At 60.1% G+C, this 57,671-nt stretch carries 40 protein-coding genes (2 of these 40 running past the window's edge); 23 read left to right on the top strand and 17 right to left on the bottom strand.

Annotation, left to right across the window (positions count from 1 at the left end):
• From NQ559_RS10255 to NQ559_RS10235, 5 genes are all read left to right on the top strand, one after another.
• On the top strand, positions 1–75 hold the 3' portion of the coding sequence (locus NQ559_RS10255) for a hypothetical protein (protein ID WP_018694849.1). Its footprint begins 2,217 nt before the window's first position; only the last 75 of its 2,292 coding nucleotides appear in the window; the start codon falls outside the window, past its left edge; its stop codon occupies positions 73–75.
• A gap of 159 nt (positions 76–234) precedes the next feature.
• Complete coding sequence (serS, locus tag NQ559_RS10250; protein ID WP_018694848.1) at positions 235–1,506, top strand: serine--tRNA ligase; 1,272 nt, start codon at positions 235–237, stop codon at positions 1,504–1,506.
• Between the two features lie 53 nt (positions 1,507–1,559).
• A complete protein-coding gene (gene fdxA / locus NQ559_RS10245; RefSeq protein ID WP_018694847.1) occupies positions 1,560–1,727 on the top strand; it encodes a 4Fe-4S ferredoxin in 168 nt (55 codons plus the stop codon).
• 67 nt (positions 1,728–1,794) lie between these two features.
• Positions 1,795–2,673: a class A beta-lactamase gene (gene bla / locus NQ559_RS10240; RefSeq protein WP_018694846.1), complete on the top strand. Its 879-nt coding sequence runs from the start codon at positions 1,795–1,797 to the stop codon at positions 2,671–2,673.
• 193 nt (positions 2,674–2,866) lie between these two features.
• A complete protein-coding gene (locus NQ559_RS10235) occupies positions 2,867–3,448 on the top strand; it encodes a sugar O-acetyltransferase (protein WP_018694845.1) in 582 nt (193 codons plus the stop codon).
• Positions 3,449–3,835: 387 nt separating this feature from the next.
• Here the strand turns inward: NQ559_RS10235 and NQ559_RS10230 are convergent, their stop codons facing one another.
• The 5 genes from NQ559_RS10230 to cysS form a co-directional block, all read right to left on the bottom strand.
• Positions 3,836–5,053, bottom strand: coding sequence for an exo-beta-N-acetylmuramidase NamZ family protein (locus NQ559_RS10230; RefSeq protein WP_018694844.1), 1,218 nt, complete (start codon positions 5,051–5,053; stop codon positions 3,836–3,838).
• A 241-nt stretch (positions 5,054–5,294) separates the two neighbouring features.
• Positions 5,295–6,407: a peptide chain release factor 2 gene (prfB, locus tag NQ559_RS10225; RefSeq protein ID WP_018694843.1), complete on the bottom strand. Its 1,113-nt coding sequence runs from the start codon at positions 6,405–6,407 to the stop codon at positions 5,295–5,297.
• Positions 6,408–6,426: 19 nt separating this feature from the next.
• The gene (locus tag NQ559_RS10220; protein WP_022332907.1) at positions 6,427–7,071 is read right to left on the bottom strand and encodes a cytidylate kinase-like family protein; all 645 of its coding nucleotides are present in this window, start codon (positions 7,069–7,071) and stop codon (positions 6,427–6,429) included.
• 8 nt (positions 7,072–7,079) lie between these two features.
• Positions 7,080–8,483, bottom strand: a complete 1,404-nt coding sequence (locus tag NQ559_RS10215; protein WP_018694841.1) for an MATE family efflux transporter — start codon at positions 8,481–8,483, stop codon at positions 7,080–7,082.
• A gap of 220 nt (positions 8,484–8,703) precedes the next feature.
• The gene (cysS, locus tag NQ559_RS10210; RefSeq protein WP_018694840.1) at positions 8,704–10,179 is read right to left on the bottom strand and encodes a cysteine--tRNA ligase; all 1,476 of its coding nucleotides are present in this window, start codon (positions 10,177–10,179) and stop codon (positions 8,704–8,706) included.
• Between the two features lie 182 nt (positions 10,180–10,361).
• Between cysS and NQ559_RS10205 the strand changes: the two genes are divergently transcribed.
• Positions 10,362–11,981: a DEAD/DEAH box helicase gene (locus NQ559_RS10205; protein ID WP_018694839.1), complete on the top strand. Its 1,620-nt coding sequence runs from the start codon at positions 10,362–10,364 to the stop codon at positions 11,979–11,981.
• 99 nt (positions 11,982–12,080) lie between these two features.
• On the opposite strand, the gene NQ559_RS10200 is transcribed toward NQ559_RS10205, so the two are convergent.
• Positions 12,081–15,662, bottom strand: coding sequence for a BACON domain-containing protein (locus NQ559_RS10200; protein WP_083923807.1), 3,582 nt, complete (start codon positions 15,660–15,662; stop codon positions 12,081–12,083).
• A 201-nt stretch (positions 15,663–15,863) separates the two neighbouring features.
• Here NQ559_RS10200 and NQ559_RS10195 point away from each other — a divergent pair, with 201 nt between their 5' ends.
• Entirely contained in the window at positions 15,864–19,097 is a 3,234-nt protein-coding gene (locus tag NQ559_RS10195) for a glycosyltransferase family 117 protein (RefSeq protein ID WP_018694837.1), read from the top strand.
• A 332-nt stretch (positions 19,098–19,429) separates the two neighbouring features.
• Positions 19,430–19,660 (top strand): helix-turn-helix domain-containing protein, encoded by a 231-nt coding sequence (locus tag NQ559_RS10190; protein WP_018694836.1) that lies wholly within the window; start codon positions 19,430–19,432, stop codon positions 19,658–19,660.
• 32 nt (positions 19,661–19,692) lie between these two features.
• Here the strand turns inward: NQ559_RS10190 and NQ559_RS10185 are convergent, their stop codons facing one another.
• Positions 19,693–21,372 carry an AMP-binding protein gene (locus NQ559_RS10185; protein WP_018694835.1) on the bottom strand — a complete coding sequence of 560 codons (1,680 nt, stop codon included), beginning with the start codon at positions 21,370–21,372 and terminating at the stop codon, positions 19,693–19,695.
• A gap of 99 nt (positions 21,373–21,471) precedes the next feature.
• Between NQ559_RS10185 and queG the strand changes: the two genes are divergently transcribed.
• Positions 21,472–22,392, top strand: a complete 921-nt coding sequence (gene queG, locus NQ559_RS10180; protein WP_018694834.1) for a tRNA epoxyqueuosine(34) reductase QueG — start codon at positions 21,472–21,474, stop codon at positions 22,390–22,392.
• Positions 22,393–22,650: 258 nt separating this feature from the next.
• On the opposite strand, the gene NQ559_RS10175 is transcribed toward queG, so the two are convergent.
• Positions 22,651–23,610 carry a tetratricopeptide repeat protein gene (locus NQ559_RS10175; RefSeq protein ID WP_018694833.1) on the bottom strand — a complete coding sequence of 320 codons (960 nt, stop codon included), beginning with the start codon at positions 23,608–23,610 and terminating at the stop codon, positions 22,651–22,653.
• Positions 23,611–23,715: 105 nt separating this feature from the next.
• Positions 23,716–24,165 carry a nucleoside deaminase gene (locus NQ559_RS10170; protein WP_018694832.1) on the bottom strand — a complete coding sequence of 150 codons (450 nt, stop codon included), beginning with the start codon at positions 24,163–24,165 and terminating at the stop codon, positions 23,716–23,718.
• A gap of 189 nt (positions 24,166–24,354) precedes the next feature.
• Here NQ559_RS10170 and aspS point away from each other — a divergent pair, with 189 nt between their 5' ends.
• From aspS to NQ559_RS10155, 3 genes are all read left to right on the top strand, one after another.
• Positions 24,355–26,109, top strand: coding sequence for an aspartate--tRNA ligase (gene aspS, locus NQ559_RS10165; protein ID WP_018694831.1), 1,755 nt, complete (start codon positions 24,355–24,357; stop codon positions 26,107–26,109).
• A gap of 129 nt (positions 26,110–26,238) precedes the next feature.
• Positions 26,239–27,513 (top strand): replication-associated recombination protein A, encoded by a 1,275-nt coding sequence (locus NQ559_RS10160; protein ID WP_018694830.1) that lies wholly within the window; start codon positions 26,239–26,241, stop codon positions 27,511–27,513.
• A gap of 75 nt (positions 27,514–27,588) precedes the next feature.
• Positions 27,589–28,083, top strand: coding sequence for a metallophosphoesterase family protein (locus NQ559_RS10155; protein ID WP_018694829.1), 495 nt, complete (start codon positions 27,589–27,591; stop codon positions 28,081–28,083).
• A gap of 317 nt (positions 28,084–28,400) precedes the next feature.
• Here NQ559_RS10155 and NQ559_RS10150 read toward each other — a convergent pair whose 3' ends face one another.
• Entirely contained in the window at positions 28,401–32,009 is a 3,609-nt protein-coding gene (locus NQ559_RS10150) for a glycosyl hydrolase (protein ID WP_018694828.1), read from the bottom strand.
• 875 nt (positions 32,010–32,884) lie between these two features.
• Between NQ559_RS10150 and NQ559_RS10145 the strand changes: the two genes are divergently transcribed.
• The 8 genes from NQ559_RS10145 (at position 32,885) to NQ559_RS10110 (ending at position 46,050) form a co-directional block, all read left to right on the top strand.
• Positions 32,885–35,338 (top strand): ATP-dependent Clp protease ATP-binding subunit, encoded by a 2,454-nt coding sequence (locus tag NQ559_RS10145; RefSeq protein WP_018694827.1) that lies wholly within the window; start codon positions 32,885–32,887, stop codon positions 35,336–35,338.
• A 143-nt stretch (positions 35,339–35,481) separates the two neighbouring features.
• Complete coding sequence (locus NQ559_RS10140) at positions 35,482–37,539, top strand: ATP-binding protein (protein WP_026318183.1); 2,058 nt, start codon at positions 35,482–35,484, stop codon at positions 37,537–37,539.
• Between the two features lie 111 nt (positions 37,540–37,650).
• Positions 37,651–39,009, top strand: coding sequence for an MATE family efflux transporter (locus NQ559_RS10135; RefSeq protein WP_018694825.1), 1,359 nt, complete (start codon positions 37,651–37,653; stop codon positions 39,007–39,009).
• Positions 39,010–39,079: 70 nt separating this feature from the next.
• A complete protein-coding gene (locus NQ559_RS10130) occupies positions 39,080–40,639 on the top strand; it encodes a PSP1 domain-containing protein (RefSeq protein ID WP_018694824.1) in 1,560 nt (519 codons plus the stop codon).
• Positions 40,640–40,642: 3 nt separating this feature from the next.
• A complete protein-coding gene (locus NQ559_RS10125; RefSeq protein WP_244061873.1) occupies positions 40,643–41,296 on the top strand; it encodes a gliding motility lipoprotein GldH in 654 nt (217 codons plus the stop codon).
• Between the two features lie 9 nt (positions 41,297–41,305).
• On the top strand, positions 41,306–42,052 hold the full coding sequence (trmB, locus tag NQ559_RS10120) for a tRNA (guanosine(46)-N7)-methyltransferase TrmB (protein WP_018694822.1): 747 nt from the start codon (positions 41,306–41,308) through the stop codon (positions 42,050–42,052).
• A 683-nt stretch (positions 42,053–42,735) separates the two neighbouring features.
• Positions 42,736–43,110 (top strand): BlaI/MecI/CopY family transcriptional regulator, encoded by a 375-nt coding sequence (locus NQ559_RS10115; protein WP_018694820.1) that lies wholly within the window; start codon positions 42,736–42,738, stop codon positions 43,108–43,110.
• Positions 43,111–43,140: 30 nt separating this feature from the next.
• Positions 43,141–46,050, top strand: coding sequence for a M56 family metallopeptidase (locus NQ559_RS10110; RefSeq protein WP_018694819.1), 2,910 nt, complete (start codon positions 43,141–43,143; stop codon positions 46,048–46,050).
• Between the two features lie 232 nt (positions 46,051–46,282).
• On the opposite strand, the gene NQ559_RS10105 is transcribed toward NQ559_RS10110, so the two are convergent.
• Positions 46,283–47,377, bottom strand: coding sequence for an alkaline phosphatase (locus NQ559_RS10105; protein WP_018694818.1), 1,095 nt, complete (start codon positions 47,375–47,377; stop codon positions 46,283–46,285).
• Between the two features lie 71 nt (positions 47,378–47,448).
• On the opposite strand from NQ559_RS10105, the gene ung reads away from it, so the two are divergent.
• Positions 47,449–48,111 carry a uracil-DNA glycosylase gene (gene ung, locus NQ559_RS10100; RefSeq protein WP_018694817.1) on the top strand — a complete coding sequence of 221 codons (663 nt, stop codon included), beginning with the start codon at positions 47,449–47,451 and terminating at the stop codon, positions 48,109–48,111.
• A gap of 34 nt (positions 48,112–48,145) precedes the next feature.
• On the top strand, positions 48,146–49,042 hold the full coding sequence (locus tag NQ559_RS10095) for a 1,4-dihydroxy-2-naphthoate polyprenyltransferase (protein ID WP_018694816.1): 897 nt from the start codon (positions 48,146–48,148) through the stop codon (positions 49,040–49,042).
• Positions 49,043–49,114: 72 nt separating this feature from the next.
• Here NQ559_RS10095 and NQ559_RS10090 read toward each other — a convergent pair whose 3' ends face one another.
• From NQ559_RS10090 to metK, 3 genes are all read right to left on the bottom strand, one after another.
• Positions 49,115–49,975: a sigma-70 family RNA polymerase sigma factor gene (locus tag NQ559_RS10090; protein WP_010266169.1), complete on the bottom strand. Its 861-nt coding sequence runs from the start codon at positions 49,973–49,975 to the stop codon at positions 49,115–49,117.
• Between the two features lie 60 nt (positions 49,976–50,035).
• A complete protein-coding gene (locus tag NQ559_RS10085; RefSeq protein ID WP_026318182.1) occupies positions 50,036–51,508 on the bottom strand; it encodes a Do family serine endopeptidase in 1,473 nt (490 codons plus the stop codon).
• Between the two features lie 167 nt (positions 51,509–51,675).
• The gene (gene metK / locus NQ559_RS10080) at positions 51,676–52,980 is read right to left on the bottom strand and encodes a methionine adenosyltransferase (protein WP_018694814.1); all 1,305 of its coding nucleotides are present in this window, start codon (positions 52,978–52,980) and stop codon (positions 51,676–51,678) included.
• Between the two features lie 390 nt (positions 52,981–53,370).
• Here metK and NQ559_RS10075 point away from each other — a divergent pair, with 390 nt between their 5' ends.
• Entirely contained in the window at positions 53,371–53,766 is a 396-nt protein-coding gene (locus tag NQ559_RS10075; RefSeq protein WP_018694813.1) for a hypothetical protein, read from the top strand.
• A 224-nt stretch (positions 53,767–53,990) separates the two neighbouring features.
• Here NQ559_RS10075 and NQ559_RS10070 read toward each other — a convergent pair whose 3' ends face one another.
• The 3 genes from NQ559_RS10070 to clpP form a co-directional block, all read right to left on the bottom strand.
• Positions 53,991–56,024: a transketolase family protein gene (locus tag NQ559_RS10070; protein ID WP_018694812.1), complete on the bottom strand. Its 2,034-nt coding sequence runs from the start codon at positions 56,022–56,024 to the stop codon at positions 53,991–53,993.
• Between the two features lie 62 nt (positions 56,025–56,086).
• The gene (gene clpX, locus NQ559_RS10065) at positions 56,087–57,364 is read right to left on the bottom strand and encodes an ATP-dependent Clp protease ATP-binding subunit ClpX (protein WP_018694811.1); all 1,278 of its coding nucleotides are present in this window, start codon (positions 57,362–57,364) and stop codon (positions 56,087–56,089) included.
• On the bottom strand, positions 57,364–57,671 hold the 3' end of the coding sequence (gene clpP, locus NQ559_RS10060) for an ATP-dependent Clp endopeptidase proteolytic subunit ClpP (protein ID WP_018694810.1). It continues 361 nt past the right edge of the window; the window shows 308 of its 669 coding nt (coding positions 362–669); its start codon lies off the right edge, out of view; its stop codon occupies positions 57,364–57,366. Before clpP ends, clpX begins: the two co-directional genes overlap by 1 nt.

The raw sequence follows: 57,671 nt of genomic DNA, 5'->3' as shown, positions 1-57,671 counted from the left end.
GCATCCGCCGGGGATGCCCGGAAACAGGCCGCAGGCAAGACACTCCGCACCGGCCTGGAACTGCACAGGCTCTGACCGGTTCCGCAACCCTATGAAAACCGGGTTCCCGCACACGACGGGAACCCGGTTTTTTCATGAAACAGGCAAAAAACAGAGCGACAGGAGTGCAAGTTGGCGTGTTTTTTATAATTTTGCAGTTTGTAAACACGAATACACAAAAAACCACAGGATACCATGCTTACGATAAAGCAAATCCGCGATGACAAGCAGGCCGCGATCCGCAAGCTCGCCAAGAAGGGAGTGGACGCCGCACCGGTCATCGCCAGGATCGAAACGCTGGACGACCGCCGCAAGGCCATCCAGACCGAACTGGACAATACGCTGGCAGCGCAGAACAAAGCCGCCAAGGAGATCGGGGCGCTGATGGGACAGGGCCGCCGCGACGAAGCCGAGGAGCGCAAGCGCTTCGTCGCCGACCTCAAGGAAAAATCCAACCGCCTGCAGGCCGAATCGCACGACGTGCAGGAGGAGTTGCAGGCAGCGATCGTCTCGCTGCCCAATTTCCCGGCCGACATCGTGCCCGAAGGCAAGACCGCCGAGGATAACCTCGTCGTGAAGCTGGTCGAAAGCTATACCCAACTGCCCGAAAACCCGCTGCCCCATTGGGAACTGGCACGCAAATACGACATCATCGACTTCGACCTGGGCGTGAAACTCACGGGCGCCGGATTCCCCGTCTACAAAGGCAAGGGAGCCCGTCTGCAGCGTGCGCTGATCAACTATTTCCTCGACTGCAACACCCGGGCCGGCTACCTCGAAGTGGAACCGCCGATCATGGTCAACGAAGCCTCGGGCTTCGGCACGGGCCAGCTGCCCGACAAGGAAGGGCAGATGTACCACGCCACGGCCGACAATTTCTACATGATCCCGACGGCCGAAGTACCCGTGACGAATATCTACCGCGACGTGATCCTCGACGAAAAGGATTTCCCGGTAAAGATGACCGCATACACCCCCTGCTTCCGCCGCGAAGCCGGTTCGTACGGCAAGGACGTGCGCGGGCTGAACCGCCTGCACCAGTTCGACAAGGTCGAGATCGTGCAGCTGAGCCTGCCCGAAGCGTCGTACGAAGCGCTGGACGGCATGGTGGCGCACGTGGAGTCGATCGTCAGGTCGCTGGGGCTGCCCTACCGCATCCTGCGCCTGTGCGGCGGCGACATGTCGTTCACCTCGGCGCTGACCTACGATTTCGAGGTCTATTCCGAGGCGCAGAAACGCTGGCTGGAGGTATCCTCCGTGTCGAACTTCGAGTCGTTCCAGGCCAACCGCCTGAAACTCCGCTACAAGGATGCCGACAAGAAGACGCAGCTGGCGCATACGCTCAACGGCTCGTCGCTGGCATTGCCGCGTATCGTGGCCGCTCTGCTGGAGAATTTCCAGACCCCCGACGGCATCCGCATCCCCGAGGCGCTGATTCCCTATACGGGTTTTGATATTATCAAATAAGTTCCTATATTTGCCGGACACAACACACACCTTAACAATAAATTTTTAACACAATGGCTTACAAAATCACTGATTCCTGCGTTGCCTGCGGCACCTGCATCGGCGAGTGCCCGACCGAAGCGATCTCGGCCGGCGATATCTATGTCATCGATCCCGATAAGTGCATCGACTGCGGTACCTGCGCCGGCGTTTGCCCGAGCGAGGCTATCATCGAAGGATAAGCGACGCGGAGAAATCCGAAAAAAAGCACACCCCGAAAAGGTGTGCTTTTTTATCCCCTGCCAGCCTATGAAAAAACTCCTGCTCCTATGCCTGTCGGTTCTCGCAGCGTCTTGCGATACGGCGACACGACAATTCGAATCCCGGCTGGATGAAATCGTGTCGGGGCACAAAGCCTTCGTCGGGGTCGCAATCCGCACTCCCGACGGGAAGACAGTCGCGCGAAACGACTCCCTGCTGCCGATGATGAGCGTCTTCAAATTCCCCGTGGCGCTGGCCGTACTCGACCGCATGCAGCGCGAAGGCACACCGCTCACGCAGCCGATCAGCATCACGCCCGACCTGCTCCTACCCGGCACATACAGCCCGATGCGCGATTCATTGCCCGAAAGTGGAGGCACGCTGACGCTCGGACAGCTGCTCCGCTACACGGTGTCGGAGAGCGACAATATCGCCTGCGACATCCTGCTACGGGAAGCAGGCGGCCCCGAAGCCGTAGAGGCCTACGTCCGTTCGCTGGGGATCGGCGGCATCTGCATCGCCGCCAGCGAGGAGGAAATGCACCGCGGCATCGGGAACCAGCGGGTCAACAAGGCACGCCCTTCGTCCGTCTGTACACTGTTCGACCTGTTCCTGCAGGGCAGGCTGCTCAAAGGGGAGTACAACGCTCTCCTGCAACGGTTGTTGTGCGAGGCAACGACGGGAACGAACAAACTGAAAGCCGGGCTGCCAGCCGGAACCGTGATCGGACACAAGACCGGCTCATCCGACCGCACGGCCGAAGGCATCCGCATTGCGGACAACGATGCCGGCTATGTGCTCCTGCCCGACGGATGCCGCTACTGCATCGCCGTATTCGTCACCGAATCGGAAGAAAACGACGCCGCAAATGCTGCCATCGCCGCTGCGGTCTCCAGGGCGGCATACGAATATTTCAGCTCGGAATGAGCGGATTATACAACGCGACATAGCAGGAATCCCCGACCCGGATTTTCGCTTCCGCCCGCTGTTGCCCACCGCCTGTGGCCTCATTGGCAAGCCTGCCCTCCCCTTCCCGGAGGAGAGTTAGCCACGCGGCACGGCAAACCCGGGAAATGCGTCCGACAGGGCATAGAAATAAACAACTACGAAAAATAAAATTATGGACGACCTTGAAAAGATGAAAACCGGCATGTGGCTCTACGCCCGCAAGCCGCAGATCAGGGAGGCACTGCAACGCTGCGAAGAACTAGTCTTCCGGTTCAACAGCCTGCCCCCGAGCCGCGAGGAGGAACGCAATGCGATCATCCGGCAGTTGTTCGGCCGCACGGGCGGCACATTCTGCATCCACAGCCCGTTCCACTGCGATTTCGGGTCGCAGATTTCAATCGGGGACGACTTTACGGGGAATTTCAACCTCACGATCCTCGACGAAGCGCCCGTGACCATCGGCAACCACGTATTCATCGGCCCCAACGTGGGCATCTACACCGTGACGCACGCCCTGCTGCCCGACCAGCGCAACGCGGGCGTCATGCGCTCGCTTCCTATCACCATCGGCGACAACGTCTGGATCGGCGGCAACTGCGTGGTCATGCAGGGCGTGACGATAGGCGACGGCACGGTCATCGGCGCCGGCAGCGTCGTAACGCGCGACATCCCGGCCGGGGTCATCGCCTTCGGCAACCCGTGCCGGGTCATCCGGCCCGTCACCGAGGACGACCGGATCACGGAGGTCGTTTAACGAAAAAGCGTCCCTTTTGGGACGCTTTTATTCGGCCGACCCGACGCCCCTGAAAAACTCTTCGCGGGAAATTCCGTAATAGTCACAAAGACCGGAAAGCATAGAAACCGAAATATTTTGCCTGCCGGTTTCCGCCCTCGCCACATGGATGTCCGTGTTGCAAGGCAGGCGGCGAACTTGGGCATGGGAAATTTTTCCGGACAGGCGTTGCAAGACCTACGGGGGAAAGAGTACCTGCACCCTTTTCCCCGTAAAGGGGAGGGCAGGCGGCGATCCGGCGGGGCGGCTGCAACGAAGCAGGCGTCACTATTTCCACGCCAAATCAAGCACCGGCCATCCCGCTTTCATCTGACAACCGCCCCGGATGATTCCGGGGCGGTTGTCAGATTATTCGTAAAGCAGGTAGCGCCCGCGCAGCTTCCGGAAGCGCCGCACGTCGTCCGCCCAGCGGGCTCGGATTTCGGCCTCTGAAGCTCCGGCAAGGATCATTTCACGGACATACCCCACGCCGATGAGCTTTTCGAACATCGGCGTAAAAAACTTATCGCCCAGCCCCAGGTTGCGGCAGGCTTCGATCACATACTTCAGGGTCAGGCCCTCCGCCCGGGCTTCGCCGAGCGGCATCCGGCTCAAATCGACGCCGTGGCAGAGCCTGCCTTCGAGCGGCGGATGTTTGGCTCCCGCAGTCGGGCGGGGCGTAAACGAAAACAGGCAGCCGGTCATGTCGGGATGTCCGTAAACCTCGAACGGTTTATCCGTACCGCGCCCGAGGCTCACGACCGTACCTTCGAAGAGGCACACCGAAGGATAGAGGTAGACGGCCCGTTGCGTCGGCAGGTTGGGCGACGGGGCGACGGGCAACTCGTACGGAGTGTCGTGCGTATAATTGCGGCAACGCACGACTTGCAGGTCGCAGCTTGCGGCCCAGCCTTCGCCGACGGCCATCCGGGCGATTTCGCCCATCGTCAGGCCATGCAGCACGGGGATCGGCAACGCCCCGACGCCCGATTTGTATTTCATGTCCAGCACGGGGCCGTCGACGTGGTGCCCGTTGGGGTTGGGACGGTCGAGCACGATGACGCTGCGGCCGGATTCGGCACAGGCGTCCATCATACGGAGCATCGTGATATAGTAGGTATAGAACCGCAGACCCACGTCCTGCATGTCGACCACCAGTACGTCGAACGACCGCATGGCTCCGTCCGAAGGGCGCTTCGTATTCCCGTCGTAGAGCGAGCGGATCGGGATCCCGGTCGCAGCATCCACCGAACTTGCGACATGCTCGCCCGCGTCGGCCGTACCGCGAAACCCGTGCTCGGGGGAGAAAATGCCGGTCACGTCGAAGCCCCGACCGTGCAGCAGGTCGACCAGGTGTATCGTCCCGTCGGACGCCGTCCCCGGCAACCGAACCGCAGTGTCCGCCGCAGCTCCCGGCACGCCGTCGCCGAACCGCGCGACGGCCGTATGGTTGGCCAGCACCGCCACGCGCCGCCCTTCCAGCTGCGGGAAATAAGCCGTCGTGTCGGTCATACCGACCAATACCTGCGCCGTGGCCGCAGCGCAAAGGAAGATAACGGACAACAGGGAGATGACAAATTTCTTCATACGGCAAAGATAACAATTTATAACGCCCGGGCTTCCTGCCCGCCGGATATCGCCCCCCGGCAGGGAATCCTCCGGCGCCTGCCCTGCCTCCGCCCGGCAGCGGGTGCAGCGGGCCATAAAGGCCGGCGGCACGGCAGAAGTGGGCTGGGCAATAAGAACCGGGCACCCGATACAATGCGGATCGGCCTGCGGGGAATACCGGCCGTACGCGAACCGGTTGTCGGAACCGGCTGCGGAGGAGCTACGCCTCGGCGCCGTATTCCATCAGGTAGGCCTTGATGAAGGCATCCAGGTCGCCGTCCATCACCGCCTCGACAGCCGAGGTCTGCACGCCCGTGCGATGGTCTTTCACACGCCGGTCGTCAAAGACATAGGAGCGGATCTGCGATCCCCACTCGATCTTCTTCTTCGAAGCCTCGAGCGCCTGCTGCGTGGCCATGCGTTTATCCAGTTCCCGCTGGTAGAGCTTCGAACGGAGGATGCGCATGGCATTCTCGCGGTTCATCAGCTGCGAACGGGTTTCCATATTCTCGATCAGGAACTCCACCGGCTCGCCCGTATCGGCGTCCTTGCCGTGGTAGCGCAGGCGCACGGCCGTCTCGACCTTGTTGACATTCTGCCCCCCGGCGCCGCTCGAACGGAACGTGTCCCACTCGATGTCCGACGGATTGACCGTAACCTCGATCGTATCGTCCACGGCAGGCGACACGAACACCGAGGCGAAAGTCGTCTGGCGTTTGTTATTGGCATTGAAAGGCGAAAGGCGCACCATGCGGTGCACGCCGTTTTCGCTCTTGAGGTACCCGTAGGCATACTCCCCCTCGAACTCCAGCGTACAGGATTTCACGCCCACCTCGTCGCCGGCCTGGTAGTCGAGCACCTTGACCTTGTAGCCGTGCGCCTCGCCCCAGCGGGTATACATGCGCAGGAGCATCGACGCCCAATCGAGCGCCTCGGTACCCCCGGCTCCGGCGTTGATGTCCATGATCGCCCCCAGCTTGTCCTCTTCGCGGCGCAGCATGTTGCGCATTTCGAGCGTCTCGATACGCTCGAGCGTCTGTGCGTAATGGTCGTCCATCTCCGCCTCGCTCATGACCCCTTCCTTCACGAAATCGGGCATCAGCCCCAGGTCTTCGACATCCTTGGCCACGGCATCGTAGTCGTCGACCCACGCCTTGATGGCGGCGACCTTGCGCAACTGCTCGCGCGCCTTGTCGGGCGCGTCCCAGAAATCGGGTTCCTGGGTCTTTTCCTCCTCGTTGCGCAGGTCGATGCGTTTCTGGTCGATGCCCAGACATCGTTCCAAAGCCTCGCGGCGCTGCTCCAACTCCTTTATCTGATCTGCAAGTATCATAAATTTACGGTATTGACAATTAAATCGCCCCGGGTTTCACCCCCAGTTTGCGCTCCACGAACTCCAGCACGAAATCCACCGTGCCGTCGATCCCCAGCACGGACGAATCGACGCAGAGGTGGTAGGTCGAAGCCATGCCCCACGTACCGCTGCTGTAATAGTTGTAGTACGCCGCGCGCCGCGCATCCTCCCTATCCATCCGGGCCTCGGCCTCCCCGGGCGTAATGCCGCACTGGCGGCAGAGCCGCTCGCAACGGTCGGCACGGTCGGCCGCGACAAAGACATTCACCGCCCGCGGATGGTCGCGCAGGATGTAGTCGGCACAGCGGCCGACGAAAACACACGACTCGCGCGCGGCGATGTCGCGGATCACGTCGCTCTGGATCTTGAACAGGGCGTCGTTGCTGAGCACGTTGCTCCCGGCATATTCGCTCCCGACGAACGGCGAGCGCAGGTAGGCGACGAGCGTCGAAAAGAGGTTGCGCGACTCCTTTTCGTCGACCCGTTCGAACACTTCGGGACACAGGCCGCTCTGCTCGGCGGCCAGGTTGATGAGCTGTTTGTCATAGACCCCGATCCCGAGCCTGCGTGCCACGGCCTCGCCGACGGCTTTGCCGCCGCTGCCCAGCTGGCGACCGATGTTGATGACGAATTTATCTTCCATAATCGGCATTATTGGAGGTTCGTTGAACGGGCCGCATCCATCTGCGCCCGGAATTTTCGCAACTGGTATACCAGCATGAAGAAGGCTACGGCCGACGCCATCAGGTCAGACAGCGGCATCGCGCACCACACGCCCCAACTGCCGTCCCAGCGGGTATGGACATCGAAAATATGGGGCAGGAAAATCAGTCCCGGCATCAGGAACAGCAGCTGGCGCGAAAGCGACAGGAAGATCGCCTTGCCGGCCATGCCGATGCTCATGAAGAAGTTGGTAGCCACCATCTGGAACCCGATGATCGGGAAACAGATGAAAACAATGCGCATTCCCTCGACCGCCAGGCGGATCAGCTCGGGATCGTTCGTAAAGGCCGACACCGCCAGCCGGGGCGCCAGCTCGCCCATCAGGAACCCGGCGCCCGTGACGCACGTGGCACCGATGATCGTCAGCCGCAGCACGCGCAGCACACGGTCGTACTGCCGCGCACCGAAGTTATAACCCGCAATGGGCTGCATCCCCTGGTTGATGCCCATGACGATCATCACGAAGAAGAATGCCAGGCGGTTGACGATGCCGTAGGCCCCGATCATCAGGTCGCCGCCGTATTGCTTGAGCCCCTTGTTTATCAGGATGACAATGAAACACGCCGCCAGGTTCATCAGGAACGGCGACATGCCGATGGCCAGGATGTCGCGCACGATCTTCCGGCGCAGGCGGTAGATGCCGCGCCGGAAATGGAGCAGTTCGCTCTTGTCCGAAAGGATGTGGAACTGCCAGATGAGCGCGATGACCTGCGCCAGCACCGTGGCGATGGCCGCGCCGCGGATACCCCACCCGAAGCCGTAGATGAACAGCGGGTCGAGCGCCGCGTTGATGACCACCGTATAGATGGTGGCGTACATCGACTTGCGCGGATGCCCCGAAGCCCGCAGCACGGAGTTCAGGCCCAGATACATGTGCGTGATGACGTTCCCCATGAGAATGATCGACATGTAGTCGCGGGCATAGCCGATCGTCGCTTCGCTCGCCCCGAAGAAGTAGAGAATCGGGTCGAGCAGCAGCAGCGTTGTGATACCGAATGCCAGGCCGATGATGAGGTTCAGCACCACGACGTTCCCCAGGATGTTCTGCGCCGTCCCGTAATCGCGCTGCCCGAGGCGCATGGACACCAGCGTCGCAGCACCCACACCCACCAGCGAACCGAAAGCCGCGGCGAGGTTCATCAGCGGGAAGGTCAGCGCAAGGCCCGAAATGGCCAACGGCCCTACCCCGTGGCCGATGAAAATACTGTCGACCATGTTGTAGAGCGAAGAAGCCGTCATGGCGATGATCGCCGGCACGGCATATTGCATGAGCAGCTTGCGGATACGCTCCGTCCCGAGCTCCGTCGCCGCCCCTTTTATCGTTGCAGACATATCATATATTATCAACTCTGTCCGGGCGAAAGCCGGACGAACTACCTAACTATTCCTTGATTACGGCACGCAGGCACCTCCGGAACGGGAGCGGGGACACGCCCGGCATACTGCACAAGGCCATCCCGCCACAGCGGCACACCCGCAGGGGCGCCCGCCCCGACCGTCCGCGCACGGCGGCGACAGTTCCGCCCGGGATCCGGATCTTCCCTTTTTCCGCTTATTCCAGTTCCCAGTCGCTGCCGTCCTTGCGGTCTTTGACACGGATACCGGCTGCGGCCAGCCCGTCGCGGATGCGGTCGGAAGCCGCCCAGTCCTTTGCGGCACGGGCTTTCAGGCGCTCGTCGAGCAGCATCTCGACCAGCGGGGTCACATAATCGCGCCCCGAAGCCGCACCTGCGGCCTTCTCGTCGCGCAGGCCTAGGATATCGAACGTGTAACGGTAAACCGTGGCTTTCAACTCTTCGAGGTCGGCGGCCGTGATGCTTTGCTGCCCGTCGACCAGCTGGTTGATGATGCGCACCCAGTCGAACAGCGCCGAAATGGCCATCGGCGAGTTCAGGTCATCGTCCATCGCCGCGCGGCAACGGTTTTCCAGCTCGGAAGGATCGATAGTCGACGTTTCGGCGGGCTTGACCTTCCCGAGCGCTTCGACGCCCTTCATCAGGCGGTCGAGCCCCTTCTCGGCAGCCTGCAGGGCCTCGTTCGAAAAATCGAGCGTCGAGCGGTACTGCGCCTGCAACACGAAGAAGCGGATGGTCATCGGCGAATAGGCCTGCGCCAGCAATTTATGGCTGCCGGTGAAGAGCTCCTCGAGGGTGATGAAGTTGCCCAGCGACTTGCCCATCTTCTGGCCGTTGATCGTGATCATGTTGTTGTGCACCCAGTAACGTGCCGAATCGTGCCCCAGCGCGGCGGTCGACTGCGCGATCTCGCACTCGTGGTGCGGGAACATCAGATCCATGCCGCCGCCGTGGATGTCGAAGCGTTCGCCCAGGTAGCGGGTACTCATCGCCGAGCACTCCATATGCCAGCCGGGGAACCCCTCTCCCCACGGCGAAGGCCAGCGCATGATATGCTCGGGCGACGCCTTCTTCCACAGCGCGAAGTCATAGGAGTGGCGCTTGTCGCCCTGCCCGTCCAGCTCGCGCGTGTTGGCGATGATGTCGTCGAGGTTACGACCCGAAAGCCTGCCGTAATTATATTTGGCGTTGTATTTCTCCACATCGAAATAGACCGAGCCGTTCGACTCGTAGGCGAAGCCGTCGGCGAGGATCTTCTTGACGAACTCGATCTGCTCGATGATATGCCCCGAGGCATAGGGTTCGATCGACGGCGTCTCGACGTTGAGCGCATCCATCGCACGGTGGTAACGCTCCGTATAGTAGTGCGCCACCTCCATCGGCTCCAGCTGCTCGAGGCGCGCCTTCTTGGCGATCTTGTCCTCCCCCTCGTCGGCGTCGTGCTCCAGGTGCCCCACATCCGTTATGTTGCGCACGTAACGCACCTTGTAGCCGCAGGACTTCAGGTAGCGGAACATGAGGTCGAACGTCACCGCCGGCCGGGCGTGCCCCAAGTGCGGGTCGCCGTAGACCGTGGGGCCGCAGACATACATGCCCACGCGGCCGGGAGTCAGCGGTTCGAACACCTCCTTGCGGCGGGTGAGCGTATTGTAAAGTACGAGTTTCGATTCCATAAATTGCGAAAAATTATTGTGCAAAAATAAGAAATTTAATCGAGATGCACCAGAATCGCGGAATTAATCGTACCTTTGTGCCAATAATAGTGCGCGTTGGTCTGACGCTTCCCGTTTTTCCCTCCGTATATTATCAACACCGAATTATCCGGCGCACGACGCCGGGACAAAACCGATATGCAATGACATTCCAGGAACTGAACCTGATAGAACCACTCAAGCGTGCCGTGGCCGAAAAAGGCTACACGACCCCCACTCCGATCCAGCAGCAGGCCATCCCGCCCGCACTCGAAGGCCGCGACCTGCTGGGCTGCGCCCAGACCGGGACGGGCAAGACGGCGGCCTTCACGCTGCCGATCCTCCAGCTGCTCTCGGCCGAGCCGCGCACCAAAGGGCGGCGCACGATCAAGGCACTGGTGCTCACGCCGACGCGCGAACTGGCGATCCAGATCGACGAATGCTGCCGCGACTATGCCCGCTACACGGACATCCGCCACTGCGTGATCTTCGGCGGCGTCAACCAGCGGCCGCAGGTCGATGCGCTGCAACGCGGCATCGACCTGCTGGTAGCCACGCCGGGACGCCTGCTCGACCTGATCGGCCAGGGTTACGTCTCGCTGTCCGACATCCGCTTTTTCGTCCTCGACGAAGCCGACCGAATGCTCGACATGGGTTTCATCCACGACATCCGGCGAATCCTCCCGCTGCTGCCCGAAAAGCGGCAGACGCTCTTCTTCTCGGCGACGATGCCCGACGACATCGTAAAACTGGCCAATACGATGCTCCGCAACCCGGCGCACGTCACCGTAACGCCCCCGGCCTCGGTGGTCGAGACCATCCGCCAGAGCGTCCTGTTCGCCGAAAAGGCCGAAAAACGGACGCTGCTGGCCTCCCTGCTACGCGAACGCCCCGAGAGCTCGGTGCTGGTATTTTCGCGCACCAAGCACGGCGCCGACCGCATCGCCCGTATCCTCACCAAAGCGGGCATCGAAGGACGCGCCATCCACGGAGACAAGTCGCAGGGCGCCCGCGAACGGGCCATGAATGACTTTCGCTCGGGGGCCTGCCGGGTGCTGATCGCCACCGACATCGCCGCGCGGGGAATCGACATCAGCGAACTGCCGCTGGTAATCAACTACGACCTGCCGGAAGTGCCCGAGACCTATGTCCACCGCATCGGCCGCACGGGACGCGCCGGACGCGACGGACAGGCCATCGCCTTCTGCTCGGAGGAGGAACGCCCGCTGCTGAAAGACATCCTCAAACTGACCGGGCTGGAACTCGACCCGGATTCCGGGGAACTGGCTCCCGCACAAAACAGCCGGAAAAAGCCCGCCGGGAAAAAACCGGATATAGCACAAACCGGAGGGCAGAAGCAAGCGGAGGAAAAGCGAGCCGCACAAAAACAACCCGCACAAAGTCAGGCCGGACAGAGGCCGGGCAGGCGCAAACCGCAGGGACAAGCTCCCGGCGACCCGAAACCGCAGGGGCAACGAACCGGCGGCAAGCAGACCCCGGACGGGCAACAGCCGCAGGACAAGGACGCCGCGGCACGCCCGGCACGCCGCCGCAACCGCAACCGCAACCGCAACCGGGGCGGGCAAAAGCCGGATGGGCAAAACGCAGCGGCCGCAAACACGGGACGGGGACAGGATGGGCGCAAACCCGGAAGCCCTAAACCCGCCCGGGACAAACGGGAAACGGGAAGCCCCGAGGCTCCCCGAAAAGCCCAAACGCCGGAGAAGAAAAAGTCCGGCATGGGCAACTGGCTGTCCGGCATCCTCAGGCCGGGCCGCAAGTAACCACCGGGCAACGTGCCCGCCATGCCACACCACATGGAAAAGCCGGAGCAATGCTCCGGCTTTTCACATTTTCGCACCGCGCGGCTCACCGCCCTCTCCCTATCTCGACCGCTTTACGACCACAGGCGGATGCAAGGGAACGAAATTCCGGGGCTTCCGCATCGGCGTACGCAGCATGATCGGCGCATTCCCGGTACGGTTCACGGCATCCCAGGCGACAAACGTTTCGTAATCATAGGCCCATGCGTCTCCATAAGCCAACTTGTTGATCCGGTAATAAATCGCCTCGCGGCTCGGAGCGTTGAACCCTCCCGTATTATAGCGCATAATGCTGTTGTAGGTCGGACGCCAAACCCCGCTCCAATAGGTATCAGCCCCTTCGTAAGCCCCCAATACCTCGGCGGCATAGCGCGGATCGGCGATAAACCGGCTCCATTTGACTTGCGAGACATCCCCCGTGAAGTCGATATTTCTCCACCATCCATAGGGTTCCAGTTGCTTTGCAGACTGCACCTCGTTCCAGGGAATCTGCCCGTATTCCTCGTAGGCGTACTCATCCGCCAATTTCGGGAATCCGTGTCCTCCCGCCTCATGGTGCAGCAACTGTCCGAACATCCCGTCATCAGTACCCAAGGGAAAATAAGCGATGGACAACCCCTGTCCGTAATCGCCCGAAGAGGGGTAATACATATAACATGTCCCGGCATAATACGTGCGGTTCATCATCACGATAATCAGCGCATCATCGATATTGTCATAGGTTATTCCCGGAACTTTCATAGCGTATTGCCTACATTTGTCATCGTTGCCGCCGACATGGGTTCCGTCGCCGAAAAATCCGTCCAACGCAGTCTGCGCACCGGAACCGTATGCTTCGTTTTTCGAAACGACATTCACCGCATAGACATTGAAAAGGTCGCGGAACGACTTGTAAGGCTCTTCGGAGAAGAAATGGTCCATCGCCTTGCGCATAGTCCCGTCGTAGGTGCCGTCGGCGATCAGGCGGTCGCTGAACGCATCGCCCAACAGTACGATATTGATGCCGTTCCCCCGGGTCGCAGTCTGGAGCGCCGTCACTTTGCCGTCTTTCGAATAATCCGACGATTCGTACACACCCGACCCGCCCGTATGATCGGCTAAGAATGCGGATAACCCGGTCAGGCCGCTTAGGCTGAAATCATGGAAAACGATTTTTCCGCCCGAATCTACAACCGTATATGCCGGATAGGAATGGTAAGGATAATAGGGGCCGAAGCCGCTATCCTGATGATATTGTTCATTTTCCTGCCCGATGATCGAGTTCGTTTCCGTCCATAAAATATTCCGCCATGGAATCTTGTTATCCGCCACATATTTTTTCATAGACGCAAGGTCTGCCGAAGCTCCCGGGTGTCCGCTCGAATAGCCTATTACATCGACGCCTTTCCCTTTATACTTGTCGTATATGTCCTCGATAAAGGATTTCATATCGGTGAAATCCCCAAAATAGGGTGAAAACTGGAACAGGATCGTATATTTATTTTTGGCGTATTCCTCTTTCGAATCAATCGTGTTGCCGTCGATATCCGTTACCGAGAAGTTTACCGCATCGATAGTGATACCGTCCATGTTAAAGTTGTTATTCTCCGTAATCAGCGCCCACTCGACATCCCAAAGTCTGTGGTTGAGGATCGAAGCCGGAATGTTTCCGCTCAAATTGTTATTGAATGCAATAAAATGCCGAAGTTCGGGGAGATTGCCCAAACCTTCGGGTATAGAGCCCGTCAACTTGTTTTCTTGTAAGAATATATTTACCAATCGGCTGCAATTGCATATTTCCTCCGGGATAGGGCCTGTTAAATTATTATTATTCAACTCTAAGCCTTTCAGTTGTGTGAGTCGTCCCAATTTGGGAGAGATCGTCCCGCTTAAACTTGTACACCACCTTATGCTTAGCGTTTCCAGATTTGTACAATTGTACAATTCATCGGGAATCGATCCGGATAATCCGGAACAAGTTATGCCGAGATATTTCAGGTTGACAAGGTTTCCGATCTCTCTTGGGAGCGCGCCCGTCACACTTTCTCCATACAACCACAACTCTGTTAAACTGGATAAATTTCCAATTTCAGCAGGTATATTTCCTTCCGGCAGATACATATGCAAATTCTGAATATTCTGCAATTCGAATATGGCAGAAATATCTGAAAAAATATTATCTTCAAGCCACAATACCCTTAACTTGGACAGGTTGCCGAACCCGGCGGGGATCACACCCGACAAATGGTTGCCCAAAAGATTTATTTCTTGTATATTCGATAATTCACAAAATTCCGCCGGTATACATCCGGTCAAATTATTGACCTCCATTTTTAACCCGGCTACCCGCCCCTGTTCGTCGACTGTCACGCCGTACCACTCGCTTACCGGCCTGTCCGAGCACCAATTGGCCTTATTCGCCCAGTTATCGCCGCCGGTGGCATTGTACAGCGCAACCAATGCCGCGCGTTCCTTTTCGAGCACCTCTTTCAAGCCGCCCTGCGCGACCGTCACCGTCTGTGTCACACCGCCGCCGCTAATATGGATCGTACCGGTACGTTCCGTTTCCTGCGAACAGGCCGCAATGTCGAAATGCAGCGTTTTTTGCTCCAGCCCGCGGGTCGTGACCTGCGTTATCCAGCTTTTCGCATCGTCCGATACCGCAACCGTCAAATCGACATTGGTCAGGACATCGAAATCCAGTTTGCCTCCGTCCGTACCGAATTCGTATCGGGATTCCGCCAGCACGACGGCATTTTTCTGCACTTGCGTGACCGTAACCGTTTCCGAGAGGTTATTGGCCTTGTCGGTAAAGACGATTTCAGCCGTACGGCCGTCATACTCGTCGTTGGCAGCGACGACGAAATAGTGCGTATGCGTCGACATGGCGCGTGCGGCCGGTTCGGTTATCCATTCCGCTTCGGGCATCTGCACCGTATAATCGACATTGCTGTTCAATTCGACTTTGATCGTTTCGCCGGCGGCAGGCACGGTATACGACTTTTGGGTCAGCACCAGTGCGGGATCGGCTCCCTGCTGGTAAATCTTCACCTGTTCGTCCCCGAGGCTGCTGCGCAGGAGGATACTCCCCTCGCGCACCGACAACTCCTCATTGGCTGCGACGCGGAATACGAGCCGCGAGGTTTTCAGGGCGCGGGTACCGACATACGAAACCCATTCGGCACACTCCTCACCGATTTTATAGTCGAAATCGATATTCGCCTTCAGTTCGACCACGATCTCGCCGGTGCCGGCCCCCACCTCGAACTTCGATGAGGTGACGGTCAGGGCGTCCTGCTGCTTCTGTGTTACGGACAGCGTCTTCGTGGTCGTGCCCGCTTTGAGGAAGATCGTCGCGTTCCGTTCATCGGGTGTATCATTGGGCAACGTCGTGACCGTGAGCGTAACGGCGCCGGCAGCACCCGACTCGGGCGCAACGGAACACCAGTTGGATGCCCGCGTCGCATCGACGCTCGCACGCCACGCCTCATGCGCCGTAAACGTCAGCGACATATTGCCGCCCTGCTCGTCGAAAACGGGCGGGGTCACAGAAGCCGGTATCTCAATATTTTCCGCGGGTTTGGGAGCGGGGTTTTCAGCCCCGTCCTTACCACAAGCCCATGCAAGGCCCGCCGCAGCGAGTAGAAGCAGGAAACGTTTCATTCTATCGGAATTTTAAGGGTTTCTACAATTTTCAACGGCCGACGCACGGACACATCAAACAAATATACAAAAACAGTTTGAAAACATTCTGTTTCAAGACGTAAAAATAGCAACTTTCCGCCTTCGGCAGGTAATATTGATTGGATTTCGCCGTTAAATGATTACTTTTGCAGGACATAAAGCGAAACATACCGAAAAAATATGACATCCTTCAAACGCTGGAACAACATCGTCGGCTGGGCGGTCTTTGCCATCGCCGCACTGGTATACCTGATGACGATGGAACCGGTTTCGAGCCTCTGGGACTGCTCGGAATTCATTGCAACCTCCTATAAACTCGAAGTCGGGCACCCTCCCGGAGCCCCGCTGTTCATGATGCTGGCGCGCCTGGCGACGCTCTTCGCCGCCGGCAACCCGGACTTTGTGGGCATGGCGGTGAACGGCATGAACTCCATCGCCAGCGCATTCTGCATCCTGTTCCTGTTCTGGACGATCACACACCTGGCGCGGCGCCTCGTGACCCGCGACGGCAGCCAGCTCACCCGAGCCAACGTGTGGGCCATCCTGGGTGCAGGCATCGTGGGTGCCCTGGCCTACACCTTCACCGATACGTTTTGGTTCTCGGCCATCGAGGGTGAGGTCTACGCCCTCTCGTCGATGTTCACGGCGCTGGTCGTATGGCTGATGCTCAAATGGGAGGAGGAGGCCGACCAGCCCCACTCGTCGCGCTGGATCGTACTGATCGCCTACATGATGGGACTGTCGATCGGCGTGCACATCCTCAACCTGCTGACCATCCCGGCGCTGGTGTTCATCTACTATTTCCGCACGACGGAGAAGGTGACCTTCAAGGGCATCGTCTACGCCACGCTGATCGCGGGCGCCATCCTGATCTTCGTCAACAACATCATCATCCCCTACACGGTCTACGTCGGGGCGATGCTCGACCTTTTCTTCGTCAACACGCTGGGGCTGCCCGTCAACTCGGGCATGGTGCTCTTCGCACTGGCGCTGATCGGCGGCATGGGCTGGGCTTCGTGGTACACACACCGCAAAGGCAAGGTCGTGTGGAACATCGTCCTGCTCTCGACGACCATGATCCTCATCGGGTTCTCGTCCTACGCTTCGGTGACGATCCGTGCCGCCGCCAACCCGCCGATGAACAGCAACAACCCCAACAACCCCCACGCACTGATGTCGGTGCTCAACCGCGACCAGTACGGCGACCGGCCGCTGCTGTTCGGCGCTTACTACTCGGCCCCGCCCGAAGGGTACAAGGAAAAGCATTTCTACTACCTCGACGAGGACGGCAAGTACAAGCCCGCATCGGTCATCACGGGATATACCCACGCCCCGGAATTCATCCACTTCTTCCCCCGCATGTGGGATGCGCGCAAAGGAGAGAAGGAGTACAAGCAATGGGCCGCCTACCGCACCAAAACCGAGATCATGCGCGACGAAAAGGGCGAAATCGTCCGCGACTCGCAGGGACGCCCCATGCAGGGCGAAGTGCTCGACTTCGGCACCAAGAAGGTATACGACGACGGGTACGAACCGCGCACGATCGTCGAGCCGACGTTCCTCGAGAACCTCAACTATTTCTTCAACTACCAGCTCTCGTACATGTACTGGCGCTATTTCCTGTGGAATTTCGTAGGGCGCCAGAGCGACATACAGCCGACCCGCGTGACGATCACCGACGGCAACTGGCTGTCGGGCATCAAGTGGATCGACGAGAAATACCTCGGGCCGCAGGACGACCTGCCGCGCGAAATCGCCGACAACAAAGGCCGCAACACCTACTATTTCCTGCCGTTCCTGCTGGGGCTGATCGGACTGATCTACCAGCTCAACCGCGACCAGCGGAATTTCTCGATCGTCATGTGGCTCTTCATCATGACAGGTATCGCGCTGGTTTTCTATTTCAACACTTCGCCGGGCGAACCGCGTGAACGCGACTACGTCTACGCAGGGTCGTTCTACGCATTCTGCATATGGATCGGGTTCGGCGTACTGGCCATCCGCGACCTGGTCGCATGGCTCACCAGGCGCAACAACGTCACGGCCGCCGTGGCGGCGACGGTGGTCTGCATGGGCGTGCCGACGATCCTCGCGGCGCAGAACTGGGACGACCACGACCGTTCGCACCGTTACATGGCGCGCGATATCGGCTGGAACTACCTGATGTCGACGCTGCCCAACTCGATCATCCTCAACTACGGCGACAACGATACGTTCCCGCTCTGGAACAACCAGGAGATCTACGGCGTACGCCCCGACGTGCGTATCATGAACACCTCCTACCTGGGCGGCGAATGGTACATCGACGAGATGAAAACCAAGGCCAACGACGCCCCGGGCGTACCTTTCTCACTGCCCAAGAGCAAGTACACCTTCACCAACGACTGGGTGCCGGTGGACAACCGCTTCGACCGCGCAGTGGACATCAAGGACGTGATCGAATTCGTGCGCAGCGAAGACCCGCGCAGCAAGATCAAGCTCTCGGACGGGACGATGACCGACTACATCCCGACCAAACGCATCGCACTGCCGGTGAACAAGGAGAACGCCATCGCCTCGGGCATCGTCGCCGAGAAAGACCGCGCCCAGATGGTCGACACGGTCTACATCAACCTGCGGAAGAACTCGATCGACAAGACGCAGCTCATGATCCTCGACATGCTGGCCAACTTCGACTGGAAGCGCCCGCTCTACATGACGCAGGTCTACATATTGCAGGATTTCGGACTGATGGATTACCTCCAGTTCGACGGCTACGCCTACCGTTTCGTGCCGATCCTCACTCCCGTGCAAAACCCCTGGGAAATCGGGCGCATCGACGCGGATTATGCGGCGCCGCTGCTCAGGGAGACATTCCGCTACGGGAATCTCGCCGACCCGAGGGTATATGCCGATTATTTCATCCAATACAACCTGAGCGCCTCGCACGCCCGCGATGCCTTTGCCCGCGTGGCAAAGGAGCTGCTGCGGCAGGATCGCGCGCAGGAAGCTGTCGAGCTGCTCGACATGGGGCTTGCGAAGCTGCCCCCGTCGCAGATACGCTTCACGGATTCCAACACCTATCCGTTCCTCGAAGCGTACTACGCCGCTTCGGCGATGGGCGTGGAGGATGCGGCCGACAAGGGCGACGCCCTGCTGCGCGAATACGCCAGGACGCTGATCGAGTACATCGAATATTACCTGCGTTTCGACGGCGTGCAGGGTGACATGGTGTCGCCGATCATCGACGAGAAACTCGACCAGCTGGGCGACGTCTACTACCTTGCCGTATATGCCGGGCGCAAGGAAGTCATCGGCGAGATCAACGCCTATTACCGTTCGCTCGGGGTCGAAGAGGAGAACCTCGTGGATGTGGGCGACAAGCCCCACCAGGTCGATACGACCCTTATCCCGCGCAAAGACACAGCGCAATAGTCCCCACCGGGGATCAAAGACGAAAGCCCCTCCTTTGCGGAGGGGCTTTTCACATATTACGGGTCGGGACTTCCGGCCGGGAACAGCCGCTCCCATCCCCGTTCCCGGGCACCCGCCGTAAAAAGACAGGGAACCCCCGCCTCGGTGGGTTCCCTGCGGTCAAAACGGTATCGGCAGCAACGGGTACACATTTTCAGTGACGCCTCATCCCGCACAGTGAGTTGCCAAGCCGTTTTGGCCCGTTTCCTGTATGGTGGCAAAGATAGGCAAATTTCCCGACAATGATGTATAAATCATTACCAAATATTGGGGAGGTTTGTTTCTTTGTTAACATGAAACAACCTTGGCGGGACATAACATTACTGAAGGAGATCGCAGACCGGCTCAGGGAACTGCGTACGGCAAAGGGTGTTTCCCAGGAGACCGTCTACGAGGACACGGGCATCCATATCGGCAAGATCGAGACCGAGAAATACAACATCACGGTAAGCACCCTCGCCCGGCTCTGTCGCTACTACGGCATATCGCTCGGCGCATTTTTCGACCTGATAGAGCGGGAATGAGCAACGCCCCTCCGGAGAGGGGCGTTGCTTTGTCATTTGGTTTCAGGTTCTCCGTCAGGCTGTTCCCGCTGCTGTTTGTCGTCGTCCTTTTTCCTGTTATACAGAAATCGTTTGATCTTGTGCGTCGGAGTCTTTGCAAAATCATCCTTTTCCTCGACCACCTCCGAAATCCGCGAGAAGCGGTTGACCTTGGCGTTCACGAAATCCATGATCTCCTTCTTAAGCTGCTCGGTCTTTGCCTCCCAGGCCTCCTTCTGGGTTTCCCACTCCTCACGCCAGTTGTCGACCATGGCCTCGATCTCGTCGCGGTTGAAATGCACCAGTGCCACGAGGCGCCCCTCCTGTTCGGTGACGATCGAATCGGCGATATATACGTGCGAATTGAGTACGGTTTCGATATCCTCAGGATAGATGTTCTCGCCGCCGGGGCCCACGATCATGTTCTTCAGGCGGCCCTTGATATAAAGCCAGCCGTCCTTGTCGAATTCGCCCAGGTCGCCCGTGCGGAACCAGCCGTCGTCGGTAAAGACCTCCTTCGTCGCCTCGGGGTTCTTGAAATACCCGAGCATGACGCTGGGCGTCAGCGCCACGACCTCGCCCTGCCGGGTGTCGGGGTTGATATTCTCCAGGCGCAACTGTACGCCCGGGGCCTGGGGCCCGGTCGAGCCGAGGCGCACCTGCGAAGGTGCGGCGCCCGCCAGCAGCGGCGCGGTCTCGGTAAGCCCGTAGCCGATGGCATAAGGGACTTTCGCCTCCAGCAGGAACTTTTCGGCACCGCCGTCGAGTTTGGCGCCCCCGATGCCGAGGAACCGCAGACGCCCGCCGAAGAGCTTGAGCAGTTTCTTGCCCGCGACGCGGTGGAGGTAGCGGCGCAAGAATCCCACCTTATAGAGCGTACGCCAGAAACCGTTGGAATTGAATTTGGCCAGCACCTGGTGGCGGTAGATCTTCTCGATGATGAGCGGCACGATCAGCATGACCGAGGGACGCACGGCACGCAGCGCCGGCATCAGCGCCGAGGCCGTGGGCGGACGGTCGAGGTAAACCACCCTGGCGCCCATCGAGAAGGGATAGATCATGCCTATGGAACATTCGTAGGTGTGCGAAAGCGGCAGCACCGAGAGGAATACGTCGTCGGGCAGTACGGGAAAGATGCTCGACGAGATCCCGACCTGGGCGCAGAGTGCCGCGTGGGTCAGCATCACCCCCTTGGGTTTCGAGGTCGTACCCGACGTATAGATGATCACGGCCAGGTCATCGGGCTTCGGTATGGCCATGGAGCCCTCCCCCTTGACACGCTGAGCGATGACGCCCAGGTTCTTGGTGCGCACCACGACGTTCAGCCGTTCGATGGTCTGTTTCGAGAGTTTGGTAAAGAGCCGGTCGGAAACGAGCAGGGCCTTGGCTTCGGAATGCGCGATGATCATGTCGAGCTCCTCGCCCGAAAAATCGGGCAGGATCGGCACGGCGACCATGCCGGCCGAAGTGACGGCGAAATAGCATACACCCCAGTTGGGCATGTTGCTGCTGAGCAAGGCGACCTTGTCCCCGGCATGGAGCCCCGCACAGGTAAGTATCTCCTGCACTTTTTCGATACGCCGGCCCACCTCGGCATAAGTCACGTCGTCGCCTTCGAACATCGAAAATGCGACTTTCGACGCGAACTTCTCCACGCTGTTGCGGGCCAGTTCGTAAAGTGTATTGATGGTCATAATACGTTTCGTTTTAACTACGTTTCAATAACGCGAAAGTTTGGGGCGAAATTACTAATTTCCGGTTAAAAATCACTATTTTTGAACCAAAATAATAAAATGCTCGACCATCAGTACATCAAAAAACTTGCCGCCGATGCGGGGTTCGACCTTTGCGGCCTGGCCCCGTGCCGGCACCTGGTCGAGAACGAGTCGATGCTGCGGGCATGGCTCGGCAAGGGCTACCAGTCGTCGCTGGCCTACATGGAGTGCAATGTCGAGAAGCGCGCCGACCCGCGCAAACTGGTAGAGGGCGCACGTACGGCCGTGGTCTGCGCCGTGAGTTACAAAAACCGCGCAGGCGAGGGCTACCCTCCCGGACACCGCACGAAAGTAGCTTCCTATGCCTGTGCGGCCGACTACCACACGACGATCAAGGGAATGCTCGGCCGGATGCTCGATGCACTCCGCGCCTCCCGCCCCGATCTGTCGGGGCGGGCGTTCGTCGACACGGCGCCGCTGCTCGAAAAACAGCTGGCCGTCGAGGCCGGGCTGGGCTGGATAGGCCGCCAGTCGCTGCTGGTGACACCCCGTTTCGGCACCTATGTCCTGCTGGGCGAATTGTTGCTCACGGACGATGCCGACGTCTACGACCCGCCGTTCGAAGGGTCGCGCTGCGGACGCTGCCACAATTGCATCGAAAGCTGCCCGACGGGCGCCATCGTCGCCCCGAAGGTGATCGACACGGGACGCTGTATCTCCTGCCACACGATCGAGAAAGAGCCCACCGAAGGAATCGGCCTCGACGGCTGGATCTTCGGCTGCGACCGCTGCCAGAGTTGTTGCCCCCACAACCAGAAGGCCCCGATGCACACCAACCCGGCCTTCGACCCCGTGTTCGACCCGCTGGCGATGGACGCCGAGGCGTGGCTGGCGATGGACGAAGCAGAATTCGAAGCCCGTATGGGCACGACACCGCTGACCCGCAGCGGACTGGCACGCATCCGAAGCAACATCGCCGGCACCCCCGGCCCCGAATAACCCGTCCCCGCATACGCAGGACAGACGCCCCGCGCTTCCGCCGCGACAACAACCCGGGCATTCGGCACGACTTCCACATCCACCTTAGGGCAAACCCACGCCCCGGCCGGAAATGCAAAACCCGGCCCGGAACAAACGCCGGACACCGCGGTTTCCTGCCCGCCCGCAATAAAAAGCCGATTCCGCGAGGGGGGGGGCATATTCCGCACAAAAAAAGCGGGTTCTCACGAACCCGCTTCATATCGGCACTTACCCCGTTTACTTGGAAAGTTCGGCCAGGGCAGCCTTGGCATTCTCGGCAGCCGGGCCGTCGGTCACCTGCTTGAAGGCGGCGATTGCCTGCGGCTTCATCTCCTTGGCATTGTAAGCGGCGCCCAGCAGGTAGTACATCAGGCTCTTGTCGGCCGGATCGGTCTGAGCATCGGCAGCAGCCTGTCCCAGTTCGATAACCTTGGCATAGTCCTTCTTGTTGGCATAAGCCTGCAGACGGACATTCTGCGCCAGTGCGCTCTGGGGATTCTTGGCCAGCAGGTCGTCGGCCATCTTGATGATCCCGTCGAAATCGTTGGCAGCCTGCATCTTGGCAACCATATTATTGGTATAGAGCGCCATATCCTCCTTGGCCTTGGCAGCATCTTCGGCATATTTAGGGTGCGTCTTGGCAGCAACGGCCTCGTAGATTTCCATACCCTTTTCGTACTGCGACATATCGCCGCTGCTCATGGCCATTTCGCAATAGCTCATCGCCAGGTTGAGCGCCATGCCCGTGTTGTCGGGGTCGGCGGCATAGCCCTTGGCGAAGATTTCCGACGCGGTGGCATAGTCCTTATTGTTGAAAGCGTCGCCGCCCTGTATCTGGTAAATCTTGGCAACCCAGCCGTTCGACTTGGCCATCTGGTTCATGTCGCCGTAAAGTTCGGCCAGCTCGGCCGATTTCTCGAAGTTCTTCAGCGCCTCGTCGTAATTCTTGGTCTTCAACGCACCGCCGCCCAGCATGAAATAGCATTTGGGCAGTGTCGATTTTGCCGTAGCCACCATCGAAGCGGCACTCTCGTTGTCCATGCCCTGGTCGATGACCTGTTCGAACTTGGTAGCTGCTTCGGTGAAATTCTTTGCTCCGAAAGCGGCCGCCGCCTCATTGTAAATTGCCGTGACATCCTGCGCCGAGAGCGATACGGCCCCGAACAGCGCAATTACCGATACTAATAATTTTTTCATTCTTCTATTCGTTTTTTAAGTTTTTCAGTTCATACATCCCGGTTTGCGGGTACGTTGGATGCAAAAGTATATTTTTTTTCTTTTTTTTCAAAATCTAAATACGGCCTAATCGCGTAACCCGGCGAAAAAAGAGGTCATCAATGCCTCGCATTCCCCGCCGAGGATGCCGCGCACGACCGTCGTTTTCGGATGGAAGACCGCCTCGGAATAACGTCTGTAACCCTTCTTGGGATCGTCGGCACCCCACACCACACGCCCTACCTGTGCCCAGCCGATGGCTCCGGCGCACATGATGCACGGCTCGACGGTGACATATAACGTACACCCTTGCAGGTATTTGCCGCCGAGGGTCGACGCCGCGGCCGTGAGGGCCTGCATCTCGGCATGGGCCGTAGGATCGGAGAGCGTTTCGACAAGGTTGTGGCCACGGCCCACCACCGCACCGTCGGCTACGACTACCGCACCGATCGGCACCTCTTGTTCATTTAACGCTTTGCGGGCCTCGTTTAGTGCGAGGCGCATGAATTTTTCGTCGGTTTTCCGCTGTTCTTCCATTTCGGGTATTTTCCGCAAAAATAGACAAACTTTTACAAACGGCCTCGTCGGGCGGCGGATTATCCCGCGCAGGAGCCGCCGCGGCACGCCCCGCGCCAAATAAAAATCCCGGCCCGCGTTCCGTATTTCGCTTCTTTTATTTAACTTTGCGGGTTGCAAGGACAAAACAAACAAAAAATACAAACCCCTATGTACAGAACCCATACGTGCGGCTGCCTGAGAGCCGAAAACGTAAACCAGACCGTCACCCTCGCCGGATGGGTGCAGAAAGTGAGGAACCTCGGCGCCATGACCTTCATCGACCTGCGCGACCGCTACGGCATCACTCAGGTCGTCATCGAGGAGCACTCGCCCGCCGAAGCCCGCCAAACGGCATGTTGCGTGGGCCGCGAATGGGTCATCCAGGTGGTCGGTAAAGTCATCGAACGGCAATCGAAAAATCCCAGGATGGCGACGGGCGACATCGAGGTCGCCGCCCAGAAGGTGACCATACTCCACGAGGCCGAAGTTCCCCCGTTCACGATCGAAGAGGTTTCGGACGGCGGCGACGACCTGCGCATGAAATACCGCTACCTCGACCTGCGCCGCCCGCCGTTGCAGCGCAACATGATCCTGCGGCACAAGATGGCGCAGGAAATCCGTCGCTTCCTCGACGCGGAAGGCTTCCTCGAGATCGAAACCCCCTATCTGGTCAACTCGACGCCCGAAGGCGCCCGCGACTTCGTCGTCCCCAGCCGCATGAACCCCAACCAGTTCTACGCCCTGCCCCAGTCGCCGCAGACCCTCAAACAGCTGCTGATGGTCGCCGGCTACGACAAGTATTTCCAGATCGTGCGCTGCTTCCGCGACGAAGACCTGCGCGCCGACCGTCAGCCCGAGTTCACACAGATCGACTGCGAAATGTCGTTCGTCGAGCAGGAAGACGTGCTGGAGATTTTCGAGCGCTGGGCCAAGCACATGTTCAGGGAGGTAATGGGCATCGAACTGGCTGAGCCGCTGCGCCGTATGCCGTGGATCGAGGCGATGGAGAAATACGGTTCGGACAAACCCGACCTGCGCTTCGGCATGGAGTTCGCCGACCTCACCGACCTTGCGAAAGGCCACGGCTTCCAGGTCTTCGACGACGCAGAATACGTCACGGGATTCGCCGCCACGGGCTGCGCCGCCTACACGCGCAAGCAGATCGACGCCCTCACGGAGTTCGTCAAGCGCCAGCAGATCGGCGCCAAGGGGCTGATCTGGATCCGCGTCGAACAGGAGGGCGTAAAATCGTCGGTCGACAAGTTCTACACGCCCGACGAGATCCGGGAGATGGCCGGCCGCTGCGGCGCCAAGGCCGGGGACATGGTCTTCATCCTCTGCGGCAAGAAGTTCAAAACGCTGACGCAGCTCTGCGCCCTGCGTCTGGAAGTGGCCCAGCAGTTGGGACTGCGCGACCCGAAGAAATTCGCGCCGCTCTGGATCGTGGACTTCCCGCTCTTCGAGTGGGACGACGAAACGCAGCGCTACTACGCCATGCACCACCCGTTCACCTCGCCCAAGCCGGAGGACGTACAGTATATCGACAGCGACCCCGGCCGCGTACGTGCCAACGCCTACGACTTTGTGTGCAACGGCACCGAAATCGGCGGAGGTTCGATCCGTATCCACGACTCGAAGCTGCAGGCCAAGATGTTCGAGGTACTGGGCTTCACGGCCGAACAGGCCCAGCTGCGCTTCGGGTTCCTGATGGACGCCTTCAAATACGGCGCACCACCCCACGGGGGCCTTGCGTTCGGCTTCGACCGCCTGTGCTCGCTCTTCGGCGGCTCGGACTCGATCCGCGATTACATCGCCTTCCCGAAGAACAATGCGGGCCGCGATGTGATGCTCGACGCCCCGGGCTGCATCGACCAGGCGCAGCTCGACGAGCTGTGCCTCTCGCTGGTAAAGCCGGAAGAGTAACGCCCGGCCGGGTTCCATGCGATACAGGGTGCCGCCTGACGGCGGCACTTTTTTTGCCTGCATCCACGGCACCGCATTTGCCTGTTCCGGGAAAAATACCTATTTTTGGATCATAAAACGACACGGATCATGTCAGCTCCATTAGCCGAACGACTGCGCCCCCGCACGATAGACGAATATATCGGGCAGGAGCACCTCGTGGGTAAGAACGGCGTGTTCCGCAAGTTCTTCGAAACGGGCAACGTGCCGTCGTTCATCCTTTGGGGCCCGCCGGGCGTGGGTAAAACCACGCTGGCGAAAATCGTCGCCACGCAGCTCGACCGTCCGTTCTTCACGCTCTCGGCCGTCACGTCAGGCGTCAAGGACGTGCGCGAGGTGATCGAGTCGGCCCGCAAACAGCGCTTTTTCGACGCCAAGCCGCCCTTCCTGTTCATCGACGAAATCCACCGTTTCAACAAAAGCCAGCAGGATTCGCTGCTGGGAGCCGTCGAGCAGGGCGTCGTGACACTCATAGGCGCCACGACCGAAAACCCTTCGTTCGAGGTGATCTCGCCGCTCCTGAGCCGCTGTCAGGTCTACATTCTCAAATCGCTGGAGGACAAAGACCTGCAAACGCTGCTCGACCGGGCACTGACGACCGACACGGAACTCAAAGCACGCCAGGTCGAAGTGAAGCAGACGGGGGCATTGTTCAAATTCTCGGGCGGCGACGCCCGCAAGCTGCTCAATATCCTCGACATACTGGCCGGGGCGACGGAGGGCAAACTAACGATCACCGACCAGTACGTCACCGACTGCCTGCAACAGAACATCGCCCTCTACGACAAGAACGGCGAGCAGCACTACGACGTCATCTCGGCCTTCATCAAATCGGTGCGGGGCAGCGACCCCAACGCCGCAATCTACTACCTGGCACGTATGCTGGCCGGGGGCGAGGAGCCGCGCTTCCTCGCACGGCGGCTGGTGATCCTCGCCTCGGAGGACATCGGGCTGGCGAACCCCAACGCGCTGCTGCTGGCCAATGCCTGTTTCGACACGGTACACAAGATCGGCATGCCCGAAGCGCGGATCACGCTGGCCGAAACGACGATCTACCTGGCCACCAGCCCCAAAAGCAACTCGGCCTATACGGCCATCAACAAGGCGATGTCGCTGGTCGAGCACGACACCACGAACCGCCCCGTGCCGCTGCACCTGCGCAACGCCCCGACCAAGCTGATGGACAAGGCAGGCTACGGCAAAGGGTATAAATATGCACACGACTACGCGGGCAATTTCGCCGAGCAGGAGTTCCTGCCCGAAAGCCTCGCAGGGACGAAATTCTACGAACCCAACACCGGGAATGCCACCGAGGCGAAGATCGCCCAGCGCATGCAGGAGTTGTGGAAGGACAAGTATAAATAATACATCGAAGATTTCCGGCGGCACGCACGGCAAACGCACGATTCCCGGCACGGCAACCCGCATCACGACCATAAAATGAAACGCATCGGCATCATATCCGACACCCACGGGACATTCGACGACACGCTGCGCGAATTCCTCAAGGACGTGGACGAAATCTGGCATGCGGGCGACATCGGCTCGCTCGAACTGGCCGACACGATCGCGTCGTTCAAACCCCTGCGCGCCGTCTCGGGCAACATCGACGGAGAGCTCACACGCCGCGTCTACCCTGATTTCCTCGCATTCGAATGCGAGGGCGTGCGGGTGCTGATGACCCATATCGGCGGCTACCCGCGCCATTACGACCCGCGCGCAGCGGCAAAGATACAGGCGCTGCATCCCAAACTCTTCATCGCCGGGCATTCGCATATCCTCAAGGTGGTCTACGACCCGGTTTACGACCTGCTGCATGTCAACCCGGGCGCAGCCGGCGAATACGGTTTCCACAAAGTCCGCACTGCCGTGCGGCTGGTGATCGACGGCGCCGACATGCGCGACATGGAGGTCGGGGAGTGGCCGCGGAAATAATCTGCACCGGGAGACAAACCAGCAACCGAGTTCATTCCGGAAGCCCTCCCGGGAACAAGGGAATCCCGATCCGCTGTCGGGCACACCCCCGAATGACGGCGGCCCGGCACCCGGACGCCCTGTACGCAATGGCACCCACGGGTTTGGCGGAATAAGTCCGCAGGGAATCCGCCACGAAGCCGTACCGAAGACGCCCGCCCGAAAATACGCCGGAAAATCCACGCCGGAAAATCCACGCCGGGGCTTCATCCAAATAAGGCAGGCGCCGCAATTTTGCGGCGCCTGCCTTAATACCCCGGGAACGACCCGGCTGCGGATTATTCGGCAATCTCGATCCGCACCGGGCCGAGTATTCCGGCCTTCGTATCGCCGCGGTAGACCGTCGGCGAAGAGAGGAAGAGATTGGCCGTCGTATTGCAAACCCGGATTTCGATCCGGTTGGCACCGTCCTGCAACAGTCCGGTCACATCGAAACGCCAGGGCGGCGTCAGCCGCAAACCGGCCTCTCGCCCGTTGACCAGCACCCGGGCCGTCGAGACGACCTCGCCCAGGTCGAGTGTCACACGACCCGCGGGTTTCTTCGTCAGCGTAAAGTCCCGGCCGTACCACGCCGCACCGGAATAAGTACGCAAGGCATCGTTACGGCACCAGTCGCCGACCGTATAGCGTCCCGCCCCGCAAACCAGCTTCACAGGGCCGTCTATCGCCGCACCGCCGGCATACCCGCACTCTTCGGTAAGCGTCAGCGACACCTCCGCCGGAAGCCCGGCACGCCGGGGCAACACGGCACGGTAGGTCACGGCGCCGTCGCTGCGGCGTGCGACCTCGGCGACCCGGCATTTCCGGCCATCGGCACGCACTTCGGGTTTCCGGCCAAAGGCCGTGAATTCCAGCGCCTCCAGCCCGGGCGCCGCCGTGAAGGTGAACCGCGCCCGCGTGTCCGCCGTCTTCCGGCTGTCGAACGGCAGCAGCGCCCGGTCGCCGCGGAACTTCATCCGCAACGGGGCCTCGGCCAGCGTCTCGGGCGCGATGTCCGCCTTCCCGTCACGCAGGGCGAACCGCGCCGTGCCGAACGAATCGTAATGCAGCACGATCTCGTTGATGCCCTTCTTCAGAACGACCTGTGCCGCAGGCTCGCGCCGTTCCCCGCCGACATAGAACCCCACGGGGCGGATCCCGCCCCATTCGGCGTCGTACAACCCGTCACGCGGGGCATCCACGCAGGTGTAGAGGTAATAATCCTTCATTCCGGATGCCTCGGCCTTGCGAACCATGCCGTTGAAAGCCCGTTCGGTCGCACCCAAGCGGATGAAATCGTCGTACATCTCCGCCTTCAGGCCGTGCCAGCCCTGATGCCCGAAGTCGCCCTCGACGCCCCAGCGCCATGAGAACGCATAGGGCCGCCACTCGTACCGCACGCCAGCGGCCTCCACGCCCGACGCTGTGCCGGGCAGGTTGTCCAGCACCGTCCGTTCATCCACCGAGGCGGGTACCGCTCCCAGCAGCATGAACCGCTCCCCGAAGGTGAAACGTCCGCGGCCTTTCCGAGCCTCGCCGCCGAGCCGTTCGTATTCGGCATCATAAATACAGGCTCCGATCTTTTCGTCCGTCCCCGGCCACTGGTAATCGCCGAAACGGTTGTCCAGCAAGGGTTCCAGCCGGAAATCCCACTCCCCGCCGAGGTCGATCCGCTGCGTGCTCCCCGCGCCGGCGGATTCCGCCCCGACCTCCGCATCGCGGGAAGGGTCGAAGAGGATCAGCTGCATGTCCGTACGCTCCAGCGGCATCACCACCTCGGTTCCGGCATCCGTGACGGCGGCGACCCGCAGCGGGCGTTTCCCGCCCGTCCAGGGATCCCACAGCTCCGCGGCTCCCCATGCACGGAAACGGCACGTTGCGCCCCGCCCGACGTTATAGACCGCAAAGAGGTCGCGGCCGCCGATGCGGCGGTGCATGACGTAAGGGGTCGGATCCTCCGTCTTATGCAGGGCAGAACGGGCCCCGACATCCGAGGCCGGACGGAGCAGCGTGAAATCACGCTGCGTATTGCGGTCGATGAGTGCGATCGCATCCGCCGGGTCGCCGATACGGAAAACCCGGTCGTGCCCGCCCCCGAAGAGATCCGCCACCAGTTCCTTCAACGCCCGGCCGCCGCGCCCCTCCTTTTCAGAGGCCTCCGGCAGCGGGCCGATATTGATGACCATGCCGCCGTCGCGGACGAAGTCGCGCAGTTTTTCGAGCGACGAGTGGCGGATCGCCCGCATGGCGGGAACCACGACCACGCCGAACGACTCACCGGCCACATGCAACCGGCCGTCGCGCACCTCGGCGCGGCCGAGCGATTCGTAATCCATGTAGTCGAAGTCGATGCCGTCGCGGTAGATCGCCTCCCCGGCGGCAAAGGCGGCTTCGACAGCCTCGTTGCCGTACCCGGCCACCACCGGCTCGACGGGATAGAGGATCGCCACGTCGGCGACGTGGTATCCCTGCGACAGGATATAGCTCAGGCGTTCGGTACACTCCAGCAACCCGTCCATCTCGTCCCAGTAAGGCTCATGGAAATGGTTGCAGGGCGCCGCCCACTCCCACCAGCCCCCCATGGTCGTATAGTAAAGCCCGTGCAGGCTCAGCAGGTTCTGCCCCATGGCGAAATTGGCGAAGATCGCATCGGTCAGCTGCGCCGAGTTGGTCGACCACTCGCTGCTGTGGAAACCTTCGAGCCAGACGCGCTGGCGTTCGTAGAGGTGCGAGATCGACGAGGCGACCTTGTTTTTAATAATGTCCTTCTGCAACATCGGCTGGTCACAACCCGGAGCCTGGTTCCAACGCTGGGTACGGAAATAGTCGCCGAACTCGCCCACGTCGCGGCCACGGCCGCCGTGGTCGCATCCGAAAAGCAGCCCGCGCCGCTGGTGCCACTCATAGACGGGGATGAAGAAGTTTTCCTCGCTCAGCGCCACGCGCACGTCGTTATAGTCCATGCGTACCTTGACCGAACTGTCACCCAGGTCGACGAACAGCGCGTCGATCTGCGGCAGGATGTCGTATCCCTTGCGGCGCATGAACTCGTCGCGGAAAATATCGTTCCAGATATTGCCCTGCAGGTTGAAGTTCAGCTCATCGGAGAAGAAGAAATTGAGCCCCGTTTCCGATTCCCCGGGGAAACGGTCGGCAAAACGTTGGAAAAAGTGCCGCACGTAACTGTGCCCCGCCCGAGGGTGCATCGGATCGAGCGAAGGCAGGCGCCGCTCGACCTTCACTTCGGCCACGAGGGCCCGCGGCCAGGGGTTCTGCCACTCGACCCCGTCGGGCCCCGTTTCCGGCAACAGGTCGACCGGCGCCCCGTCGATCCGGCCCCGGGCATCGAGCGGGTAAGCGTTCAGCGAAAGCGGCCGCTGCGCATAAGCCCGCGAGAAACGCTCCCCGCGGCCGAGTTCCAGACTGTCGAAATGCAGTTCCGAACCGTTGAGCGTCGGGTCTTCGGCCAGCATCTCGTCCACATAGGAGCCCTGCCCCACGCCCAGCGTATAGTCGCTCAGGCTGACGGTCATACCGCGTTTGCCGGCCTCGGTCATGAACCACCCGAAAAGCTCCCACCACGCCGGAGTGAAGAGGTCGGGCTTCGAACGGAATGTCCTGCCGTAGGTAATGCCGCCCGTATCGGTGTGGCAATAGTTGATCTGCAGGCTGCTGATCCGTTTCCGGGCCAGCATGTCGAGCTGCCAGGCGAGATGTTCGCGCGTCAGCGTGTCGCCTATCCACCAATAGAAGGGCACCTCGCCGTAACCTGCCGGCGGGGTGCGAAACCCCCTTTCGAGGTCTATATTCCCCGAACGGTCGGGATAGCCCGGTGGCAGCGGGCGCGGCGGTTGTGCAAAGGTCATGGCGGCGGCGAGCGCCAGGAGAGGGATCAGGATCCGTTTCATATTCTTTTCGGGTTGAAGTCGGTTGTCAACAGCCCCGGACGGGCCTTTTCCACAAAAATACAAAATTAAAAATACAAATAAACAAGGCCAGCACAATAAAAACGCACACGCCCCGTTTAATAATTACAATAACAATTGTTTTTCAAGGAGATAATGTCTTGGAAAAAAATTACATCCGGCTTCGGAAGGGTATTGATACGGCTTTCAGCCATCGTATCAAAAATAAAACATCCCGAATCATAATTGTATAACGGCAACTGACGCCCGGCACCGGCCGGCCCCTGTTTCAGCGGGTCAATACCGCTCCCGACACCGCACGGTACGGACAGCGGCGACCGCCGACCCGCACGACCCGGCCACCGACCGGAATACCCAGCCCGCAAGCCCCCCCCATCCGCAGTAACAATCCCCGGCGCAAACGGCATCTTCCGCCACAGGAAACGCGCCCGGCGCTGCGGCCGGCAACAGGCAGCAAATCCCGGTGCAGCCGGTAACCCCGCACATGAAGCCGTCCGGTACAGAGCCGCCCGGCACCGCAGGCAGCCCCGGAAACCAAAGCCGGCGAACCCCGCCCCGCAAGAGCTCTTTCCGACACCGGCCGCAGGGAACCGATCCTGCCTCCGCGCACCCTTTCCATACTACAGGCGACACCCTTCCGAGGGAGCGTCTCTTCCCCGCGAAAAAGGCCGAAAACCCTTTCAGAATACACCCAAACCCGTTTCCGGCATCGCACGCCAAAAATTTCACCCACACAATCCACTCAGGGACAACACAATAAATGCCGACAAACAAGTTAACATAATATTTGGCAATAACACGCCGTTAGATAGGCGAAGAATCAAAAGTTAGAACATTAAATTTCATGACGACGCAACATGCAAGTAAAAATTTCAAAGACGCTCGAGGGCATCATCGCCCGCGCGGCGTTTAATACGACCAAGGCAGGAATCGACCACTCGTTGAAGGATTTTCTCATGCTGGAGATGCTCCGCGAAGAGGGATCACTCGCCTACCAGCTTTTATCCTCCCGCCTGAAGGACTGGGAGCTCTACCAGGTACGCCTGCGTATCGAACGCGAGGTATTGGGGTCGAGGCTGCGTGAGAAAACGGGCCCCGAAGAGTTTTACCGCGCCTTTACCGACGAGTTGTGCGCCGTATCGGGCGCCACGCGGAGCGTTTCTACGGCCCACGCGCTGCGAGCCATCGTCGGCGACCGCTCGACCGCGACATCGCGCGTACTCGAAATGTACGGCATCACGGGCGAAGTCGTATCCGAAGACATCAAGAAATTCGCCGCCGGCGACGACTTCCGCACGGAGATACAGGTACACATGCTCGACTTCGGCGAGGAAAACAAACCCGAAGAGAAAAACACATCGCACGTGCTCGACAAGTTCGGCGTAAACCTCACGCAGATGGCCCGCGAGGGCAAGATCGACCCCGTCGTGGGGCGCGAGCAGGAGATCGAGCGCGTAGTCCAGATACTCTCGCGCCGCAAGAAGAACAACCCGATCCTGATCGGCGAGGCGGGCGTAGGCAAGAGCGCCATCATCGAAGGGCTGGCACTGCGCATCGCAGGCGGCGAGGTGCCCTACACCATCGCCGACAAGACGCTCTTCTCGCTCGACGTATCGTCGCTCGTGGCGGGCACGAAGTTCCGCGGCGAATTCGAGGAGCGTATGCAGCAATTGCTCGACGAACTGCGCAAGGCCAAGGACACGATCATATTCATCGACGAGATACACACCATCGTGGGTGCCGGTTCTACGCAGGGCAGCCTCGACACGGCCAACATCCTCAAACCAGCACTCGCCCGGGGCGAACTGCAGACCATCGGCGCCACGACGCTCGACGAATACCGCGAGAACATCGAAAGCGACTCGGCGCTCGAGCGCCGGTTCCAGAAGGTCGTCGTCGAGCCCACGACACCCGAGCAGACGCTCCAGATACTGCGCAACATCGCACCCCACTACGAGCAGCACCACAAGGTGCGCTATACGGAAGAGGCGTTGCAGGCCTGCGTGGAACTCACCGGGCGCTACATCACCGACCGCTTCTTCCCGGACAAGGCGATCGACGTGCTGGACGAGGCGGGCTCGCGCATACACCTGCAATCGGCGCGCGAACCGGCCGAACTGCGCCAGATGGAGACCGCACTCGACCAAGTGCGGCGCGAACGCCGCGAGGCGGTCAAAGAACTGGTCTACGAAAAGGCCGCCTCGGCACGCCTGCGCGAAATCGCACTCCGTTCGAAACTGGGCGAAAGCCGCAACGAATGGCAGCGGTCGCTCGAAACCAACCCCGTGGAGATCACGGCCGAGCATATCCAGCAGGTCATCACCTCGATGACGGGCATCCCCGCCGAGCGCATCTCGGGCGGAGAGCTGACCCGCCTGCAAACCCTCTGCCAGCACCTTTCGCAGCGTGTCGTAGGGCAGCAGGAGGCCGTCGAAAAGATCTCGCGCACGATCCGCCGCTCGCGGGCCGGGCTCAAGGACGAGAACCGCCCGATCGGGGTATTCCTCTTCGTCGGCCCCACGGGCGTGGGCAAGACACTGCTCGCCAAGGAGGTTTCGAAATGGCTCTTCGACGAACAGCGCGGGCTGATCCGCATCGACATGAGCGAATACAGCGAGAAACACAACGTCGCCCGGCTGATCGGCTCGCCCCCGGGTTATGTCGGCTACGGCGAGGGCGGACAGCTCACCGAGGCGGTACGCCGCCAGCCCTATGCCGTGATCCTGTTCGACGAGATCGAGAAAGCGCACCCCGAGGTCTTCAACTCGATGCTGCAGATCTTCGACGAGGGGCATCTCACCGACGGTTCTGGCCGCAAGGTGGACTTCCGCAACACGATCATCATCATGACCTCGAACGTCGGGTCGCGCAACGTGGTCAAGAAATCGGTGCAGGTAGGTTACAGCACCGTGTCGAAGAGCGCCACGGCCTCCGCAATGCCCCAGTGCGAATACCGCAAGGCTCTCGAGCAGACCTTCGCCCCGGAGTTCCTGAACCGGATCGACGACATCGTATTGTTCCGCACGCTGGAACTGAGCGATGTGGAGCGTATCATCGAGCTGGAGTTGCAGGGGCTCTTCGAACGCACGCGCCGCCTGGGCTACAAGGTGAAGATCACCGACGGCGCCAAACGCCGCCTGGCGGCCATGGGCTACGAATCGCGCTACGGAGTCCGCTCGCTCAAGCGTACGCTGATGGACAATGTCGAGGAACCGCTTTCGACGCTGATCATCGACGGCAAACTCCACGAAGGCGACACGGTCGTCGTCGAATCGGACAAATCGCACGGCGTAAAACTGCGCGTGGCATGACACGCAATCTGTCTTTTGAAAAAGGCCGGAAATGAATCCGGTCTTTTTTTATGTTCGCGCCTGATTTTTTACGCCGGGATTATCATTCCGACCATTTTTTTAACTATTTTTGCACGGAATCAGCACCGTTCCACAACAAAAAAATGCGTCCGCTTTCCATAAAGGCCCTTGCGTCAGGGCTCGTCATGTTCCTGTTTCCGTATGCCGCAATATCGGCATGCACCGGATCGGCGCATGCCGACAGCCTTCTTACGCTCCTGCCGCAAACACACGATGCTGCCGGGCGGGAACGGATATACGTGCTGCTGGCCGACCTGAGCGGCGACAGCCTCGAACTGGCCGCACCCTATTGGGAAGCGGCACTCGCCGAAGCACACAAGGCCGGGGATACCTACGGATGCAAAGATGCGCTGGACTTTCTGGTTCGTAAATTCGCCGACCGCGACACCCGGCGGGCCGAGAAATACATCGCCCTCTCGGACAGCATCCTCCCGGGTTCCCGCCACGCCCTGTTCCGTTCGTCGCTTTACGCGTACTACCTCTGGAAACAGATGAACGACAACAATTCGATCGAAACGGTAACGCGTGCGCTGGAAGAACTCAAAGGCAAAAACCGCGATCAGCTCACACCCGAGGAGCGCATCGAATGGGAATTCCTGACAGGCCTCGCCATCGACTTTTCGTCGATCTCGACCGAAGCCTACGGCAACATCCCCAAGGCGATCCCCTATGTGGAGCAGGCACTGGAGAAACTCGGGAAATACCCGCTCGAAGAGCGGCTCCACCTGGAAAAGATTTGCCACGACGAGCTCTCCGACCTCTATATGCTCTGCAAAGACAAGCGCGCCGAAGAGCAGATCGGGCAATGCATCGACCTGCATCGCAAATGGCTGGCGATGGACGACCGTTTCGAACGGCCTCACCGCGACACGACGGGCTACATGATGCGCGCCTACGCCAAAATGGTTTACCTGCGCGACCTGATCCCGGAAGAAAAGGTAAGCGATTATTACCAAAAATGCATGGAGCTGGCCCGCGCCAAATGCGACACGGCCGAAATATACAGCACAAGTGCCCGCTATTACCAGTATATGGGCGACAATGAACGGGCCGTGGCTTATATCGACTCGACCATAACCGCCTATAAACGCGCAGGTATAAAAGCGGATTTCGCGCCTATCTATGCCACGCAATCCTACCTGTACGAGGCAATGGGGGAATATAAAAAAGCCCTCGGAGCGGTGCGGGAAGCCAACAACATCCGTTTCAACAAGCGGGTAGAAGAGGCGCAAAGCAGCCTTGCCGAAATGCAGACCTTGTTCGACGTCGACCAATTGGAATTCGAAAAGTCCCGGCTGACCGGCCGCATACGATTCATCGCCCTGCTTGCCGGCGGCATCCTGGTGTTGCTGCTCATCGGCTGGAGTATCTACCAGTACGCCATGGTTCAACGGCTGAAGCAGATCAGGCGGCAGTTGATCGACGCCAACAAAGAGATAACCCGCCAAAGCCGCCGCGCCATGGAGAGCGAAAAGATGAAAACAGCCTTCATCAACTCGATGTGCCACGAAATCCGCACGCCGCTCAACGCCATCAACGGGTTCTCGGATCTACTGCTCGAAGGCGACCACGACCACAATACGCGGCGCGAATTCCGCGAACAGATATGGGCCAGCACGACCGCGCTGACCACCCTGCTGGAGAACATGCTCGAACTGTCGCGGCTCGTCAGCTCCGAAGAGCCCCTGCCGCTCGCCGAAACCGATCTCGGCCTGCTGTGTGCCGAGCGGCTGCAAATCCAGCGTGAACTTTCCCAAAACCCGTCGGTAGAGTACATCCTCAAGGGGGGGGGTCGCGGCACCTGCGTCATCCCGACCAATGAAACCTACATGACGCGCGTAATCGACAACCTGTTGCAGAACGCCGCCAAATTCACCGCAACGGGTTCCATCACGGTCTGCTGCGAAAAGGACGACCGTGAACGTCGGTTCCATATCCTCGTGGCCGATACCGGCATAGGCATCGCCCCGGACAAGCAGGAATGGGTGTTCGACCGCTTCACCAAGGTAGATTCTTTCAAACCCGGGTCGGGCATCGGCCTGTACCTCTGCCGCCTGATCGTCACACGGCTCGGGGGCGCAATCCGCGTATGCCCCGACTACCGCGCGGGCTGCTGCATCGAAATCACGCTTCCATACTGATCCCAGGCATGGAATCCGCCCCGAAACGGGCGGATTTTTCATCCCGGGACAGCCCGAGGATTGCAATCCGGACATAAATAGCTATCTTTGCACCCTAATCCGGAAAACCGAATGTACAGTTTCTCGAAATACAAAGACCAGTACAAGTCCAACCTGCGGCTGGCGCTGCCCGTCGTACTGACGCAATTGGGACAGATCCTCACGCAGGTGGCCGACAACCTGATGGTAGGCCGCTACGGCGGCGACGACCCCGTGCCGCTGGCCGCCGTATCGTTCGGCGGGGCGGTGTTCTTCATCCTTTTCATCGCCGCCATCGGCATCGCGCTGGGCATGACGCCCCTCGTGGGGGAACTCTACGCGCAGGGCGACCGCGAGAAGTCGGCCGGGCTGCTGCAAAACGGCATCCTGTTCTACACGCTGCTCGGGTTCGCGATGGCCGCCGTACAATATGCCGTCATCCCGCTCATGTACCACCTCGGCCAGCCCGTCGAGGTCGTCGACATGGCCATTCCCTACTACAAGATGCTGGTATTCAGCATGCCGTTCGTCATGCTCTTCTTCGCCTTCAAGCAATTCCTCGAAGGCGTGGGCAACACCAAGGTCGAGATGGTCGTGACGATCATCGCCAACCTGGCCAACATCGGCTTCAACGCGGTGTTCATCTACGGCCGCTTCGGCCTTCCCGAGATGGGTGCCGAAGGCGCCGGGCTGGGTACGCTGCTCTCACGCATCATCGCCCCGATCCTGATGATCGGCTACTTCTACAACCGCCACAAATACCGCGGCTACCTCGACGGGTTCTCGCCCCGCAACTATTCGTGGGCCACGGTGAAGAACCTGCTGCACATGGGGCTTCCGATCTCGATGCAGATGTTCCTCGAAGCCTCGGCGTTCGTCGGCACGGGGATCATGATGGGCTGGTTCGGCAAGGAGACCATGAGCGCCAACCAGATCGCCGTCACGATCGGCAACTGCGCCTTCATGATCGTCATGTCGATCGGTGCGGCCACCACCATCCGCGTGTCGCACTGCTACGGTGCCCGCAACATCGGGGAGCTGTCGCTGGCGGCCAAGGCGTCGTACCACCTGGTACTGGCCTGGAACGCTTTTGCAGCGCTGGTCTTCATCACCATGCGCAACATCATCCCGACGTTCTTCTCGACCAACCCCGAGGTGATCGCCATCGCTTCGCAACTGCTGGTCTTCGCGGCGCTCTACCAGCTTTCGGACGGCATCCAGAATGTTTCGGTGGGTATTCTGCGCGGCATACAGGACGTGAAGATCATCATGCCGATCGCCTTCGTATCCTACTGGCTGCTGAACCTGCCGGTGGGTTACCTGTTCGGCTTCACGCTCGGCATGGGGCCGACGGGGCTTTTCCTCGGCTTCTCGTTCGGCCTGTCGGCCGCGGCCGTGATGATGATCGTCCGCATCCGGCGCAGCGTCCGCAAGCTCCGCCTGGGCAATTGAGGCAACGATTTAGGCACAGTGACCGCCGGTTAAAAAAAATTTCGTATCTTTACGCAAATTATGCCCACAAATGGACACCGAAAAACAATATACGAAAAAGTGTAAACCCGAAGTCGGCCGCGGATGCAGTTTCTGCGATTGCGGCGCAGAGTGCGAGGCGAAACTCTGCGACGGGTGTTTCAAGCTCCACGAAACGGCGTGGCTCGAGGAGTACCCCGAGAATATCCCGACCGACATCGTGGAGGTGCGGTTCAAGAACACGCGCCGCTCGTTCTACCAGAACGCCAACAACCTGCAGCTCAAGCGGGGCGACATCGTGGCGGTCGAGGCATCGCCCGGACACGACATCGGCGTCGTTTCGCTCACGGGCGACCTGGTAGCACGCCAGATGCGCCGCACGGGATTCAACCCCTACAACGGCGAGTTCAAGAAGGTTTACCGCAAGGCCAAACCCTACGACATCGAGAAATGGCAGGAGGCCATTGCCCTCGAACACGAGACGATGATCGCTTCGCGCCAGATTGCCGCCGACATGGGACTCAACATGAAGATCGGCGACGTGGAGTACCAGGGGGACAAGATCAAGGCTATTTTCTACTATATCGCCGACGAGCGTGTCGATTTTCGCGAACTGATCAAGGTCTTCGCCGAGCGGTTCCACATCCGCATCGAAATGAAGCAGATCGGCGCACGCCAGGAAGCCGGGCGCATCGGCGGGCTGGGTGCCTGCGGGCGCGAGCTGTGCTGCGCATCGTGGATGTCGAGCTTCTCGAGCGTCACGACGGGTGCCGCCCGTGCACAGGAGATTTCGCTCAATCCCCAGAAACTGGCCGGGCAGTGCTCGAAGCTCAAATGCTGCATGATGTACGAATACGACACCTATGTCGACGCCCGCAAGGAGTTCCCGCGCCTGCGTGAGCCGTTGCAGGCCATCGACGGCGAATATTTCCTCGTCAAAAGCGACATCCTCGCCGGCACGATGACCTTCTCGTCAAGCAAGGATGCGATGGTCAATGTCACTACGCTGCCCGTGTCGCGCGTGCGCGAAATCATGGCGCTGAACCGTGCGGGCAAGAAGGTCGACCAGCTGCAGCACGCCGACGACATCCGCCCGATAGCCGAGGAGCCGACCTACCGCTCCGAAGAGGACAGCATCACCCGTTTCGACTCGGCCAAACGGCGCAACAAGCGCGGCCGCAACCGGGGCAAACAGAACGGGCAGGAGGGGCAGAACGGACAACCTTCCCAGGAAACAGGACAGGAGCGCCGCCAGGCTCAGCCGGGGCAGCAGCCCCAGCAGGAGCGCCCCGAACGCCGCCAGCGGCGCAGCGACCGTTCCCGCAACGGGGAGAACCGTAACGGGGAAGGCCGCAGCAACGAGAACCGGAACAACGGGGAGGGCCGCAACGGCGGTGACCGCCGCAACGGGAACCGCAATGAGGCAGCTCCCCGCAACAATGGCAACGGCAACAACGGAGGCAACAACGGCGCAGAGGGCAATACAAATGGCGGGGAACGCCGCGAAGGTGGCAACAGGCGAAACAACCGCAACCGCCGCCGTCCGGGAGGCGAACGCCGCGAAGGGGGCAGCGACAACGGCAGCGGAAGCAACGGGGGTTCAAACGAATAGACGGTGATACGGGCACGTGACATAGCGGCACGTCGCGCAGCAGCCGGAACGCTTCGGCAGACGGCCGGCATTCCGGGAAGCACAGCCACGCAGGCCGGAGCAATGCAGCCCTGTACGACACAACCCTGCGCAACACAACCCGGCACAACGTGGTTCCATACGCCGAGGTCGGGCAGGGCAGCGTCCGGCACAACCGCATACCGGGATCGGACGGGCAGCGCATTCCGGAAAGTCCGTCGGGCAGTACTCCTTTCCACCGCGGCCTTTGCCGCAGGCTGCGTGTCACCCCACGGAGCCGCGGTGACCGATGTGAATGCCTCGGGCTGGGACGCCCCCGCCGCCATCGTCTTCACCAACACAGATACGACGACGCTGCGTGACATGGATTTGTTCCTGCGCTACGACGACCGCATGGACGAAGACACGCTGACGGTACGCATAGCAGTCGTCACACCCGATTCGCTCCGGCACGAAGAGGCTTTCCGGCTCACACTCCCGGCCGCGCACACTCCGGCCGCCCTGTCGCGCGAGGCCGACCTCCCCTATCGCCGCCGCATCCGCTTCGCCCGCACGGGCGACTACTGCATAACCGTCACACCCGGCCGCCCGGTGAAGGGCGTCGAGGCCGTCGGCATAAATATCGTAAAAAGCGAATAAGAGACAACAATGGGCAAGGACAAGCTCCGCAAGTTCCGCGAGAACCTGACTTTCGACTGTTTCATACAACCCGAATTCGACGAGGTATTCCGTTGCGACCACCCGCTCAAGGGGCATTGGCGCAGCGACTTTTTCCATAACGACAACCCGATCGTACTCGAATTGGGCTGCGGCAAGGGCGAATATACCGTAGCGCTGGCCGAGCGCGACCCGTCGCGCAATTTCATCGGCATCGACATCAAGGGTGCACGCATGTGGCGGGGCGCTAAGACCGCCACCGACCGCAAGATGCCCAACGTGGGGTTCCTGCGCACGCGCATCGAGTTTATCAACGGCCTGTTCGCCGAGGGCGAGGTCGACGAGATATGGATCACCTTCCCCGACCCGCAACTCAAGAGCCGCCGGGCGAAGAAACGCCTCACCTCGCCGCTTTTCCTCGGATATTACGCCCGCATACTGTCCCCGGGCGGTTGGATCAACCTCAAGACCGATTCGAAACATCTTTTCGGCTATACGAACGAGGTGGTGCGCCGCTACGGCCTGCCGTGCGAAGTCTCGAACGCCGACATCTACGGCACGGGCTACGCCGACGAGGTACTGTCGGTCAAGACCGCCTACGAAAAACGGTTCCTCGAAATGGGGCTCCCGATCACCTATACCCGTTTTTCGCTCGCCGGGCGCCACGAATTCCCGTGGTTCGACTGGGAAGAGGACGAGAAGGCGGAGAAGGACAACGAAGAGGCACGGCAGGGTTAGTACGCCGGCCGGAAAAGCATAGCTCCGGCCGCAACGCCCGTAAGGAATAGGTAAGGTTCGACACCTCACCCCATACCCGGGGCTCTTTACGCACCCCGCATTTTTTGCCGCGTAGGGTCATTTGCCCGATCCACCCCGTGCCCGGGGCTGGTTACGCGCCCAGCAGTTTTGCCCGGGTAGAGCCATTTGCCCGATCCACCCACTCCCTCTGCGGGGATTTCCATATCCGGGCCCCGGTTACCGCAACCCGCTAATCCTCCGTCCTCCTGCTGCCCCCAGCCGCACCCCTGGCTCCACACCACAGCCTCCGCCCACCCCGGCTTCGTCCACCCTCCCCGCACTTCCGCACGGCCCCCGCCTATGGATCCGGCACCGCCCACCCTCCAGGCCGTCATACGGTCACGCCCCCATCCGCCTCCGGCTTCCATTTCTCCCATACCTTCGCGGCCTCCTCCCTGCGACGCCCCCGGATCAGGCCCTCCACGTTCCAGTCCCCGCCCGCCCCGGCTCTTCCGACGCCTCGTCCCGACCCAGTGCTGCATACTCCGCAATCAAATGCTTATCTTATAAACATAGGTACGATCCCCTCCCGCATCATTCTACTAATTTTTTAGAAGAAAAATTTGCATATCTAAAAATTTAGTAGTAAACTTGCAACAGGAACTAAAAAAGCGCTTTTTGATATGGATAAGAAATTAACGGAACTCACACGCGGCGAAGAGGAGATCATGCAGATACTCTGGAGGCTGGGCGATGCGGTGGTCAACGAAATCATCGCCCAGACAAAAGAACCCCGCCCGAAATACACCACGGTCGCAACCTTCCTCAAAATCCTCGAAAACAAAGGTTTCGTCAACCACACGCCCGAGGGCAAAAGCCACCGCTACTATCCGGCCGTAAGCCGCGAAGAGTACGCACGCGGGGTCATGTCGTCGGTACTGTCGTCCTATTTCGACGGCTCGCTGGCACAGATGGTTTCGTTCTTCTCGCGCCATGAGGACATCTCGGTCACGGAGATGGAGGAGATTCTCCAAATCATGCAGAACGCCCGCAAATAATCGCCCGCTCCGCCCCAAGCCCTTACGACCATGAAAACGCTGGCCATATATGCCCTCGAAGTCCTCGCATGCAGCGGCGTGCTGTTAGCGGCCTACACCATCCTGCTCGACCGCAGGGTGAAATTCCGCTGGTGCCGCCTGTACCTGCTTGCCTCGACGGCCGCAGCCGCACTGATCCCCCTGCTACGCATCCCCGTATGGCCGGGGCAGGTCATCGTGGCGACCCCGACCGTAACTGCGCCCGACCTCGCTGACTGGACGGCCGAAGTGCTGCCCGACGCCGAGGCGCACGCCATCACGCCCGGGCATCTGTGCCTGGGGCTTTACCTGGCAGGTGCAACCCTGATTCTCGGCATCATGTTGTGGCAGATATTCCGTATCCGGCGCCTGCGGCGCGGCGCGGAGGTCACCCGCACGGGCAAATACAGGATCGTGCGCACGCGGCAGGAGATCGCTTCGTTCTCGTTCTTCCGCACAATCTACATATGGGCCGCAACCCCCGCCGCGGAAATGGGGGCGATCCTGGCCCACGAATCGAGCCACATAGCCCACCGCCACTCCCTCGAGCGGATCGTCATGGAAACCATGAAAGCCGCCCTGTGGTGGAACCCCTTCGTATGGATAGCTGCACGGCGGCTGACCGAGGCCGAGGAATTCGAGGCCGACAGCGACGTGCTCACGAGCGGCTACGACAGGGCCGAATACATGCAAACGATCTTCAAGCAGCTTTTCGGTTATAGTCCGGAAATAGCCAACGGGCTGCGTAACTCACTTACTAAAAAACGCTTTAAAATGATGACTACGCAGACAAAAGGCAGGCACAGCCTGCTCCGGCTGGCAGGTACGCTGCCTGCCCTGATAGGGCTCCTGTGCGCATTTTCGTTCACTACGCGCGCCGCAGTGATCGTCGCCCCGACAGCCGGCACAGGTATAGGAACCGCTCCCGGGCTGGAAACACAGAATGCCGGAGATGAAAAAAAGGACAAGACACGCAGCGTGTCGATAGAGGTTCGGAGCAAGGACAAAGGGGCGCTCTCCGGGGCCATCGTACAGGTCATAGGCACGACGCAGGGCACCGTGACCGATACGGACGGGCATGCCGAGATCGCCGTCCCGGGCGGCAGCAAACTCATGATAAGCTATCCCGGCTACGAACCGGCGACGGTCGATACGAAGCAGCATAGCCAAAAGGAGGCCACCGTCGTCGTGTTGCTCCGAACTGAAAACAGGGCCGCAAGCTCGTCGAACCAAGGAGCGGCAACCACCGAAAAACAGGTCGCCGTAACGGTACTTAAGGACGGCGAACCCCTGCCCGGAGCAGTGATAACGATAAAGGATACGCAAAAGGGCGTTGTCACCGATAAATCGGGACATGCGGAAATCTCCGCCCCGCAGGGATCAATACTCACCGTCACCTACGTCGGTTGCAAACCCTACCTGCTGGAGGTCGGAGAGGCAGCCCGTCAGTTTGCCGGGATCCCGCTGGAATCCGAAACCCCGGGGACACCGGTGCTTTCGGCCGAGATCGGCAACCCGCTCTGGGTGGTCGACGGGATCGAGGTGGCCCCCGATTTCATAAACAAGCTCGATCCGAACCGCATAGAAAACATAACGATTCTCAAAGACCAAGCCTCCGTAGCGACCTACGGGCAACGAGCCCGCAACGGCGTGGTAATCATAACGACCAAAGGATACAGCCCCGCACCGGCCGCATCGGAGCAGAGGGGCATGACCATGACCGGCAGCTTTGCGCAAGATAACGAGCAGCCCTTCCTGATCGCAGAAACGATGCCCTCGTTCCGGGGCGGCGACCTCAACACCTTCCGCGCATGGGTGCAGGAAAATGTGAAATATCCGGCCGAAGCCGTCAAAAACAATATCCAGGGGCGCGTCATATTGTCGTTCGTCGTCGAAAAGGATGGTTCGGTAAGCAATATGCAGATACTCCAGACACCCGACCGATCGCTCTCGGCTGAGGCGCTGCGCGTAATCGAAGCATCGCCCAAATGGACACCCGGCGAACAACGGGGGCAGAAGGTGCGCGTGAAATACACCCTGCCCGTAGATTTCAGAATGGGAGCCACGGCACAGGCCGAACTGCAGGACGGCAGCATCCGCGAAACCGGCGAGAAGGAGGACGACCAGCCGTTCCTGATCGCAGAAACCATGCCCTTGTTCCCGATGCAGGAGGGCGACAACCCCGGATACGGCGACCTGAACACCTTCCGTACGTGGGTGCAGGCGAATGTGAAATACCCGGCCGAGGCATTCAGGAACGGGGAGCAGGGACGTGTCGTACTGTCGTTCGTCGTCGAAAAGGACGGCTCGGTAAGCAATATCCAGATACTTCAGACGCCGGGCAAGGCATTCTCGGAAGAGACGCGGCGCGTCGTCGCAGCTTCGCCCAAATGGAAACCGGGCGAACAGCGCGGCGAAAAGGTGCGTGTGAGATATACGCTGCCCGTTGATTTCAGAATAACTGCTACGGCACAGGACACTAAGACCAGTGAAAACAAAGGTTCCGGGGAGGAGCCGTTCCTGGTGGTGGATACCCCGCCGCAATTCAACGGCGGCGACATCGGCGAGTTTCGCCGGTGGGTACAAATGAACGTGAAATACCCGGCGGAAGCCCTCGGCAAAAACATTTACGGGAAAGTCCTGGTCACGTTCGTCATCGAGAAGGACGGCTCGGTGGGCAACGCCGAAATATTCAAATCGCCCGATAAATCCCTTGCGGACGAGGTACTGCGCGTCATCGGCAAATCCCCGAAATGGACGCCCGGCAAACAGCGCGGAGAGGCCGTACGCGTAAAATTCGGCATGCCGGTAGACTTCGCTGTCCAGACATCCGAAGGCATCCTCCACGACAAGGACACCGCACAGCGGGAAGGTGACATGGAAGAGATTTTAGTAGTCGGCTATGGCACCCAAAAAAAGTAGGCTTTCCGAAGCATCGCACCAACCATAAGCAGCAAACGGTGTCCACCCCGAGTTCAGTGGACGCCGTTTGTATTTAATACGGGGCGGAACCGGAGCCGTTTGCCGCCGGGCGGCGCAGCAATTCTCCGAAACAGCATCACCCGTGCAGGCAGGGCGTAATTCCCGGCCCCCGTTCACCGGACAATGGCATGCCTTCCGGTGGGGCCGCACCGGGCGCGCTGCACAAAAACGGCTACTCCTTCCCGAGCAGCGCCATGACCCGCCGGGCGAGTTGCGTGTTGTCCATTATTCCAGCAATATGCCCCGCACCCGTACCATAAAGGTAAACGGGGACGTAGGTCGCCGTGTGGCTTTTGGATCCGAAAACATATCGGATACCGCTCTCGGAGCGGGTAAAATCACCGTCGCAGCTCGGGATGGCGAGCCCCCCGGTTTCATGGTCGGCCGTCACTACGACCAGCGTCCCCGGCGTGCGGTCGGCAAAGTCCATCGCCGCAGCCACGGCACGCTCGAAATCGCGCATTTCGGCCAGTATCTTCTCCGCATCGTTACCGTGCGACGCACCGTCGATAAGCGAGCCCTCGACCATCAGCACAAAGCCGCGGCCGACGGAATCGGCATTATGGGCGAGTATTTCCAGTGCCTTCTGCGTGGCGCAGCGCAGGTAATCTTCGCGCCGGATCGTCTTCGGGATATTTTCATCGGTCACGGCACACAGCAATCGTCCCGCACGAACGGGCTCCGCCTCTTCGAGCGAACCGGCGACCGCATAGCCGCGGCGGCCGAACGCATCACGATACGAACCGCCCTCGGGGGACTCCTTTTCGAGCCGCCTGCCGGCACCTATGAGCACGTCGATATTGCTCGCCAGCAGGTCGCGCGTAATGGCCTTTTCGTCGCCCCGATCCGGGACATGCGCGTAAAATGCAGCAGGGGTGGCATGCTGGAGATGGCATTTCACGGCAATCCCCGCAGGCATCCCTTCGGCCACCGCCCACTCGATGAGCGACTGCAGACGCCCGCCCCGGGGATCCAGCCCCAACGTACCGTTATTCGTCTTGCTCCCGCATGCCAGCGCCGTCCCCGCAGCCGCGGAATCCGTCACCCGGTTGTTGGCCGAATAGGTCGAGATCAGGGCAATACCCTGTGCCCGGTCGAAAGCCGTCGGGGCATAGCCGCCTTCGACGGCGAGCATCGAAACATGCGCCAGGCCCATGCCGTCGCCGATCATATAAATCACATTGCGGACACTGTCGACGGGTTCCGCAGCCGCTGCGCGGCCTGCACCGAGCAGGCACAACGCCAGAAACAAAAATGCTTTCTTCATATCCTCGTGCAAAGATAACAGGAATCTGCCAACTTTTTACTACATTTACACCACTTTAACCACCTTGCAACATGGATGTAAAGATCGCCCCCGACTGGAAAGAGCTGCTCTCTCCCGAATTCGAGAAACCTTATTTCGCCGCCCTTACGCAATTCGTACGGCAGGAATATGCCACGCACCGCATCTACCCGCGCGGCAGCAATATCTTCCGGGCCTTCGACAAATGCCCCTTCGACAAACTGAAAGTCGTCATCATCGGCCAGGATCCCTACCACGGCCCCGGACAGGCCAACGGGCTCTGCTTCTCGGTAGGCGACGGCGTGCCGTTCCCGCCCTCGTTGCAAAACATCTTCAAGGAGGTTTCCGACGACACCGGGACACCCATCCCCCCGACGGGCAACCTCGACCGCTGGGCCGAGCAGGGGGTACTGCTCCTGAACGCCGTGCTGACCGTCCGCGCCCACGAGGCAGCCTCGCACGCCGGGCATGGGTGGGAAACCTTCACCGACGCCGTGGTACGCGCCATCGCCCAGCGCAAGCAGGGTATCGTCTACATGCTCTGGGGCAGCTATGCACAGAAAAAAGGCGCCATCGCCGACCCGCAGCGCAACTGCATACTCAAGGCTGTGCATCCCTCGCCGCTGTCGGTCTACCGCGGGTTCTTCGGCTGCCGCCATTTCTCGCGCGCCAACGAATACCTCCTCAGCGTGGGGCAGGAACCCATCGTGTGGTAAATCCGGGATAGCCCCGCGCCCACAAACCGAAACGATGGCTACAAAAGAGATACGCACCGATTCCCTGCGGGCATGGCTGCTTGCGGCACGTCCCAAGACACTGACCGGAGCCGCCGTCCCGGTGATGCTGGGCTGCGGCCTTGCGGCGGCGGACGGCGGGTTCGTCCTTTTGCCCGCGGTACTCTGCTTCGCATTCGCCTTGCTGATGCAGATCGACGCCAACCTGATAAACGACCTGTGGGATTACCTGAAAGGCTCCGACGGAGAAGACCGCCTCGGGCCTGAACGCGCCTGCGCCCAGGGGTGGATCGCCCCGAAGTCCATGCGGCTGGGCATCGCCGCAACCACACTCGCCGCCTGCGCCGCGGGCTGCGGGCTCATCGCCTACGGGGGCTGGTGGCTCATCGCCGTCGGCGCCGCCTGCGTCCTCTTCGCATTCCTCTACACGGCCGGGCCTTACCCGCTGGCCTACCACGGCTGGGGCGACATGCTCGTATTGCTTTTCTTCGGATTCGTCCCCGTCGGCTGCACGTACTACGTCCTCTGCGGCGGCTGGACATGGCAGGTGGCGGTCATCGCGGCAGCCTGCGGCCTGGTGATCGACACACTGCTGATGGTCAACAACTACCGTGACCGCGAGCAGGATGCCCGCAGCGGCAAACGGACGCTCGTCGTCCGCCTGGGCGAACGGGCAGGACAACGGCTCTACCTGCTGTCGGGATTCGCGGCCGCAGCGCTCTGCCTCGGGCTTTGGGGCGACGGGCGGACATGGGCGGCACTCCTGCCGCTGCTCTACCTGCCGCCGCATGTCGCTGCATGGCGCCGCATGGTACGGATCGGCCGCGGCCGCGAACTGAACGCCGTCCTGGGCGCCACGTCACGCAATATCCTGTTGTTCGGCCTGCTGCTCACGCTCGGATTGTTGCTGTAAAGGGAAGCGAAAGGCACAAAAAAAATCCCGGACTAACTGATTTAGTCCGGGATTTTACGATCACAATACCGTTTACCCAAGATAGGATTTCAGCAGTTTCGACCGCGACGAGTGGCGCAGGCGGCGGATCGCCTTCTCCTTGATCTGGCGCACGCGTTCGCGCGTCAGGTCGAATTTCTCGCCGATCTCCTCGAGGGTCATCTCCGACGTCCCGATACCGAAGAAATACTTGATGATGTCGCGCTCACGTTCCGTAAGGGTCTCGAGCGCACGGTCGACCTCGGTCGAAAGCGACTCGTTGATCAGCCCCCTGTCGGCATTGGGCGAATCGGGGTTCACCAGCACGTCGAGCAGCGAGTTGTCCTCGCCGTCGGCGAACGGAGCATCGACCGAGACGTGGCGGCCGGCGACACGCAGCGTGTCGGTGACCTTCTCCTTGGGGAGTTCCAGCTCCGTGGCCAGTTCCTCGGGCGACGGGGTGCGCTCATGCTCCTGCTCGAAGCGGGCGAACGCCTTGTTGATCTTGTTGAGCGACCCCACCTGGTTGAGCGGCAGGCGCACGATGCGCGACTGCTCGGCCAGAGCCTGGAGGATCGACTGGCGAATCCACCATACGGCATACGAGATGAATTTGAAACCGCGGGTTTCGTCGAATTTCTCGGCAGCCTTGATAAGCCCCAGGTTGCCCTCGTTGATCAGGTCGGGAAGGCTCAGTCCCTGGTTCTGGTATTGTTTGGCTACGGAGACCACGAAGCGCAGGTTGGCTTTGGTCAGTTTCTCCAGGGCTTCCTGGTCTCCCTTCTTAATCCGTTGGGCGAGTTCCACCTCCTCTTCGACCGTGATGAGCTCCTCCTTGCCGATCTCCTGCAAGTACTTGTCCAGCGAAGCGCTCTCGCGGTTGGTGATGGACTTGGTAATCTTTAATTGACGCATGTTCTTATTTAACCTCCTAAAAAATTATCTTCTCAAGCAAAACCCACCCGGGTCGTCCTGCTATTCCACAAGCACGTAGCTTGCAGCACGGCCGTTGGGATAGATGCCGTCGATCGAACGTACCTTGTCGGTCAAGCGCTCCATGTCGGAGAGCGAGTAGACCGGACGGTCGTTGATGTGGGTAATCACAAATCCCTGCTTAACACGGGCACGGGCCAGAATTCCGTCGGCCTTGATGCCGACTACCTGCACGCCACCCTTGATATCGAGCTCACGGCAGAGTTTGGCGCCCGCATCGGCGAACTTACCTCCGAGAACCTCGACCATATCGACGTCTTCTTTGGTAATTAATTCCGTTTTACCTGCTTTATTACGCAAAGTAACGTCAATTTGTTTCACCTTGCCGTCTCTTTTTACCGATAATTTGACCTTATCGTTGGGTCGGCGGCGACCGATCTGCTCGGAGAGCGTCGCATTGTCGTTGATCTTCACGCCGTCGATGTCCAGGATGACGTCGCCCTTGCGGATACCGGCCTCCGAAGCCGAACCGCCTTCGACGACGCTGCTGACATAGGCGCCGCCCAGTTCCTTGATGCCGGTCTCCTCACCCATGTTGTCGATGAAGTCCTGGTCGACGATGCCATAGCGGATTCCCAGCAGCGCACGCTGCACGATGCCGTACTCCTTCAGGTCGACGACCACCTTGCGGACGATCGACTCGGGAATGGCGAACGAATAACCCACGTAGCTGCCCGTCTGCGATTTGATCAGCGTGTTGATACCCACCAGTTCGCCGTGCGTATTGACCAGCGCACCGCCCGAATTGCCCGGGTTCACCGCGGCATCGGTCTGGATGAAAGCCTCGATGCTGAAATCGTTGGGAATCACGCCCAGGTTACGCGCCTTGGCGCTCACGATGCCGGCCGTGATGGTCGATTGCAGGTCGAAAGGCGAACCGATCGCCAGCACCCACTCGCCCAGGCGCAGTGCGTCCGACGAACCGAACGGCACGGTCGGCAGGTCGGCGGCCTCGATTTTCAGCAGCGCAAGGTCGGTCGCCGAGTCCTTACCGATGAGCTTGGCCTCGAACGTGCGGCCGTCGTTGAGCTTCACCTTGAGCTTCGAGGCCCCGTCCACGACGTGGTTGTTGGTGACGACATAGCCGTCCTCGGAGATGATGACACCCGAACCGCCGGCACGCTGCTCGCGGAACTGCGGCCCTTCGTCATAACCCTGCGGGATACCGAAGAACTCCAGGAACGGGTCGTAACCCCGGCGCCGGGGCATCTCCACCTGCTGCACGGCCTCGATGTTGACGACGGCTTTCACCGCGTTCTCGGCGGCGTACGTCAGGTCGGGGTACTGCTCGGCCTGGTACGACGTAAAATGTGTTCCCAGCGCGGGCGTACGTTCCACCTCACGCTCGATGTATTGCACCGAACCCTCGCGGGGCGCGGTAACTTTCCAAGCCGTAAATCCGCCTGCTGCGGCCGACACGGCAACTACTCCTAAAATTAAAAATGCCTTTTTCATAATCACTAATTGGTTCAATAAATTAATCAGAGGCAACTTCCGCCATAGGCTTATTAAAATTTTTTATTTCGTAGGACAAACGAACGAAAACGTCCGGTTAGTATGCGGAAATACACAAAAATCGGGACATCCGCGCCGAATGTCCCGATCTGCCGTGTCCCGGAGCGTTACAGCCCGAACTCTTTACGGATGCAATCCACCGCGTCGAGCTTCTCCCATCCGAAATACTCGATCTCGCGTTCCACTTCGCGGCCGTTCTCCCAGACCTTCTCGACCTGCGTATAAGGACGGTTGCCGAAATGCCCGTAGGAAGCCGTAGCCTCGAAGATCGGGTTCTTCAGCCCGAAGCGTTTCACGATCGCGGCGGGGCGCAGGTCGAAAAGCCTGCCGATGCGGCGGGCGATTTCGCCGTCGGTCATCCCCTCCAGCGCCGCGGGGCGGGGCGAACGATAGGTGTCTACGTAGATCGACAGCGGCTGGGCGATGCCGATGGCATAGGATAACTCGACGAGCACTTCGTCGGCGACGCCTGCCGCCACCAGGTTCTTGGCGATGTGCCGGGCGGCATAGGCCGCCGAGCGGTCTACCTTCGACGAGTCCTTGCCCGAAAATGCCCCGCCGCCGTGTGCGCCGCGGCCACCGTAGGTATCGACGATGATCTTGCGCCCCGTGAGGCCGGTGTCGCCGTGGGGGCCGCCGATCACGAACTTGCCCGTGGGGTTGACGTGCAGGATGTAGTCGTCGCCGATCAGACCGGCCAGCTTGTCGCCGGCACGCTCCAGGCGCGCCTTGACGCGCGGGATGAGGATCGTGCGCACATCCTCGCGGATGCGCTCCTGCATCCGCTCCTCGGCCTCTTTCTCCGTGAGGCCGTTGCCGGGCAGGATGAACTCGTCGTGCTGCGTCGACACCACGATGGTATGCACACGCAGCGGTTTGTTCGTCTGTTCGTCATACTCGATCGTCACCTGCGACTTGGAATCGGGACGCAGGTAGGTCATCGCCTCGCCTTCACGGCGGATGACGGCCAGCTCCTTGAGGATGACGTGCGAGAGGATCAGCGTCGCAGGCATCATCTCGCGGGTTTCGTTGCAGGCATAGCCGAACATGATGCCCTGGTCGCCGGCGCCCTGGTCTTCCTCGGCGGCACGCACGACGCCCTGGTTGATGTCGGACGACTGCTCGTGGATGGCCGACAGGATACCGCACGAATTGCAGTCGAACTGGTACTCGCTCTTCGTATATCCGATGCGGTTGATGACGCGGCGCGCCACGCCCTGCACGTCGACATAGGCATCCGAACGCACTTCACCCGCCACGACCACCAGCCCGGTGGTGCACAGCGTTTCGCAGGCGACCTTCGAATTGGCATCGCGGCGCAGGAATTCGTCGAGGATGGCGTCGGAAATCTGGTCTGAAACTTTATCGGGGTGCCCCTCGGACACCGATTCCGATGTAAACAAAAAGCCCATTGTATACATTGTTTTATGGTATCGCATACTTCCCCCGGCCGATAGCCCGGAGCGGCCGCACCCACGGCTTACAGCCGTGCTGAAAAGGCTACGCTCCCTGAATCCCCTCCCCGGAGGGGACTTGGCGATACCACACAAAATAACCGGTACCGACAAACGGCTGACGTGGGCATGCAATTACCCGGTAAATAAATAAAAACGTATAAAATGGGAAAAATTGGCTGTTGGAATAAAAAATAAGCTGTTTTAGCGATTTTTTATTGTGGTTGCAATCAGTCAAATCTTTCCACATCTCCCCGCTTGACAGGCGGGACTGCAAAGATACGCAGGATTTTCACAATATGCAAAAAAAACATACCTTTGCATCCGACAATTCTTAACACACCGTATATGAAAAGATTTTTCCTCGCCGCACTGCTCCTGTTCGCCGCCGTGGCCTTCACGGGCTGCGACAACGATGACGACGACCTGTACGACACGCTCTCGGGGAGAGTCTGGGCGGGCGACCTGGGATTCTACCAGGACGGACGCATCCCTCTGGACAGCTATGTCTATTTCGGGGCGGACGGCTTCGGTACCGACGAGCTCCGCTACGCCGACACGGGGCGTTACCTCGACACGCTCAACATCCAGTGGGACGCCTACGACGACAAAATCTACATCAGCTACGGGCGGGCCGATTACCCGCGCGAACTGCGCAACGTATACATCCGCCGGGGCAGGCTGACAGGCGAACTTTTCATCGACGGGCAATACTACGACCGGATCACGCTCTACATGCAGTAATACAGCGGCACCTAATTATATATATAATGCTCCCCGGATCCTTGCTGAATCCGGGGAGCGTTTTTACGGAACGGCAGGTGCAATTCCTGCTGCGGGAGGTTCCGGCCCACGGTATCCGGACATGGCAAGGCCTTGCAAACAAGGCCCCGAATATGATTTCGGGGCCTTGTTCATTACGTATTTATCCGGCTCCCCGCATTCTACGGCGCAGGGAACCCGGACGATTATCTGCCGAGCAATTTCTTGACCTCGGCCGCCACCGTGGCACCGTTATAGCCGAACTTCTCGTCGAGCACCGTGTAGGGAGCCGACCAGCCGAAGTGGTCGAGGCCGTGGATCATGCCCTTCTCGCCCACAAGACCCATCAGGTTCACCGGAAGTCCCGATGTCAGGCCGTAGCGGACGACGCCGGCAGGCAGGATGCCCTCCTGATAGGATTTGGGCTGGTCACGGAACAGGCCCTCGCTCGGGACATTCACCACGCGCACCGAAATACCTTCGGCAGCAAGCAATTCGGCCCCTTCGACAAGCGTAGCGACCTCCGAGCCGGTAGCCACCATGACGACCTCGGGTTTAGCCGAATCCATCACCACGTAACCGCCCTTCGAAACCTGCGCGGCCTCTTCGCGGCGGCTCGTACCCAATGCCGGCAGCGTCTTGATGTTCTGGCGCGAGAGCACGAGCGCCACGGGGCGATGCTCCTCGACGGCCAGCTTCCAGGCCATGACCGTCTCGTCGCCGTCGGCTGGACGCAGCACAAGCATCGAACGCTCGTCGTGATGGTTCTTCAGGTGCTCCATCAGGCGTATCTGGGCTTCATGTTCGACGGGCTGGTGCGTCGGGCCATCCTCGCCCACGCGGAACGAGTCGTGTGTCCAGACATAGATCACGTGCAGGCGCATCAGCGCGGAAAGGCGCACGGCGGGTTTCATGTAGTCCGAAAAAACAAAGAAGGTGCCGCAGGCCGGGATCACGCCCCCGTGCAGCGCCATGCCGTTCGCCACGCAGGCCATCGTCAGCTCCGAGACGCCCGCCTGGAAGAACTTGCCGCTGAAATCGCCCTTCGTGAAAGCCTTGGTCTTCTTGAGGAAACCGTCGGTCTTGTCCGAATTGGAGAGGTCGGCCGAAGCCACGATCATATTTTCGATCTTCTCGGCAAAGACGCCCAACACCGTGGCCGACGCCGCACGCGTCGCAACGCCTGCCTTTACCTCGATGGACTTGTAGTCGATCTCGGGCAGGTGCCCCGAGAGGAACATGTCGAGCTTGCGGGCCAGCTCGCCGTGCTCGCCGCGCCACGTCTTCTCGACCCCGGCCTGGCGGGCAGCCCATGCACGGAGCGCTTCGCGGCGCTCTGCAAAGGCCTCGCGGCTCTCTTCGAACACGGCGAACGGGTTTTCAGGATCGCCCCCGAGGTTTTTCACCGTGGCGGCGAAATCGGCGCCTGCCGCCGTAAGCGGCTGCCCGTGGGTCGATACCTTGTCCTCGAAACTCCCGCCGTCGGTAGTGCGGGCACCCTTGCCCATGATCGTATGGCCGATGATGAGCGTCGGGCGTTCCGTTTCGGAATTGGCCGCCACGAGCGCCTCGCGGATTTCATTGATATTGTGCCCATCGACCGACAGTACGTTCCAGCCCCAGGCTTCGTATTTCATGGCCACGTTCTCGGTGTCCACCTCATCGACCTTGGTCGAGAGCTGGATGTTGTTCGAATCGTAGTACATGATGAAGTTGCTCAACCCCAGATGCCCTGCGATGCGTCCCACGCCCTGCGAGATCTCCTCTTCGACGGCGCCGTCGGAGATGTAGGCATAGGTCTTGTGCGCCATCCACTCGCCGAAGCGGGCCGCCATGAACCGCTCCGCGATGGCGGCGCCCAGCGCCATGGCATGTCCCTGCCCGAGCGGGCCCGAGGTATTCTCCACCCCGCGCATCACGTCCACCTCGGGGTGGCCGGGCGTCACGCTGCCCCACTGGCGCAGCGATTGCAGGTCTTCGGTCGTATAGTATCCCGCCAGCGACAGCACCGAGTAGAGCATCGGCGACATATGCCCCGGATCGAGGAAGAAACGGTCACGGTAGGGGTAAGCCATGTTGTCGGGGTCGTAACGCAGGAACTCAGTATAGAGCACCGTCACGAAGTCGGCACCGCCCATGGCGCCACCGGGATGCCCCGATTTGGCTTTCTCGACCATGGCGGCCGAAAGGATACGGATATTGTCGGCCACACGGGTCAGTTTGGAATTGGTAGATGACATATCAGTCTGTGGTTTTATGGTTTTGTCTTAGGGTTCTCGCTGCAAAAGTAATAAAAAAGATATTATCCAACCTGTTTTAGCTCCAAAATATTTGCCTTTTCTATCTTTTTCTTTGCATAAGGCAAAGTAACGGTAAATTTCCGCGCATCCGTCGAGGGAATGTCGAACATCGTATCCATCATGATCGCCTCGCAGATCGAGCGCAGGCCGCGGGCTCCGAGCTTGAATTCGACGGCCTTGTCGACGATGTAGTCCAGCACCGCCTCGTCGAACGAGAGCTTCACGCCGTCCAGCTCGAACAGGCGCTTGTACTGTTTGACGATGGCATTCTTCGGCTCGGTGAGGATCGAGCGCAGCGCCTCGCGCGAAAGCGGCTGCATGTAGGTCAGCACCGGGAGACGGCCCACCAGTTCGGGAATCAGCCCGAAGGACTTGAGATCCTGCGGCGTGATGTACTGCATCAGGTTGCCGCGGTCGATCCGGTCGGCATTCAGGCGCCCGTATCCCATGGCGCGGGTGTTCAGACGCTGGGCAATCTTCTTCTCCACGCCGTCGAACGCACCCCCGCAGATGAAGAGGATATTGCGCGTGTCGACCTGGATGAACTTCTGCTCGGGGTGTTTGCGCCCGCCCTGGGGCGGTACGTTCACAACCGTCCCTTCGAGTATCTTCAGCAGCGCCTGCTGCACGCCTTCGCCCGAGACGTCGCGCGTAATCGAGGGGTTGTCGCCCTTGCGCGCGATCTTGTCGATCTCGTCGATGAAAACGATGCCCCGCTCGGCCTGCGCCACGTTGTAGTCGGCGACCTGCAGCAGCCGCGAAAGGATGCTCTCGACATCCTCGCCCACATAGCCCGCCTCGGTCAGCACGGTGGCATCGACGATCGTGAAGGGCACCTTGAGCAACCTGGCGATCGTGCGTGCCATGAGCGTCTTGCCTGTACCGGTGGGCCCCACGAGGATGATGTTCGACTTGTCGAGCTCGATGTCGTCGTCCTTGGGGGCGTAAAGCAGCCGTTTGTAGTGGTTGTAGACCGCCACCGCCATATAGCGCTTTGCGTCGTCCTGTCCGATGACATACTGGTCGAGGAATTCCTTGATCTGCGCCGGCTTGAGCAGCTCCTCCATCTTGAGGGGCGCCGCGGCGGCACGCCGCTGCTCCGAGGCCACGTCGTTCTCGACGATGATCTTATAGCCGTTCTCGATACATTTGTTGCAGATATTGGCACCGTCCATGCCCTGGAACATGATCTCCACATCCCCGCGCTTGGCACCGCAGAACGAGCAGCTGTCGCCGCCCGTTCCGCCCCGATGGTTATTGTTGTTCTTATTCTGCGCCATCACTTCCCACGTTTTGAAAGAACCTCGTCGATCAGCCCGTACTCCTTCGCCTCGCGGGCCGAAAGCCAGTAATCGCGGTCGGCGTCCTTCTCGATCTTCCTGACCGAAACGCCCGAATGCGCCGCGAGTATCTCGTACAGCTCGCGCTTGGTCTTCATGATCTCACGCGCCGTGATCTCGATGTCCGACGCCTGTCCCTGCGCCCCGCCCAGCGGCTGGTGGATCATCACCCGCGAATGGGGCAGCGCCGAGCGTTTGCCCTTGGCGCCGGCGGTCAGGAGCACGGCGCCCATCGAGGCCGCCAGCC

Source organism: Alistipes onderdonkii, assembly GCF_025145285.1.
GTDB lineage: Bacteria > Bacteroidota > Bacteroidia > Bacteroidales > Rikenellaceae > Alistipes > Alistipes onderdonkii.
This window is presented reverse-complemented; position numbering and strand designations above follow the sequence as displayed.

Excerpts from the sequence above, each read along its gene's own strand:
- NQ559_RS10075 (WP_018694813.1), top strand. The coding sequence starts at position 53,371 with ATGAAAAGATTTTTCCTCGCCGCACTGCTCCTGTTCGCCGCCGTGGCC.
- NQ559_RS10150 (WP_018694828.1), bottom strand. The coding sequence starts at position 32,009 with ATGAAACGGATCCTGATCCCTCTCCTGGCGCTCGCCGCCGCCATGACC.
- bla (WP_018694846.1), top strand. The coding sequence starts at position 1,795 with ATGAAAAAACTCCTGCTCCTATGCCTGTCGGTTCTCGCAGCGTCTTGC.
- NQ559_RS10140 (WP_026318183.1), top strand. The coding sequence starts at position 35,482 with ATGCGTCCGCTTTCCATAAAGGCCCTTGCGTCAGGGCTCGTCATGTTC.
- metK (WP_018694814.1), bottom strand. The coding sequence starts at position 52,980 with ATGGGCTTTTTGTTTACATCGGAATCGGTGTCCGAGGGGCACCCCGAT.
- NQ559_RS10235 (WP_018694845.1), top strand. The coding sequence starts at position 2,867 with ATGGACGACCTTGAAAAGATGAAAACCGGCATGTGGCTCTACGCCCGC.
- NQ559_RS10090 (WP_010266169.1), bottom strand. The coding sequence starts at position 49,975 with ATGCGTCAATTAAAGATTACCAAGTCCATCACCAACCGCGAGAGCGCT.
- prfB (WP_018694843.1), bottom strand. The coding sequence starts at position 6,407 with ATGATACTTGCAGATCAGATAAAGGAGTTGGAGCAGCGCCGCGAGGCT.
- NQ559_RS10095 (WP_018694816.1), top strand. The coding sequence starts at position 48,146 with ATGGCTACAAAAGAGATACGCACCGATTCCCTGCGGGCATGGCTGCTT.
- NQ559_RS10110 (WP_018694819.1), top strand. The coding sequence starts at position 43,141 with ATGAAAACGCTGGCCATATATGCCCTCGAAGTCCTCGCATGCAGCGGC.
- aspS (WP_018694831.1), top strand. The coding sequence starts at position 24,355 with ATGTACAGAACCCATACGTGCGGCTGCCTGAGAGCCGAAAACGTAAAC.
- cysS (WP_018694840.1), bottom strand. The coding sequence starts at position 10,179 with ATGGAATCGAAACTCGTACTTTACAATACGCTCACCCGCCGCAAGGAG.
- NQ559_RS10230 (WP_018694844.1), bottom strand. The coding sequence starts at position 5,053 with ATGAAGAAATTTGTCATCTCCCTGTTGTCCGTTATCTTCCTTTGCGCT.
- NQ559_RS10175 (WP_018694833.1), bottom strand. The coding sequence starts at position 23,610 with ATGAAAAAATTATTAGTATCGGTAATTGCGCTGTTCGGGGCCGTATCG.
- fdxA (WP_018694847.1), top strand. The coding sequence starts at position 1,560 with ATGGCTTACAAAATCACTGATTCCTGCGTTGCCTGCGGCACCTGCATC.
- trmB (WP_018694822.1), top strand. The coding sequence starts at position 41,306 with ATGGGCAAGGACAAGCTCCGCAAGTTCCGCGAGAACCTGACTTTCGAC.
- NQ559_RS10160 (WP_018694830.1), top strand. The coding sequence starts at position 26,239 with ATGTCAGCTCCATTAGCCGAACGACTGCGCCCCCGCACGATAGACGAA.
- NQ559_RS10200 (WP_083923807.1), bottom strand. The coding sequence starts at position 15,662 with ATGAAACGTTTCCTGCTTCTACTCGCTGCGGCGGGCCTTGCATGGGCT.
- clpX (WP_018694811.1), bottom strand. The coding sequence starts at position 57,364 with ATGGCGCAGAATAAGAACAACAATAACCATCGGGGCGGAACGGGCGGC.
- NQ559_RS10145 (WP_018694827.1), top strand. The coding sequence starts at position 32,885 with ATGCAAGTAAAAATTTCAAAGACGCTCGAGGGCATCATCGCCCGCGCG.
- NQ559_RS10190 (WP_018694836.1), top strand. The coding sequence starts at position 19,430 with ATGAAACAACCTTGGCGGGACATAACATTACTGAAGGAGATCGCAGAC.
- NQ559_RS10085 (WP_026318182.1), bottom strand. The coding sequence starts at position 51,508 with ATGAAAAAGGCATTTTTAATTTTAGGAGTAGTTGCCGTGTCGGCCGCA.
- NQ559_RS10215 (WP_018694841.1), bottom strand. The coding sequence starts at position 8,483 with ATGTCTGCAACGATAAAAGGGGCGGCGACGGAGCTCGGGACGGAGCGT.
- NQ559_RS10205 (WP_018694839.1), top strand. The coding sequence starts at position 10,362 with ATGACATTCCAGGAACTGAACCTGATAGAACCACTCAAGCGTGCCGTG.
- NQ559_RS10115 (WP_018694820.1), top strand. The coding sequence starts at position 42,736 with ATGGATAAGAAATTAACGGAACTCACACGCGGCGAAGAGGAGATCATG.
- NQ559_RS10070 (WP_018694812.1), bottom strand. The coding sequence starts at position 56,024 with ATGTCATCTACCAATTCCAAACTGACCCGTGTGGCCGACAATATCCGT.
- NQ559_RS10135 (WP_018694825.1), top strand. The coding sequence starts at position 37,651 with ATGTACAGTTTCTCGAAATACAAAGACCAGTACAAGTCCAACCTGCGG.
- ung (WP_018694817.1), top strand. The coding sequence starts at position 47,449 with ATGGATGTAAAGATCGCCCCCGACTGGAAAGAGCTGCTCTCTCCCGAA.
- serS (WP_018694848.1), top strand. The coding sequence starts at position 235 with ATGCTTACGATAAAGCAAATCCGCGATGACAAGCAGGCCGCGATCCGC.
- NQ559_RS10195 (WP_018694837.1), top strand. The coding sequence starts at position 15,864 with ATGACATCCTTCAAACGCTGGAACAACATCGTCGGCTGGGCGGTCTTT.
- NQ559_RS10185 (WP_018694835.1), bottom strand. The coding sequence starts at position 21,372 with ATGACCATCAATACACTTTACGAACTGGCCCGCAACAGCGTGGAGAAG.
- NQ559_RS10105 (WP_018694818.1), bottom strand. The coding sequence starts at position 47,377 with ATGAAGAAAGCATTTTTGTTTCTGGCGTTGTGCCTGCTCGGTGCAGGC.
- NQ559_RS10220 (WP_022332907.1), bottom strand. The coding sequence starts at position 7,071 with ATGGAAGATAAATTCGTCATCAACATCGGTCGCCAGCTGGGCAGCGGC.
- NQ559_RS10170 (WP_018694832.1), bottom strand. The coding sequence starts at position 24,165 with ATGGAAGAACAGCGGAAAACCGACGAAAAATTCATGCGCCTCGCACTA.
- NQ559_RS10155 (WP_018694829.1), top strand. The coding sequence starts at position 27,589 with ATGAAACGCATCGGCATCATATCCGACACCCACGGGACATTCGACGAC.
- NQ559_RS10130 (WP_018694824.1), top strand. The coding sequence starts at position 39,080 with ATGGACACCGAAAAACAATATACGAAAAAGTGTAAACCCGAAGTCGGC.
- queG (WP_018694834.1), top strand. The coding sequence starts at position 21,472 with ATGCTCGACCATCAGTACATCAAAAAACTTGCCGCCGATGCGGGGTTC.